This is a genomic window from Streptomyces sp. NPDC055025 (assembly GCF_053608565.1).
Map to the genome: position 1 here is coordinate 88,897 of NZ_JBSGVS010000011.1, position 57,671 is coordinate 146,567.

The window sequence follows — 57,671 nt, forward strand, 5'->3', positions numbered from 1 at the left end:
GGGGGGGTTTGTGTCGCCGTGGGCTATATTAAACCGGGGGGGCCGGGGGGGGGGGGCGGGGGGGGCCCCGGGGGGCGTCCGGGGGGGGGGCCGGCCCCCGCGCCCGGGGCGGGGGGCCCCCCCCCGACGGGGCGGCGGCGGTCAGTCCGCCGCGGGGGCGTACTCCCGCTCGGCGCGCTCCGTGACCGCGGGATCTCGGCGCTTGAGGAACTGCCAGCCGCCCGCCAGGCCCACCGCCCAGACCGCCGCCACATAGAGGCAGATCCGCGCGTCCTTGTCGTAGGCGATCAGACAGGTGACCAGGGCCAGGAAGGCCACCGCGACCCAGCTGAAGAGCGCGCCGCCGGGGGCGGGGAAGGACGAGGCCGGCAGCCGGTCCGCCTCCACCGCGCGGCGGTAGCGGATATGGCTGGCCAGAATCATCATCCAGGTCCAGATGCCGGCCGCGGTGGCCACGGAGGTCACATAGCCGAAGGCCTTCTCCGGGACGACATAGTTGAGGACCACACCGATGCCCATCAGAACGGCGGAGACGGTGATGCCGAGGGCCGGGGTCCTGCGGGAGTTGAGCCTGCCGAAGACCGCGGGCGCCTCGCTGTTGGCGGCGAGGTCGCGCAGCATCCGGCCGGTGGAGTACATCCCGGAGTTGCAGGAGGAGAGCGCGGCGGTCAGTACGACGAAGTTGACGATGCCGGCCGCGAGCGGGATGCCCATCTTCTCGAAGGCGTGCACGAAGGGGCTGTTGCCCGCGGAGAACTCGGTCCACTTGACGACGGCGAGGATGACGGAGAGCGCGCCGACATAGAAGACGATGATGCGCCAGGGCAGTGTGTTGATGGCCTTGGGCAGGGTCTTCTCGGGGTTCTCGGACTCGCCCGCGGTCACCCCGACCAGCTCGACGGCGAGATAGGCGAACATCACGCCCTGAAGGGTCATCAGGCTGGAGCCGATGCCGTTCGGGAAGATCCCGTCGTGTGCCCAGAGGTTGGCGGCCCCGGCGGTCTCACCGGCGTCGGAGAAGCCGAGGGTGAGGACGCCCAGACCGATGACGATCATGCCGATGATCGCGGTGACCTTGATCATCGAGAACCAGAACTCGACCTCGCCGAAGATCTTCACCGAGATCAGATTGACCCCGAAGAGGACCACCAGGAAGACCAGCGCGCTGACCCACTGGGGGATCTGGGGGAACCAGAAGTGGATGTAGATCGCGGCGGCGGTCAGTTCCGCCATCCCGGTGACGACCCACATCAGCCAGTACGTCCAGCCGGTGGCGAAGCCGAAGAACGGGCCGAGGAACTCCCGGGCGTACTCCGCGAAGGAGCCCGAGACCGGCCGGTAGAGGAGCAGCTCGCCGAGGGCCCGCATGATGAAGAAGATCACGACGCCGGCGAGGGCGTACATGAGGATGATGCTGGGTCCGGCCTTGGCGATATTGGCCCCGGCGCCCATGAAGAGTCCGACACCGATCGCGCCGCCGATGGCGATCATCTGGACCTGACGGCTGCCGAGTCCCCGTTCGTAGCCCTCTTCGGCCGGACCGTCTCCGGTGGGGCCGGTCGTGGCGTGGTCACCGCCGTATTCCTTGTCGACCTGGGCAGAGGTCATGTCGTGCGCCCTTTCTCCATACCGACCCGCGCCGGACGTCGGCCGCGGACCGGTTCGTGATCCCCCCGGATACGGATGGAGTGCCGCCGGCGGTCGGCCGACGAAGGCACCCCCGGGGACAGGGGTGGAGTCCCCGGGGGGCCGTGAAGATCTATCACGGCGGCAGGGGTGATCGACGGACGGTTCTGTGGCACAGCCCACAGGAAGAAGCGGAGGAATCGCACCGCGAACCGCAAAGACCGCCGGAGCGGTGATGTGATCGTTATGCCGAATTGAGCCTCAGTTGAGCGTACGGAAGGGGGCCGGGCGGGGGCCGCCGTATGACATCCCGGCGCGGCGAACGCCGGTCCGGAGACCGGGAATCGGACCGTCCGCACACCCGGCCCGCAGGCCGTTCCGCGGGCCGTTCCGTCACCCGTACGGAGGAACGGCCCAACGTCAGGGCATCAGCGTTTCGACGAGCGACTCCTGGAGCGAGCCGAGCCAGAGATACGCCATCACCATCGGCTTGCGCGGATCGGAGTCCGGCAGCCGGTACAGCTCGTTGCCCTCGTCCTCGTCCGTGACCTCCAGACGCGTACCGATCGTCAGCCGCAGATCGTTGAGCGCGCCGAGCCAGTGCAGACAGGCCTCGGGCGTCAGCTTGAGCACGGCGCCGCTCTCGCCCGCCGAGGTCAGCCCGTCCAGCGTGCGGACCAGCGCCATCCCGTCCTCGCGCTTGCGGCCCCGCAGATCGTTCTCCGTGAACCGTCTGAACTCGGCGGAGAACTCCTTCAGTTCGGTGTCGTCGTCGCCGTACGCGTCCGGGAAGAGCCGGGCGAGCGCCGGGTCCTCCGGCGGCTCGCTGGGGCCCTCGGCGAAGAGCGAGGCGAGCGGGTCCTCGCCCTGGGCCGGCTCGTCACCGGGCCCGATCAGCTCCAGGAGCTGTACGGCCAGCGAGCGCAGGATCGAGATCTCGACCTCGTCGAGCGCGACGGCCGCGCCGCCGCCGGGGATCGCCTCGAACTGCCCGGCCATCAGGCGCGGTCCTGGGAGAGCGTGGCCCAGAGCCCGAATCCGTGCATCGCCTGCACATCGCGCTCCATCTCCTCGCGGCTGCCGCTGGAGACGATCGCGCGGCCCTTGTGGTGGACGTCGAGCATCAGTCGGTGCGCCTTGTCCTTGGGGTAGCCGAAATAGGTCTGGAAGACGTAGGCCACATAACTCATGAGGTTGACGGGGTCGTTGTGGACGATCGTCACCCACGGCACGTCGGGTTCCGGGACGGCGAAGGTCTCCTCGGCCGATTCGGGGCGTTCGATCTCAGTGGGAGCAACACTCACGGTTCCGGACGACCTTCTTCTCTGCCGGGCTTCTCTGCCGGGTCACAGCGTCACATGACCCATGCTGCCACCAGGAACGGCCTGTCGCACAAACGGCCACGCAGAAATCGTCACTCTGACGAGAGGGCAGGGTACGATTATTGATATGAACACTGCGGACCTTGGGCTGCCGGTGGACGTGCCGTCGACCGCGCTCTTCACCGACCAGTATGAGCTGACGATGCTCCGAGCGGCTCTCCAGGCCGGTACGGCCGACCGCCGCTCGGTCTTCGAGGTCTTCACCCGGCGGCTGCCCGAGGGGCGCCGCTACGGGGTGGTGGCGGGCACCGGACGGGTCCTCGACGCCGTGGAGAACTTCCGCTTCGACACGGATGTCCTCGGCTTCCTCCGGACGAACCGGATCGTCGACGAGGAGACGCTCGGCTGGCTCGCCTCGTACCGCTTCGGCGGGGACATCTGGGGCTATCCGGAGGGCGAGGTCTATTTCCCGGGCTCGCCGATCCTGCGGGTGGAGGGCTCCTTCGCCGAGTGCGTGCTGCTGGAGACCGTGATCCTGTCGATCCTCAACCACGACTCGGCGATCGCCGCCGCTGCCTCGCGGATGTCGGCGGCGGCGGGCGGGCGCGGGCTGATCGAGATGGGCGCGCGCCGTACGCACGAGCTGTCCGCGGTCGCCGCGGCGCGGGCCGCGTACGTGGGCGGCTTCGACACCACCTCGGACCTGGCGGCCGGGTTCCGGTACGGCATTCCGACGGTGGGCACCAGCGCGCACGCCTTCACCCTGCTGCACGACAGCGAGCGCGACGCCTTCCAGGCACAGGTGAACGCGCTCGGCCGCGGTACGACGCTGCTGATCGACACGTTCGACGTGGCCGAGGCCGTACGGACCGCCGTGGAGATCGCCGGTCCCGAGCTGGGCGCCGTCCGTATCGACTCCGGCGATCTGCTGCTGGTCGCGCACCGGGTACGGCAGCAGCTCGACGAGCTGGGCGCGGTGAACACCAGGATCGTGGTCACCTCCGACCTGGACGAGTACGCGATCGCCTCGCTGGCCGCGGCCCCGGTGGACGCGTACGGCGTCGGCACCCAGCTCGTCACCGGCAGTGGCCGGCCCACCTGCTCCATGGTCTACAAGATCGTCGCCCGTGCGACCTCCGCGGATCCGAAGGCCCCCCTCCAGCCGGTGGCTAAGAAGTCGCTGGGCGGGAAGACCTCGGTGGGCGGCCGTAAGTGGGCCGCGCGGCGGACGGACCGCTGGGGGTACGCCGAGGCCGAGGTGCTCGGCACCGGAGCGGTGCCGGCGGACCTGCTGGACCGGCAGCTCCTGGTGCAGCTCGTCAAGGGCGGCGGGATCGTCGCCCGGGAGCCGCTGGAGACGGCGCGGTCCCGGCACTTCGCGGCGCGGGCCGCGCTGCCGGTGTCGGCGACGCAGCTCTCGCGTGGCGAGCCGGTGATCCCGACCGAGTACATATGACCGGGGTGCCTATGACTGGGTACGTATGACCGGGTACAGACGAACCGAGCAGGTGTGAGGCGGTGGCAGCGGTGCGTGAGGCGGTGACAGGGGTGCGTGAGGCGGTGGTAGGGGTGCGTGAGGCGGTGGCAGCGGTGTCCGGCCCTTCCCGCGACGGGGGCGGAGTCCTTGGGCTCGGGTCACCTTTCGGCCATTCCCCCGGCCGGCGCACACCCGTCCGCCCCCTCCCCCGCTCCGTCGTCCGCCCCGCTCCGCCCGCCGCCCTGTCCGCCGCTCCCGCCCGCTCTCCGCTCTCCCGCTCCTGCGCCGAAGGATGACCGTCATGCACCGCGTGTTGCTCGTCGTGGACGTACAGAACGACTTCTGCGAGGGCGGAAGTCTGGCGGTGACGGGAGGGGCCGAGGTCGCCGCCGCCATCACCGATCTGATCGGCGAGGCCTCCCCCGGATACCGGCATGTGGCCGCCACCCGGGACCACCACATCGACCCGGGTGACCACTTCGCCCACCGCCCGGAGGGCCCCGATTTCGTCACCACCTGGCCGGCGCACTGCGTGGCGGGTACGGAGGGCGCGGGCTTCCACCCCAATTTCGCCCCGGCCGTGGCCTCCGGCGCGGTCGACGCGGTCTTCGACAAGGGTGCGTACGCGGGGGCGTACAGCGGTTTCGAGGGGTTCGACGAGAACGGGACCGGGCTCGCGGAGTGGCTCCGGGCGCGTGGGATCACCCATGTCGACGTGGTCGGGATCGCCACGGACCACTGTGTGCGGGCGACGGCGCTGGACGCGGTCCGCGCGGGCTTCACCACCCATGTGCTGCTCGATCTGACGGCGGGCGTGGCCGTCGAGACCACGGAGCGGGCGCTGGAGGAGATGCGGGCGGCGGGGGTGGAGCTGTCCGGCAAGCCGGTGGTCACGGCACGGCTGACCCCGCCCGGCCCCCGCAGCGCCCCGGAGGCGCCCTCCGGCGGCCCGGCGCGCCCCGGTGGGACCCCGGTGCCCCCGAGGTCCGGGGACGACGCGTAGGCCCCGTCCGGCCGGTCGCCGCGGGGCCCGGACAGGACCTGGTACGTCGTGGGCCCGGACAGGGCCTAGTACCCCGGGTAGCCCGCGCCCGCCGGGCCGGTCGCGGGGCGCAGGAGCGCCCGTATCGGCTGCCAGAGCTGTTCCCGGCACTCCGGTGTGGTGCGCCACAGCAGACCGTCCGGATGGTGCAGCACCGCCGTGATCTCGTCCGGTGTCGGCGGCGCCGCGTTGCCGCGCAGATACACCGCGCGCAGCCCCAGATTCCGCAGTCTGGTCAGGGCGCGGGCCCGGTTCACCGCGTGCACGAGAACGCGTACCGTGTCGCCCTCGGCGGCCGGGCTGGGCAGGGTCAGTGCCACCACCACCATGCCGTTCGGGAGCTTGCTGAAGCCTCCGGCTGCCATGTCCTTCATCTCCCCCGTGGTCCCCAGTGAGACGTCGCGTCAATAAGAGAATGGTAGGACGCACCTAAACACGATCGGCCGCCGCCCGCTAGAGGGCGACGGCCGATCATGCTTTGACCTGGGGTTACTTCAGGTTACTTGTCGGAAGGAGCAACCTTGACCCGGATCGTCTGGCCGCCCTGCGACTCACTGACGACGCTGATCTTGGTGTTGGTGTCGGAAACCTTGACGCTGGAGAGCGGGTTGTCCGCGTACCAGTAGGTGCCCTTGCGGTCGTCGAAGACGGTGGCCGCGGGCAGCGAGGGAACCTGGACCGGCACGTTCGCCTTGTGCAGCGTCAGAGCGGTCGTACGGGCCAGACCGAAGGTCGAGTCGTACGCCTGGATGCGGCTGCGCATCAGCGTGCCGTCCGCCCACCGCAGCGGGGTGGCGTGCGCGTCGATGGGCAGGATCAGACCCTCACCCGGGTGGGCGCTGGTGTTGTTGTCCTTCTGGGAGGTGTCCCACAGCCAGATGAGCACACCGTTCTCGTACGCGTAGTGCTCGACCTGGTTGTCGTACGGCGCGTTGAAGCCGAAGTTGTACGGGCCGACCTCGAGGGTGCGGTCGTACGAGACGTACTGGCGGTTCTCGGCGATGTAGAACTGGTCGTACTCCTGCGTGAAGCCCTCACCGATGCGCGAGAAGCCCTTCGCGGTCCAGCCCGCGTCGTCGCCCTCGGCATTGTCGGTGAAGACCGTCGCGCCGTCCGCGGTCAGGGTGATCGCGTCCGCGGTGAAGCCCTTCGGGGCCACTCCGCCGTCCGTCTGGTAGCGGAAGCGCAGGTCGAACTTCTGGCCCGCGTAGGCGTTCAGCGGGTAGACGAGGTGCTTGTTCGTGCCCGAGACACCGGTCAGCGACGGCTTGTCGGCCGCGTCACGGGGAAGGGGCTGGCCGTCGGCCGTACCGTCGAGCACGGTCCAGTTGGCGCCGCCGTCGGTCGAGACCTCGGTGTAGAGGTAGTCGTACTCGGCCTCGATGTCCCACCAGCCCTGCAGCTCCAGCGAAGCCGAGGACTTGCCGGTCAGGTCGACCGGACGGGTGAGGGTGTTCTTGAGGTCGTCACCCATGTCGCTCCACCACTGCTTGGAGCCCTGGGCGGGCTTCACGACAGTCGTGGTCTTGAGCTTCTTGGGCAGGTCGACGATGAGCGCCTGGGGGTTCTTGGTGTTGTACGCCGAGACGCCCAGCCGGTGGTCGGACTTGGTCGCGGCCGTGGCCTGCTCGTAGTCGAGCCAGCCGAGCTGGAGCTTGTCCCAGGCGGTCATGTCGCCCGGCAGGTCGCCGATCGCGTCCTCGCCCTTGCCGAGCCAGGAGCCCGACGACATGAGCGTCCAGAAGGCGGTGGAGTTGTCACCGCCCGCGGTGTCGTACAGGTCGGGCAGGCCCAGGTCGTGGCCGTACTCGTGGGCGAAGACCCCGAGTCCGCCGTTCTCCGGCTGCATGGTGTAGTCGCCGACCCAGATGCCGGACGTGCCGATCTGGGTGCCGCCCGACTTGTTGTTCGCCGGGCCGGTGGTGCCGGCGCTGGTGCCGTACGCGTACCAGCGGTGCGCCCACAGGGCGTTGGTGCCCTCGGCGCCGCCGCCGGCCGACTCGTCCTCGCCCGCGTGGACGACCTGGAAGTGGTCGATGTACCCGTCGGGCTCGTTGAAGTTGCCGTCACCGTCGAAGTCGTAACGGTCCCACTCGTCGTAGGCGGACAGCTCCGCCTTGATCTGCGCGTCCGTCTTGCCGTTGGCCTTCTGCGCCGCGGTCCAGGCGGTGACGCCGTCACGCACGGCGTCCCACGCGGTGGAGCAGGTGGTGCTGCCGCAGTAGTTCGAGCCGTAACGGGCCTCGTTGTACGGGACCTTGACCCAGTCGGAGACCGTGCCGTCGACCGAGTAGCGCCCGGAGGACGTCTTCTCGTAGTAGGTCTTCAGCGAGTCCTTCGGCTGGCCGTCCGCGTCGGTGCCCGTACCGAAGTACAGGTCCTGGAAGTGGGCCTGGTTGTAGTCGGCCTGCCAGGCGGTGGAGTTGTCCACCGCGCGGTTGGGCTCGGCTATCTCGTTGTGCTGGGGGCCGGGCGTGCCGCCGTACTTCACGACGGGCGGCCGCGGGCCGGCCCCGTCCGGGTCGTACGTCGTGGTGTTGTCGACCGTGTCGCTGAACTCCACGAGGATGGTGAAGATCTTGTCGGTCTTCTCGCGGCCCAGCTCGACGTACTTCTTGCCGCCGAGCTTGACGACGTTGGAGCCGCCGCGCTTCTCGACCTTGGCCTCGCCGGAGATGACCTGTTCGAGCGCCGCCTCACGCTGGGCCGACTGCTGCTTGCTGAACGGGCCTTCCAGGTCGTGTTCGACCTGTCCCTTCTGAGGCGCCGGGTCACGGCGCTCGATCCCCACGGGGCCGGATGCGGGGTTGTCCTCGGCCTGGGCCGTGGTGAAGGCTGATGCCGTCGCGGCGGTCGCGGCCAGAGCCACGATCACCGCGGACATTCTTCTCGCCCGTCGGTTTCTGATCACTTGATGCTTTTCCTCCCCGGCGCACGCGATCCGCGGACCGGGAGTGAGGGATCCGCGCGCGTATGCGTCATAAGTGACGACATTCGACCGGAGTTAAGGAAGAAAAGACAGACCTTGACTTGCACTGGTCAAGTGCACTATGCGATGGGCCGGGTCCCATGTTCCGAGCCGACCAGACATGGAGAAATTCGGACAACAACCGCACAATTCAAGCCCTTTGGCGGGGGGTGTGACTCGATGCGCCCCCTGTGCCACGGCACCGTGCGTTAGGTCACGCTTACTACCCGTTCCTCCCGGGCATGCCCTCGTCGTAGAGTCGAGTCGATGGGCAGTGCGATTCCTTCGCAACTGCCGCCCCCCGCTTGCGACTAGGTCCTGCCGACCGGACAGGGGCTACGCGCGAGATACGCGAGACACCCCCGAACCCGAAGCCCCGAGGACGGATTCCGCCATGCCGCGTCCGACTGCCGCACAGCTCGCTTATGGTTCCGCCACCGTCGTCTGTTCCACGGTCGTCATGCTGCTCGTCTCCGGTGCCACCGCCGGCGCCGGGGTCGTGGTGACAGGAATCGCCGCGCTCGCCCTGGGTCTGCTGGTCGCGCTCACCGTCCCCGCGCGGGGCCGGACCAAGGCGGCGCGTCCGGCCGCCGCCTCGGAATCCGCGCGGGCCGGGGCCCCCGCCGCACGGGTGCGCGGGGGCGGGGAGGCACGGGTCCAGCCCTCAATGCGCCGCTGAGTTCCGGCCCGGCCGGCCGGGCACCCGCTCGGTCGCCGTCACGACGACCGTCCTGGCCGCCTTGTCGTGCAGGCCCTGCCGGTAGGGCCTGCTGACCAGGATGCTCAGGATGATGACGGCCCACCAGACGATCAGACAGCAGAGCAGGGCGGGCAGCCAGAGCACGACCGCGCGCAGCAGCGCGCTTCCGGTGTCCGGCACCGCGCCGTTGTTGAGCATCGCGACACGCAGTTTCAGCCAGCGCTTGCCGAGGGTCTGCCCGGACTTCCGGGTCATCAGGGTGTCGTAGCCGACGTAGGCCACGACGGAGATGACCGACCAGAGCCACTGTGTTCCCGTATTCACCTGGTTGGTGAAGTCGCCCCAATTGCTGCTGTTCGCCTGCGCGTGCCAGTTTCCGAAGAAACTGGACAGAATGGCCAGCGGAATAAAGATGATCAGAGCGTCGATGATCCGTGCCGCGAGCCGTCTGCCGAAGGGCGCGAGCGGTGGCATTCCGGCGAGCGGATCGGTACCGCCGAACGGGCCGCCGCCATAGGCGTTCCGGTCCCGGTCGTCCTGGTCATAAGGGGAGCCCGGAGGCGGACCGCCGTCGCCGCCGTAGGGAGCGCCGTACGGGGAGCCGGGAGGCGGACCGTACGGAGAGCCGGAGGACGAGCCGCCGCCGGGGGGCGGACCGGGCGGGCCTTCCGACGACGGGGGTCCCTGTGGTCTCTTCAGAAACGGGTCGTCGTCGGGTGACTGGCCGGGCGGCGGCTGATCATTGCTCATGGGGGCAGTGCACCGCGCGGGACAGGGGCCCGCAACGGATCACCCGCCGTTCGGAGCAGTCGCGGAGCGGTACGGCAGTGGTCCTGGACCGCTCCCGGGGAAGTACGGGACCGGGACCGGGTGTCAGCTCGCTACGAACGTACGGGCCGCCTTGTCGTGCCAGCACTGCCGCCAGGGCCGGTCGACCAGACACCACAGCACATTGAGGACACCCACCACGAGCACCCCCAGGATCCCGTAGACGAGCCAGCGGCGCAGCGCGGCGCCGAAGCCCGGGGCCTCGTGGGACTCTATGTCCCGCACTTCGAGACCGCAGAGCCTCTTGCCCAGTGTCCGCCCCCACTTGGCGGTCGGCAGCGCCTCGTACAGCACGCCGAGGATCAGCAGCGCGACGAGTACGGCCCCGAGGTAACCGGCCGTCGTGGCGTCGATGAGCCAGACCGTGACGGTCTCACCGGTCCGCTCGGCCGCCTCGATCTTGGCGTCGATATGCGTACGGGCCCTGGAGAAGAGGGGGAAGGCGGCGGCGCCGACGAGCGCGCCCAGCACGAGGGAGTCGATCAGCCGGGCCACCAACCGCTTGGCGAGTCCCGCGGGCCTCGCCGCCGCCTGGGCCCGCGCGGCCTGGAGGAACGGGTCGTCGACCGGGGGCTTCCAGGGCACGACCGGCTGGTCGGTGCCCCCGGGGGTCATGGGCTGGGCGAGCTGGTGGACCTGCTGGGCCCAGGAGGCGGCGCCACCGCCCGCCCCCTGGGAGACAGGAGTGGCGGGAGCGGCGGGAGCCTGGGGCGTGCCGCCCTGACCGGGCGTCGGCTGGGGCTGGGAGGGCGGCTGGGACCGCGGCTCGGGCTGGGGCCGGCGGCGCGCGGGCAGTGCCGTGCCCGTACTGGACGCGCCCTGGTTCAGCGCGCGGATCGCCATCGTGCCCTCGGCCTGGCCCGTCCGGCCCGCCGCGCCGGCCGCGTCATCGTCCTTGGCCCGCCGGGCGGCGCGCAGGGCGCGGAGCGCGACGGTGCTGTCGACACCCTCCGCGGGGGACCGTCCCGCGTCGCGCGGGGCCGGCGGCCGGCCCGTGTCGTCACCGGCCCCGGTCCCGGCGCCGGTGCCCGTCCCCGCGCCGGACCCCTGGCCCGCGTCCGGCCTGACGCCGCGTCGCATCGCGCGGAGCGCGACCGCGCCCTCGGAGGACGGCTCGCCGTCGTCCGTGCCGGGCCCGAGCGCGCGTACGCCGGGCAGCGCGCCGCCCGTCGGATCGCCCGGGGTGGGCGGCGGGATCTCGTGGTGCGGCACCGGGGAACCGCCCCCGGCCGGCAACGCGGGCAGCCGGTCGGGCGCGGGCGGTGAGGCGGGCCCGGGGATACGGGGATCGTGGCCGCCCGCTCCCCAGGAGACACGGTCGTCGCGCTCGCCGCCGAAGCCGCTCTGCCGCGAGGCGTCGGCCTGCCAGACGGACGCCGGTTCCGGCCCCGGCCGGGGCCCGTCGGACGGCTCCTCGTCCAGGAAGACCGGGCCCGTCTCGTCCACGGCGGGCGGGGTCCCCGGCGTCGTCCCGCCGCCAGGGGGCGCGGGCCGGCTCGTACCGGGCACCCAGGCGGCGCCGTTCCAGTACCGGACATATCCGGGGATGGACGGGTCTGGGTAGAACCCTTCCCGGGGTACGTTCCCGCCGTCACCGGGAGGAGTAGCCACTGACCCAACTCCGTTCACTCACGCCGTGTTCAGCCAAGGAAGACATTAACGAAGAACTCAGATGCCTGAAGAAGGAGAACAGCAGAAAGACCGCATTCGAAAGGATGTGGGCCAAGAAGTGTTCGCCACTGTGTACGAACAGCCGGGCGCCAGTGCCAGCGGCAGGGTCCCGGCATGATCGGTCCTGTTCCGACGTGAACGATTCCGTCCTGTCGTGAATGCCTTCCGACCGGGCGCGGACCGGGCGCCGGACGGGGGCGGAGCGGCTGAACGGGGCTGAACAGGGCTGAACGGGTGGCGCCGTCGGACCGGACGCCCGTCGGCCGAGGCGCGGACCGATGGCCGCGGCCAGGGGTGTCCGGCCAGGGGTGTCCGGCCGGAAGCATCCGGCCAGGGGTGTCCGCGCCGGGGTGTCCGGCCGGGGTGTCCGCGCCGTTCCGGAATTCGCTGGAAATCGTCGCCGGAAGTCGCGTCATAGTCGGCCGGCCGGCGCCTCTCTCCTCGTACGGGCCCGTCGCCGGGCCACCCCGTCAGGAGAGGAAGTGCCGCCGATGCACACCGTCGTGGAACGCGATCTGGAGCTGCGCCTGGTCCTGTCGCCCGAGCGCGGCATCCCCGTACCGGCCCGGCTGGCCTACCGCACGGACGATCCGTACGCCGTGCACATCACCTTTCACATCGGCTCCGAGACCCCCGTCAAATGGACCTTCGCCCGTGAGCTGCTGGTGGAGGGGGTGTTCAGGCCGTGCGGACACGGTGACGTACGGATCTGGCCGGCGAAGGTCGCCGGGCACGGTGTCCTCTGCGTCGCCCTCTCCTCGCCCGACGGTGACGCGCTGCTGGAGGCGCCCTCGTCGGCGGTGTCCGCGTGGCTGGAGCGGACGCTCCGGATCGTGCCTCCGGGTACGGAGAGCGGACAGCTCGGCATCGACGACGGTCTCAGCGAACTGCTCGCCGCCACACCGGCGGACGATCTGTGGTTCCGGGACCCCTGGCCGTCCGACGGATCGGCGGACGGTGAGGGCTGACCGATGGCGGACGGCGGACGAGGACGGCGGACGAGGACGGCGGACGAGGATGGCGGACGAGGATGGCGGGCCGGGGCTCAGAAGAGTTTGCCGGGGTTGAGCAGGCCGAGCGGGTCGAATGTCCGCTTGATGCCGCGCTGCAACTCCATGCCCACCGGGCCCAGTTCGCGCGACAGCCACTCCTTCTTCAGGACACCGACGCCGTGTTCACCGGTGATCGTGCCGCCCAGTTCCAGACCGAGCGCCATGATCTCGTCGAAGGACTCCCGGGCGCGCCGGGACTCGTCCGGGTCGGCCTGGTCGAAGCAGACGACGGGATGGGTGTTGCCGTCGCCCGCGTGCGCGCAGACGCCGATGGTCAGGCCGTACTTCTCCGCGATGGCCGCCGTGCCGTCGAGCATCGCGGCAAGCCGGGTGCGCGGTACGCACACGTCGTCGATCATCGTCGCCGACTTGACGGTCTCCAGCGCGGTCAGCGAGAGCCGCCGGGCCTGGAGCAGCATCTCCGACTCGGCCGCGTCCTCGGCGGGGACGACCTCGGTGGCGCCGGCCGCCGTACACAGCTCGCCGACGGCGGCCAGATCCGCCGAGGGGTCGGGGGTGTCGAAGGCCGCCAGCAGCAGCGCCTCGGTGGTCTCGGGGAGGCCCATATGGGTCATCGCGTTGACGGCCTGGACGGTCGTACGGTCCATCAGTTCGAGCAGGGACGGGGTGTGGCCCCGTTCCATGATCCGGCAGACCGCGTCGCACGCGGCGGCGGCCGAGGCGAACTCCGCGGCCAGCACCAGTTGCTGGGGCGGCTTCGGCCTGAGCGCGAGGACCGCCTTGACGACGATACCGAGGCTGCCCTCCGAGCCCACGAAGAGCCGTGTCAGGTCGTACCCGGCCACGCCCTTGGCGGTGCGGCGGCCGGTGGTGAGCAGCCGGCCGTCGGCGAGGACGACATCGAGGCCGAGGACATACTCCGCCGTGACGCCGTACTTGACGCAGCACAGCCCGCCGGAGGCCGTGCCGATGTTCCCGCCGATGGTGCACATCTCCCAGCTCGACGGGTCCGGCGGGTAGTAGAGGCCCTGTTCGCCGACCGCGCGGGAGAGGGTGGCGTTGACGACGCCCGGCTCGACGACGGCGATCCGGTCGACCGGGCTGATCTCCAGGATCCGGTCCATCTTGACCAGGGAGAGGACGATGCACCCGTCCGAGGCGTTGGCGGCGCCCGACAGCCCCGTACGGGCGCCTTGCGGTACGACGGGTACGCGCAGCGCGGTGGCGGTGCGCATGACGTGCTGGACCTGCTCCACCGAGCGCGGCAGCACGACCACCGCGGGCGCTCCCGCCTCGCAGAAGCTCGCCATGTCGTGGGCGTAGGAGGCCATGATGTCCGGGTCGGTGATCAGGGCTTCGGCGGGGAGCCCGGACCGGAGCCGTACGACGAGGTCGTCCTGGGAATCCAGATCATCCATGATCCCAGACTCGCATCCGGGGCCATCGGTGTGAACCCGTCTGCGATCCACAACGGGAAGCACGGGTGTGCTCTTCATATGGACGCACAGTAATCATCATGAACCCCATGAAAACGGAGCAGGTCAGACAGGTCAGAAGGGCGGCGCTGGCCGCAGGGGTGGGCGCGGCGCTGGTCGGGGGCGTGCTGCTGTTCGTACCGGACCATGACCGGCCTGCGGTGCTGAGCCCCGAGGCGCGGGCGATGGCGGCGGCGGGCTCGGGGGCGCCGGCCTCGCTCGCGGACCTGACCGCGCTCATCCATGACCGGGAGGCCTGGCTGCGTACCCATCCCAAGGACGGCGAGGCCTGGGCGGTGCTCGGCTCGGCGTATGTGGAACGCGGGTCACGGCAGGGGAACTCGGCCTACTACCCCAAGGCCGACCAGGCACTTCAGCGTTCGCTCGCGACGGTGGCGGAGGCGGACGACCGGGCCGCCGCGGGGAGGCCCGCGCAGGGGGGCGCGGACGGCGGCGAGGACGGCAAGGCGGGCGAACCCGCCGAGTACGGGAATCCGGCGGCCCTGGTGGGCCTGGCCCGGCTCGCCAACGCGCGGCACGACTTCGCCACCGCCAGGAAGTGGGCCGAGACAGTACGCAAGCAGCGGCCCGACGACTGGACTCCGTATCCGGTGCTGATCGACGCGTACAGCGGCCTGGGTGAGTACAAGGCGGCGGGCGAGGCGCTGGACCGGCTGAAGGAGCTGCACTCCGGGACCCCGGTGCTGGAGCGCGCCGCGGCCGTCTACCGCGAACTCGGCCGGCACGAGGACGCGACGGCGAAGGCGACCGAGGCGGCGGCGAAGGCCGACACACCTGAGGAGAAGGCCGAGGCGCTGCACACGCTGGGCCGGCTCTCGTGGGACCAGGGCCGACCGGCCAAGGCGCTGGACCACTACGACGCGGCGCTCGCGGCGGCGCACGCGCATCCCGCGTCCCTGGCCGGGCGCGCGAAGGCGCTGGCCGCGCTGGGCAGGACGGACGAGGCGTACCAGGTCTACGAGGCGGCGCTCGGCAAGCTGCCGCTGCCCGAATACGCGCTGGAGCTGGGCGAGCTGTACGACTCGGAGGGCCTGACCGGGGACGCGCAGACGCAGTACGCGTGGCTGCGGGAACGGGTCGGGAAGGCGCAGGCCCACGGGGTGAACGAGCAGCTGGTCCTCGCCCGCTTCGAGACCGACCACGGGGATCCGGAGGGGGCCGTGGTACGGCTGACGGCCGAGTGGACCCGGTCGCACCGGAGCATGTACGTCGCGGACGCGCTGGCCTGGGCACTGCACCGGGCGGGCCGGAGCGACGAGGCGCTGGCCTACGCGCGGAAGGCGACACGGCAGGGGCTCAGGAACGCGCTGTTCTCGTACCACCTGGGCGAGATCGAGCGCACGCTGGGGATGCACGGTCCGGCCCGCCGCCATATCGAGGAGGCGCTGCGGATCAATCCGTACTTCTCACCGCTGCTCGCGCCGAAGGCCCGGGAGTCGCTGAACGTGCTGGAGGGCGTGTCCGGCGGCGGGCCGGCGAGCGCGCCGAAGAACACGCGGGGGCAGGACGTACGGGGACAGGACCTGCGGGGGCCGGACGTGTCGGGGCCGGACGTGTCGGGGCCGGACGTGTCGGGGCCGGACACGCGGGGGCAGGACGTACGGGGGCAGGACACACAGCCTTACGTTCCGGAGCCGGACACGCGGGGGCAGGACACGCGGGGGCAGACACCGGACGCGCTGACGCCGGACGCACAGCTGCCGGAGACGCCGGGGCAGCCGGCGTCCTCGCCGCTGCCGTTCCCGGCGCCGGCGCAGCCACCGGCCGTCGCGGGCGCGGTCTGAGCGGCCCGAAAGCGGACGGACCACGGCCCCACGGAGAGCACGGGCTCCCGTGGGGCCGCGGTGCGTCGGCCGCCGGTGACGCGACCCGGCCACGGCGCGGGTCAGAGGTTGCCGCGCTTCTCCTGCTCGCGCTCGATCGCCTCGAAGAGTGCCTTGAAGTTGCCCTTTCCGAAGCCCATCGAGCCGTGCCGCTCGATCATCTCGAAGAAAACGGTCGGCCGGTCCTGGACCGGCTTGGTGAAGATCTGGAGCAGATAGCCGTCCTCGTCCCGGTCGACCAGGATCTTCAGCTCGCGCAGGGTCTCGACCGGCACCCGGGTCTCGCCCGCCCACTCGCCGAGCGTGTCGTAGTACGAGTCGGGGGTGTCCAGGAACCGCACGCCGGCGGCCCGCATGGCCCGTACGGAGGCGACGATGTCGTTCGTGGCGAGCGCGATGTGCTGGACGCCGGCCCCGCCGTAGAACTCCAGATACTCGTCGATCTGCGACTTCTTCTTGGCGATCGCGGGCTCGTTGATCGGGAACTTCACCTTGAGGGTGCCGTCGGCGACGACCTTCGACATGAGAGCGGAGTACTCGGTGGCGATGTCGTCGCCCACGAACTCCTTCATGTTCGTGAAGCCCATGACCTTGTTGTAGAACCCGACCCACTCGTTCATCCGGCCGAGTTCGACATTGCCCACACAGTGGTCGACGGCCTGGAAGGTGCGCTTGGCGGCCGGTTCGACGATGGGGTCCGCGACGCCGAAGCCCGGCAGATAGGGGCCGTCGTAGCCGGAGCGCTCCACGAGGGTGTGCCGGGTCTGGCCGTAGGTGGCGATGGCGGCGAGGACGACCGTGCCGTACTCGTCCTTGATCTCGTACGGCTCCTGGACCCCGCGGGCGCCGTGCTCGGTGGCGTAGGCGTAGGCGGCACGCGCGTCCGGGACCTCGATGGCCAGGTCGACGACACCGTCGCCGTGCTCGGCCACATGCCCGGCGAGGAAGCGGCCCCACTCGGTGGACGGCTTGATGACAGAGGTGAACACAAAACGGGCCGCGCCGTTCGTCAGGACGTAACTCGCGGTCTCCCGGCTGCCGTTCTCCGGTCCGGAGTAGGCGACGAGCTTCATACCGAAGGCCGTGGAGTAGTAGTGCGCGGCCTGCTTGGCGTTGCCGACGGCGAAGACGACGGCGTCCATGCCCTTGACCGGGAAGGGGTCGGCCTCACGCGCGGTGTCGGGGGCGGTGTCGGTGTTCATCGAGGTGTCAGCCATGGGCTCAGCGTCCCGCCGTTCCACAAGGTGCGCAACAGTTCGCGTATTCACTGGGCAATATGCGCAGCGGACCGCGAGAATGAGGGGGCCATCTGCACAGTATGACCACGGGCAGTAGGACCACGGGCACGGCGGACGGCGCACAGGGGCGAGAAGGGGGCGGGCCATGGGCATGGGCGCGGGTACGGGCGGGGGTGCGGGCGCGGGAGCCGGTATCGACGGGCTGGACGGCAGGCTCATCGTGCTGCTGGCGCGGGAGCCGCGGATCGGGGTGCTGGAGGCCTCGCGCCGGCTCGGTGTGGCGCGCGGGACCGTACAGGCACGTCTCGACCGGCTTCAGTCGAACGGCGTCATCAGGGGATTCGGCCCGACCGTCGATCCGGCGGCCCTGGGCTATCCGGTCACGGCGTTCGCCACGCTGGAGATCAAGCAGGGGCAGGGCGCGGACGTACGTGCCCATCTCGCGACCGTCCCCGAGGTGCTGGAACTGCACACCACCACCGGACAGGGCGACATGCTCTGCCGGCTCGTCGCCCGCTCCAACGCCGATCTCCAGCGGGTGATCGACCGGGTGGTCGGTTTCGAGGGCATCGTGCGGGCCGCCACGGCGATCGTGATGGAGAATCCCGTACCGCTGCGGATCATCCCCCTGGTGGAGCAGGCGGCGGCGGATTCCACCGCCCGGTCGCACGGACCCCGGTGACGGAACGGCCCCCAGTAAGGGGAAGGACGTCGCCGGGCGATGTCAGCAGCCCGGTACGTCGCCGCCCTGCTCCAGTGAGCGCAGGGCGGACACCGCGCCCTTGAGCGTGGTGACCGGGATCAGCCGCATCCCGCCGGGCAGCTCGGCGCGGGCGTCGCGGCACTCGGCCTTCGGTACGAGGAAGACGGTCGCGCCGTCGCGGCCGGCCGCCTGGGTCTTGAGGGACACCCCGCCGACCGCGCCGACATCGCCGTTGTCGGTGATGGTGCCCGTACCGGCGATGGTCCGGCCGCCGGTGAGATCGCCGCCGGAGCCGTCGCCGTCCAGCTTGTCGACGATGCCGAGGGCGAAGAGCAGCCCGGCGCTGGGACCGCCCACATCGGCGAGCTGGAGACTGACATCGACCGAGGCCGGGTCCCTGCGCAGATAGCCGAGCGCCGCCGTGGTCGCGGAGTTCTGCGACTCGACCATGTCCTGGACGTTGTGCTTCTCGATCTCCTTGTCGGACTCCCCCGAGGGATAAACCGCCTCGCGCGGCAGTACGGCCCGGTCCGCGCGGAACCAGCCGTCGACCACATCGCCGAGATCGACCTCGGCGGAGGGGCCCGTGGCCTCGATCGTGGTCATCCGGAGCTGGCCCTCGGTCGTCCGGGTGGGCGTTCCGTCGATGGTGATGACCTGCCTGCCCCGGTCGGTGCCGAGGACGTCCACGGTCATCCCGGGCTGCGCCACGGCGTACGGCAGCGGCGCGGCACCGACGACGGCGAAGAGCGCGACGATCGGCAGGGCGCAGAGGGTGAGGGCGCCGGGACGCGAGAGACGAGAGAGCACGGTGCCAATGTATCTGCCGGGAGGCGGGGCCGGTCCGTGCCTCCCGTACGGGACGGCGCCGGGCGGACACCCAGGCGCACCGAGGCCTCAGCGCACAGGCGCCTCAGCGCAGGGCGTCCGCGACTTCCCTGGCCGCGTCGACGACACGCGGGCCCACCCGTTCCGGTACGGAGTCGGCGAGCATCACGACGCCGACGCTGCCCTCTATCCCCGTCACCCCGACCAGCGCGGCGGCGGCTCCGCTGGCGCCCGCCTCCAGTTCCCCGTGGGTGAGGGTGCAGCGCGGCTCGGTGAGCGCGGTCCGGCGGGCGGCGAGGATCGCCTTGCCCGCGGCGCCCCGGTCGAGCGGATGGCGGAATCCCGCCCGGTAGGCGACGTGATAGTCCGTCCAGGTCGGCTCGACGACCGCGACGGCCAGGGCCTCGGCACCGTCGACGAGGGTGAGATGCGCGGTGGCGCCGATGTCCTCGGCGAGCGAGCGCAGCGCGGGCAGGGCGGCTTCCCGTACCAGCGGATGCACCTGCCGGCCCAGCCGCAGCACACCGAGGCCCACCCTGGCCCGGCCGCCCAGGTCACGGCGGACCAGCGCGTGCTGTTCGAGGGTGGCGAGGAGCCGGTAGACGACGGTCCTGTTGACACCGAGCTTGTTGGACAACTCGGTGACGGTCAGGCCGTGGTCGGTGTCGGCGAGCAGCTTGAGGACACGCAGTCCCCGGTCGAGCGTCTGGGAGGTCTCCGCGGTCACGACGCCGTCTCCCTTCGCTGCGCTCCGAGGCCGAGCTGCCACGGGGCGTTCACATTGCGGACAGTAGCGAGAGGCACCGCTGAGCGGAAGACCTCGTCCAGAATCCGGGCAGGGAAGGGGAGTTGATCCACCTTCGGGCCTGAAGTCGGCAGAATGGTGACTTGGAGTGATTACTCCCGCTATGTCAGGTGACCTTCACGGCCGACAACGGTGTCGGCGGGCGCCGCCGGGCGAGCGGCCCGTACCGCCGGGAGTCAGGCGCCCGCCCCGGCGGAAGTGCCAACGGCTCGCCCGGCGCGACCGGTTCGACGCGCCGGGGAAGGCGCACACGCCACCCGCGACGGGCGCGGCCCGGGTACGGCGCACGCGCCACCAGCTCCCCGTACGACCGCCCGACCGGTCCGACTCGTCGGGCCCCGTACAGCTCGCACGGCCCTCGTCCGGGCCCGTACGACTCGTACGGCCACTCGCCCGACCCCCGTCACGGCTTGCCCGGCCCCCGTACGGCTCAACGCATCCGGGTGGCCCACTCCTGTACCTTCGCGATCCGCTCCCGGATCTGTCCCGCCGTCGCCTCGGCGCTCGGCGGTCCGCCGCACACCCGGCGCAGCTCCGTATGGATCACCCCGTGCGGTTTGCCGCTCTGATGGACATAGGCGCCGACCATCGCGTTGAGCTTCTTGCGCAGCTCCAGCAGTTCCTTGTGGGAGACCACCGGCCGTCGCTCGGCGGGCAGTTCCAGCAGATCCGCCTCGGCGTCCGGCTTCTTGCGGCTGTGCGCGATCTGGCGTGCCTGCCGCTTCTGGAGCAGCATCTGCACCTGGTCGGGCTCCAGCAGTCCGGGGATGCCGAGATAGTCCTGCTCCTCCTCGCTGCCCGGGTGCGCCTGCATACCGAACTCGGCGCCGTCGTAGAGCACCCGGTCGAAGACGGCGTCGGACTCCAGCGCCTCGAAGGGCAGCGTGTCCTGCTCGCCCGTGTCCTCGTCCTGGAGTTTCTCGGCCTCCGCCATCTCCTTCTCGGACTCGGCGTAGGGGTCCTCCTCGCCGCCCTTCTTCGGCTTGTCGAGCACATGGTCGCGCTCCACCTCCATCTCGCTCGCGAACCCGAGCAGATTGGGGATGGTGGGCAGAAAGACGGACGCGGTCTCGCCACGGCGTCTGGACCGTACGAAACGGCCGACGGCCTGCGCGAAGAACAGGGGGGTCGAGATGGTCGTCGCGTACACACCCACGGCGAGACGCGGTACGTCGACGCCCTCCGACACCATGCGCACCGCGACCATCCAGCGGTCCTCGCCCGCGCTGAACTCGTCGATCCGGTTCGACGCGCCGGTGTCGTCGGAGAGGACGACCGTGGCCTTCGTACCGGTGATCTCGCGGATCAGCTTCGCGTACGCGCGCGCCGAGTCCTGGTCGCTCGCGATGACCAGTCCGCCCGCGTCCGGGATGCCCTTGCGCACCTCGGTGAGGCGCCGGTCGGCGGCGCGCAGCACATTGGGCATCCAGTCGCCGCGCGGGTCGAGCGCGGTGCGCCAGGCCTGCGAGACCGCGTCCTTGGTCATGGGCTCGCCGAGCTTGGCCGCGATCTCGTCACCGGCCTTGGTGCGCCAGCGCATATTGCCGCTGTAGCTGAGGAAGATCACGGGACGGACGACTCCGTCGCCGAGGGCGCTGCCGTATCCGTAGGTGTAGTCGGCGGACGAGCGGCGGATGCCGTCGTCGCCCTCCTCGTACGCCACGAAGGGGATGGGGTTGGTGTCGGATCTGAACGGCGTACCCGTCAGCGCGAGCCGGCGGGTCGCGGGCTCGAACGCCTCCAGACAGGCCTCGCCCCAGGACTTGGAGTCGCCGGCGTGGTGGATCTCGTCCAGGATGACGAGGGTCTTGCGCTGCTCGCACCGGTTGCGGTGCAGCATGGGCCGTACCCCGACACCCGCGTAGGTGATGGCGACGCCGTCGTACTCCTTGCTCAGCGGTCCCGCGCTGTAGTCCGGGTCGAGTTTGATCCCGATCCGCGCCGCCGCCTCCGCCCACTGCTTCTTGAGGTGTTCGGTCGGCGCGACGACGGTCACCTGCTGGACGACATGGTGGTGCAGCAGCCAGGAGGCGAGCGTCAGCGCGAAGGTCGTCTTGCCGGCGCCGGGGGTCGCGACGGCGAGGAAGTCACGTGGCTGCTCCTGGAGGTATCTGCCGAGGGCACCCTCCTGCCAGGCGCGCAGCTTGTTGGCGGTGCCCCAGGGGGCGCGGCCGGGGAAGGCGGGTGAGAGGTGGTGGGAGGCAGCGGTAGTAGTCACGGTCTCCGGTTCGGGCGCTCGGGGTGACGGGGCGCGTACGCGGTGGCGTACGACGACCGGGCCACCCTACCGGTGGGGCGGAGGGATCCTCGTACGAATGAGGCCGGGTGCGACGGGCGCCACATCCGTACCTCATGGACCGCCAAGGGTGCCATGAGCGAGGGGAGTTGCCCTGGTTCGCCCGCATTCGCCGGTTGTTCGGGCCGAGGATCGAGCGCTCTGTCATGGGGGCTGCGGGGCGGGGCCTGTACGGGCGGGGCCGTGGGGGCGGGGGCCGTGGGGGGGGCAGGTCCCGTACGGGCGGGGCCCGCGCGGGCAGGTCCCGTACGGGCGGGGCCCGCGCGAGCTGGGCCCTATGAGCGGGGCTCCTGCGACCGGGGCCCTGTGACCGGCGCTCCTGCCATCGCGTTCCCCTGGCATCGGGTCCGTACGCGACTGATCATCGCGTCCGTACGCGACTGGTCATCGGCTCCGTACACGAGTGGGCGCGGGTGCCCCGGCGGTCACCCGGGTGGTCACGCGCGTGGCCACCCACACCCCCGCCAGTGCCACCGCCGCCATGGGCAGGAACACCGCGGCGAAGGCCGCCGGGTGCGAGCCCGCCGCGCCGGCGCCGCTGACCGCCGAGGTGGTGTGGCCGCCCACCCCGCCGCCGCCCAGGGCCGCGAAGGCCGCGCCGCCCATCGCCAGCAGCAGGACGTTCGAGAGTCCGTCGGAGATCTGGAGCGCGGCGGAGTTCGCGCCCGCCTCCTCCGGAGCGGAGAGCTTGAGCAGCAGCACGCTCGTCGAGGCGATCACCGCGCCCATGCCGAGACAGCCGACGCCCCAGGCGACCGCGACGATCCAGACCGGGACGGACTCGATCAGCACGCTCGGCACCGTCGCGATGGCCGCGACGACGAGCACCATGCCGCCCGCCATCAGCCGCTCGCGGTGGGGCTCCATGCGCGGCCGGGACTGTATGTACGAACCGAGCGCCCAGGTCGCCCCGCCGAGCGCGAGCGAGAGCCCGGCCATCGTCGGCGACAGCCCGCGCTGGGTGACGAGCATCAGCGGTACGAAGCTCTCGGCGGCGATGAAGGAGCCCGCGGCCACACCGCGCAGCAGCACGACGGACGGCAGTCCGCGGGCCGCCCGCCAGGTGCCGCCGGGCAGCAGCCCGAGGACGGCGGGGACGAGCAGCGCCGCGCCGGCCGCGGCCGGGAGCAGGGAGAGCGGGCGCAGATCCTGCCCCGCGTACTGGAGCAGCCCGGCGCCCGCCGAGATCCCGAACGCCAGCCGGATCCTGCGCCGGTCGAGGGCGACGGGTGGCGCGGAGGGGTCGGCGGGCCCGGAGGCCATCCGCCGTATCGCGGGCAGGGCGAGCGCCAGCGGCAGCACGACCAGGGCGGGTATCGCGATGAAGACCCAGCGCCAGCCGAGATGTTCGGTGACGGTGCCGGAGGCGAGCGGCCCGACGACGGAGGGGATCACCCAGCTCGCGGCGAACGCGGCCATGATCGCGGGCCGCAGCCGCTCCGGATAGGCACGGCTGACGACGACGTACAGCGCGACGATGACCAGGCCGCCGCCGAGCCCCTGGACGGCACGGCCGGCGATGAACAGCCACATCGTGCCCGCCGTGCCCGAGAGCAGCAGCCCGGCACCGAAGGCGCTGATCCCGGTGGCGAGCGGCGCGAGCGGCCCGCTGCGGTCGGCCCACTGCCCGGAGAGCACCATGGCGAAGAGGCTGGTGGTGAAGTACGCGGAGAAGGCGAAGGCGTACAGCGCGACCCCGTTCAGCTCCCGCGCGGCCACCGGCATCGCCGTACCGACGGCGGTCGCCTCGAAGGCGATCAGCAGGACGACGGAGACGATGCCGATACTGAGGGCCCGGTGCGCGGGACCCAGGACACCACCCTGGTCGAGAGCCTCGCCGGAGGTCGGGAGTACGGCTGCCGGGACGGCGGCGAGGCCGGCGGGAGCGACATCGGCGCCGCCTGGTTCCAGGGTGGTCATGGACACAGCGTAAGGGCCGAACCCCTGTTTGATCCCTGTCATGGGGACTGATCCGGGCTGGGCCCTTGGTCGTACGACCATGAACGGAGTGTGGCAGTCGCGTTGCACCACCCCCACCCGCCTTGAGCCCGGCCCACCGCCGCTCTACGGTCGAGTAGAGCTACACAGAGACACGCATCACGCATGACGGACACGGCCGTGTGCCCGAGTGGTTCAGGGACTCGCCTGCAAAGCGAGTTACGCGGGTTCGATTCCCGCCACGGCCTCCAGATGTAACGGCTGCATGGTCGCCCCGGGCTTTCCGGGGCGACCATGCAGCCGTTATGGGGCAGTTCTATTCCGGCTTCGCCGCGGCCTCGGACTCGGACCCCGGCTCGGACCCCGGCTCGGGCTCGGGCTTCGGCTGAAGCACCACCGTCTGCGGCAGTCCCCCGTTGTTCTCGCATTCCAGCTTCTTCGCCAGGGCGAACGACGCCGCGTGCAGAACGGTGAGATTGTCCTCGCGTAGGGCCTGGGTTTCCGCCACCTTCCGTTCGCTGAGGCGTATGCCGCCCGAAATACGCGCGGGGTCCTTGTCCGAGCCGTCCAGTTGAGGGCTCACACACTCGAAGTAGAGCGTCGACCGCTCGGAACCGGCCACGGCCAGTTTCCCGAGCTCGTAGAACCGCTGGCTCGCCGAGTGGCCGCGGTCCACCACGTCATCCGGCTTGTAGAGGGCGAAGCTGACGTTCAGGCGCCCGGAGCCACGCTTTTCGCCCTTGATCCTGCAGAATTCTTCGGCGCCGTATACGTCCTGTCCGTCCGCGTAGAAACTCTTGAGCTTGGCGACAACCCTGTCCAGCGCGCCCTCACCGTTGCGCCAGAAGGATGTGTCGCCGACCGTGGTCTCCAGGGCGGCCACCACCGCGTCGTCGGAGAACACGGAATCACAGAGCTTCCCGGCATCGACGAAGAGAGGCTCCTCCTCGCTCTCACCGCCGCCGCACGCCGATACACCAAGGCAGAATGCCAGCATGACACCCACGGTTCGCGCGGTGTTCCGTGTCCTCACAGATCTCGCTCTTTCTCTTGTCTCGGCTTCTCTTGTCCAGGTCCTGTCTCAGCCGGTCTCGCTCAGCCGGTCTCGGGATCATTGCCCTGCTGGTTCTCCCGGTCATTGCCCTTCGCGTAACCGAGATCGACGGAGTCCTGGAGGTCTCTGCCGAAGTCACTGTTCATATCGATGCCGTACTGGTCACGGAAATGCCTCATGGGCGCCTCCGCACTCTGCTCACCCGCCCGGAACACGGTCGTCTTCTCCGCCCGGGTCAGCTCTTCGACGTCCTCTTTGTGCTTGTCGATGGCATTGTCCGACCAGTCACCGATGACCTGCCCCGCGATCTGCTCCAGTGCTCCACTGCCGGTGTCGACGGCGAGGGGAACCAGAATGGCCGCCGCTCCGGCCGCGGCAGCCGTGGCCGGCAGGAACGCCACACCGGCGGCGATCGCGGAGGTCGCCCCGAACTCGACCCAGGCGGACCGCTGCTGCTGTGCCTTCTCGTAGTCCTCGTGCAGCTTCAGGCCCTCCGCCTCGACCTGGTCGGCACGCGACTGGTCGAGCATCCCCTGAACCTCGGCGCCGACGCCCACCGCCGCCCGGGCCGCGCCCTCGTTGATGCGGCCATCCTGACCCACCTGGGCCTCCAGCATGCTGGTGGTGTAGATCCGCTCGGCGGTGGTGACGGACGCGTACGCGTCCGGGTGCTGCCCCAGAGCGCTGAGGAAAGCCCGGGCGTCGCCCCGGTCGAACCTGGCATGAGCCTCGGCGTTCCTGTCCGGGGCGAAGATACTGCCGTCCACGCCTTCTTCCAACGCCCAGTTGATGTCGTCGATATAGCCGGCTCCCATGTTGCCCATGCTGTCCGCCAGCGCCTCCTGGTGTTTGAGCAGACCCGCGTCCTGTCCGTACTTCTTGACGACGTCCTGCATGATCGCGGCCGATGTCTCGTCCCGGACGGCGTTCGGATCCGGGCTGTCCCAGGGATAGCCGAGTGTGGCGGACTCCAGGGCGTGCCCCAGTGCGTCCGGCATGTAGGACGTGGCCCGAATCGCGGCCTCGGTCTCGAAGCCGTCGATGTCGGGGAACGACTCGTACTCCTCGGTGGCGAAGTAGTCGAGGTAGCTCCCGATGGGGTTGCCGTCCTTGTCCTCACCGAGGTCCGGCGCGGCACTCGTGTTGACGGTGCCGTCCTCGTTGTAGGCCGTCGGCTCAGCGGAGAAGAACTGCCTCGACGCCTCCGGACTGTGCCCGAGCGCCTCCAGCATGCTGACGACCGGGTCGTAGCCGGATCCGTTCACACCCGACGGGTTGAGGGGATTCGCCGGTGTGGTGGTCATCCATTTCGAGTCGGCGAACATGTTGGGGTCCCTCTGGCGCAGCTGGACCACATGCTCGGCTATCGGGTTGAGGAACTTCGGGTCGTAGTTGCCGTATCGCATGATCCCGCCGAGGAGCTGATATCCGTACGGTGGATGCATGTCGTACCTGGTCAGCGGGATGCGCTCGGTACCGAGCCGACGCATGTCCTCGGACCACCGCTCCGTCCACGGGTCGTTGCCACCCGTGGGGTTGGTCGCGGTGGCCAGATTGAGGCCAAGGTTCCGCTGAAGCGCCTGGACGTCCCTGAGACGTTCCTCGTCGAGGTCGGAGTTGTCGTAGGTGTCGGCCGCCAACCGGCCGAAGAACTCCAAGGACCCTTCTGGGCCGAGGCCGTCGTAGAAGGTCCTGGAGAACTCGCGTGACGAGTGATTGTCCCTCAGAAGCTCATTGAGCTGCTGGAGTTCGGCGTGTGTGAGGTCTCGGCCCTTGTTGGCCAGGTCGATGGCGCGCTGTGCCTCCTCGGCGTCCAGGCTGTCGTACCTCGGCGCGCTGAAGTTGTGCTGATCGGAGGTGATGTTCGCCGTGAGCGCGTTGGCCGTGGCCACATCGGCGTCGTCGCACGTCTCCACGACGGCGTCGATACGGCGCTGCATCGCGTCGATCTCGCCGTTCTGGCTGCGGAGCAACTCGCTGAAATCAGGATCGTGGCGGGCCGCTTGGCTCTCCCCCAGCGGATACTGCGCCTCGACCCTGCCATGCGCGGTGACGACCAGGCCCTGAGCCGGGGCGTCCGTGTCCATGATCCTCTTGAGGTCGTCCTTGGCCTTCTTGAACGCCTCGTAGCCGTCGTGGAGAATCAGCTTGATGCCCTTGGCCGCCTTCGCCGCGTCGTCGAACTCCTTGGCGGTCTTGTCGACGAAGGGCTTGGTGACCTCGGCGTTGACGCCCCGCCAGTAGTCGTCCCTCGCCCTGGCCACCATGGTCGTCCGCGCGTCCTCGGCAAGCGTCTCCAGCTTGGTGGTCATCTCCGACCAGTCGTCCGCCGCCGTCTTCAGCTTGTCCAGCGGGGCGTGGTACACATCGTTGAAGGTCAGCATGATTACCCCGCGGCTACTTGAAGTACTCGTTTATCCTGGACGCCGCGAGGGCGGCCGTGATCTCTTGCTCTTCCCTTGCGTGCGACGCCGCGCTGTAGTCCAGATGGTTGGAGATATTCGCGCAGGCGTCGAGCAGGGTGTTGAGCTGCGAGTTCCAGGTGTCATGGACCGTTCGCATGGCGGCACCGGTACGGAAGCCGTTGACGGTCATCATCGTCGCCGCCTCGGAGGTACTGCCGCGGGCGTGACCGCCGTCGGAACGGAGCCTGCCGTGCAGCGCGTATGCCGCGCTCCCGATCTCTCCGAGTTTGTCCTGATTGACGCTCAGATCGGCACTGCTCCCGCCGGCCGATCCTTCGTCGGGAACTCTGTTCAGCCGCATATCGGTATTGGCTGTGGCATCAGTGCGGGCGGATGCCCACTCCTTGTCGAACGACATGGTTCCCCCGTTGTGAACCTATGAACTGATGGCTGGAATGGTCGAGATGACGGCTGGGACGGCGATGCGATTCCGTTACGGCTGAGGTGGGCCGTACGGCGGGTACTGCTGTGGTGACTGGTTCTGATTCGGCTGGTACCGCGGGTACTGCTGCGCCGCCCCGGGCTGCTGGGGCGGCGGTCCGTACTGCTGGGGCTGGTTGTACTGCTGCGGCTGCTGGGGCGGGTACGAGGGCTGCTGGTACGGGGCGAAGCCCTGGGTCGGGGGGTGCTGCGGAGGGGGGGCGGCGCGGCGGCGGGAGCGGATGAGGGGTACGGCGACGGCGGCGCCGATGAGCAGGGCCGCGCCGATGCCCAGACCGATCCAGAGCCCGGTGTCGCCACCGCCGGAGGACGCGGCGGCCGGGGCGGGCGGCTCGGTCCGGTCGCCGTTGCCCGCCTCCTGGGACTCCGGGGCCGAGGCTTCGGGCGAAGGCGCCGTGGAGTCGGCCGCCGCGAGGTCGGGGAGCGGGTACTCGTCGGCCGGGCCGGGGTCGCCGGGGTCGGTGAGGGCGATCCGGGGACGGACCATTCCGTAACCGACGTAGTCGTTCCGCTCGGCGCCGCTGGTCGGGCCGCCGGCGGTGTTGAGCATGACGCGCAGCACCTGGTTGTTCGTCCAGTCCGGGTACTTGGACCAGATGAGGGCGGCGGAGGCGGAGACGAGAGCGGTGGCGTCGCTGGTGCCGCTGCTGTCGCAGAGGCCTGTCTTGCCCGCGCAGGCGGTGATGATTCCCTCGCCCGGTGCGACCAGGTCCACCTCGGGGCCACGTTGGGACTCCGACGTGGCGTTCAGGTCCTTGCCGACCGCTCCGACGCCCACGGCGCCCGGTGTCGCCGCGGGGTACTTCACGCTGCCGTACTCGCCGTCGTTCCCCACACCGGCGAAGATGAGTTTCCCTTTGTCGAGCGCGTACTTCACGGCATCGCGGGTCGCGACGCCGTCGTAAGGACCGGCCCGCGAGATGTTGATGATCTTCGCTTCGGAGTCGGCCGCATAGCGGATCGCTCCGGCTTCCATCTCGTCGCCCGACCTGCCCGCGCCGAGGTCCACCCGGACGGGGAGGATCTTCGCCCCGGGCGCGAGACCGAAGGCTCCGTCTCCGCCATGGCTCTCGCCCGTGGCCGCGATCAGCGCCGCCATGCTCGTGCCGTGGTTACCGAAGTCGTCACGCTCGTTCCCCGGCCGCACGGAGAAGTCCTTGCCGGGCAGTACCTGCCCTTCGAGGTCGGGTGCGGCATCCACACCCGAGTCGATGACCGCGACCGTGACGCCCTCGCCCGTGCTGGTCTCCCACATCTGCTCGGCCTTCATGATGTCGAGGTGCCACTGTCTCGACCGGACCGTGTCGGCGTGGGCGGGAGTCGCCGCCACGCCCGCCAGCAGCAGCCCCAGAGAGCCGGATATGAGCACGTTCCACCGAGTGGTTCGGGTGCTGCTGGCGCGCATGTACGGTCCTTCTCACCGGATTCGGACAGGGGCGGGGCTCAGTCGATGACCGGCGGCACGATACGGCGACCGCCCTGCTGCCAGGTCTCTTCGTCTTCTGTCAGATAGTCGGGGCGCTGTCCGTCCTCGCTCTCGGGGCGGCGACCGCCCCGCTGCGTGGGATGCGGCACCATGCCCCCGCGCCCGGCCTGCGAGGAACGGCCTCCGCCGTCCGCCCCGGCGCCACGGACCAGGCCGGAACCACCGGGGGTGAAGGGGCGGGCGCCGGTCGTCCCGGGCTGCTGCGTGCGCCCGGCCACCGTCCCGCCGGTCTCACTCGCGAACCGCCGGCCGCCGGCCGTACCGCCCTGAGCGCCCATGGGGCCGCCCATCGCACCGCCGCCGGTCCCGCCGGCCATCGGAGGACGTCCGTGCATGGCCTCACCGCCCACGACCGTGCCACGCGGGATCCCGCCGGTGGGGCGGCCCGAGCTCGAAGGAGGCAGGGGCCGACCGCCGACGATGCCGCTGTCACGCGGCACACGCGCGCCCGGGGAACCGCTGGTGAGAGACCCCTGTCCGGGCAGCGGCGACACACGCCCACCGCCGCCCGAGCGCCCTCCCCCGGAAACGGGCGTGGCGGTGCCGCCGCCGAACACGGGCGGGATCACTCCGACCGGAGGCATGACCGTACCGTCGGGACGGCCTGTCGGAGGAACCACACTCGGTGTGCCGGTCGGCGGAAGCTGCGTCGGAGGCAGCGTGGCCACCCCGTCGATCTCCATGGCCACGGGAACGTCCCGCGTCGGCGACGGCTGGTAGGTACGAACCTCCGGGTTCACACCCGGCGTCACCGATCCCCGGGTCTCCGTGGCAGCGTGGCGAGCCGAGGCGACGGAGCCGTCAGACGTACCACTACCACCGCTCGTGTACCCGGTGGACCAGGACGCGTCACTGGAGCTGTCGATCTGTACATCCGGCACGAACGCCCCCGGCGGCGGCGGGAACACCGGTGGCTCCTGTGCCCCTATCACGAACGACGACAGTGAGTACGACTGCGCGAGCTTGTTCATCTGCTGAACGGCTTCCGCGTGGTCCTCGTTGAGCTTGGCCCTCGCCTCCGAGGCGATCGTCCGGGAATCGGGGTCGTTGCGGAACTCCAGTGCCGCTTCGAGGTTGCCCCGCGCCGACGCGTCCACCTGCGGGAGCCCGGCCTTGACCTCCCTGAGGGTCTGGGCCGCGTCGCCCATCCAGGTCGCGCCCACCGCGCTGTAGTCCGCCAGCAGCAGGGTGGCCTTCCAGGTCTGGTCGCCCCACTCCTCGAACGCCTCGCCCGCCCCGCCCCGCCAGTTCACCGAGGTGATGTACGTCTTGAGGTCCTCGCCGATGTCGCTGATGGCCGTCGCCGCTTCGGACAGCAGATCGGCGTGGCTCTTGAGCGTGTCAGGGTTCGCGGCGGCGATCATGTCCCGCAGTTCCTGATGCGTGTGTGCCTCGAAGTTGGTGGTGCTCCCCGCGGGCGATCCCCCGCCCCCGCTGTTCTCCAGCATGACTCCGGTCCTTCTTTCCCCGTGTTCCCCGTTGTCCCCGCGCTTCCGGCGCGTGCCGCGTTCCGTGCGTTCCTGACGTCACGTGGCGTCAGGTGGCGTCATGTGGCGTCATGTGACGTCATGTCACCGCAGCCGACCGCCTCGCGTCAGGCCGTGACGCCCGACGAATCGCCGCCGCCGTCCGCGGGCCGGGCATCCGTGGAGCCCCCGTCCGCGGTCTGCTCCCGCTCCTCGCGCCGTTCCCGCTCGCGCCGCTCCCAGTCCCGCCGCGCGTCCTGGCTGATGCGCTGCATACGCAGCTTGATCTCGTCGTCGATGTTCTCGTATCCCCTGCGGGAGCCGTCGACCGCGATGCCCAGGGCCTCGATCTGGCCGGCCAGGCCCCTGGAGAGATTCTGGAGCTCGCCGTGCACTCTGCGGTAGACCCCGTACAGCTCGTCGGCCTCACCGAAGCCCGTGCCGAGGTCCGCCCTGGCGACTGTGCCGCCCGCCATCTCCGTCGGCGCCGCCGACGAGTTGTCGAGCCTGGTCAGCAGCCCGTCAACCCTGTTCTTGAACGCGACCAGCTCCGCGGCGTCGACATTCAGGTCCGCGGAACCGCCTCCGCCGCCTCCGCCGTTCCCGCTCGTCCCGCCACTCGCCGTGCTCGTCGTGCTCGTCGTGGGCAGCGTCGGATACACCGGCCGCCCCGTCCCGTCGTCCTCCGCCATCGACGCCTCCCCCGTCCAGCACACCTACGGAGATCACTCTAGCGAGCGCCCATGACAGTACGCATCCCGGCCTTGCAGGTGCAACGCGGATTACGCCACTGCGCGTGGGACCGCCAGGACCACCGGGAGCGCTACGAGTTGGGGACCGCGACCGCCGCCTGGGGGCGGATGGGGAGACGGCTGACCGGACGGCCCGTCGCCGCGCGCACCGCCGAGGCCACCGCGGCCGGGGAGGTGACCACCGGGGCGGCGCTGGCCGGTTTGGCGCCGAAGGGGGCCACGACGTCGCGTTCTTCCACGAGTTTCACGATGCGAATGTCCGGCGCGTCCAGGGACGTCGGCAGCGCGTAGCCGGTGAGGTCGGGGCGGCGGACCAGACCTTTGTTCGTGCGGAGGTTCTCCGTCAGGGCCGTACCGATGCCCTGGGTGACACCCGCCTCGATACGGGTCGCCAGCTGCGCCGGGTTGAGGACCCGGCCGACGTCCTGGGCCACGGCCATCTCGACCACCCGGATCGAGCCCAGCTCGATGTCGACGTCCACGACCGCGCGGACCGCGCAGAAAGCCAGCCCCACGAAGGCGTCGCCCTGGCCCGACTCGTCCAGGGGCTCGGTGGGATGGGGACGGCACTGTGCCGTCGCCCAGAGTTCCTTGCCGTCCATCGCCTCGGTGACCGTGGTGGACAGCACCCCGTCGTACGAGGTGATCTTGCCGTCGGTGATCTGGAGCAGTTCGGTGGACATGCCGAACTTGTGGGCCAGCGGCTGGAGGAGCTGCGTCCGGACCATCTTCGCCGCCCGCTCGACCGCGCCGCCCGAGACCCAGGTGTGCCGCCCGTGGGCGGCCGGGCCCGCCGGAGGCTGGTCCGTGTCGACCGAGGCGACATGGACCTCCTCGATCCCCAGCGTCTCCTGGACGATCTGCCGGGCGAGGGTGGAGAAACCCTGCCCCGTCTCGACGGCCGCGCAGATCACCGTGGCCACCCCGTCATGGACCTTGACGGTGGCGGTGGAGACCTCGTCCGCGCCCTCGGCGCCGAGCATATGGACCATGCCCAGGGCGTAGCCCACCCCGCGCCGTACCGCGCCCGGTTCGCCCGCGCCCTCCGGGCCGCCGGGCAGCAGCCAGGCCGCCTCCGGGGTGTCCTTGGGCAGCGCGGGCAGCGGGAAGTCCCGTACGGCGGCGAGCAGTTCGGCCACCGGGGCCGGGCAGGTCACGGTCTGTCCCGTGGGCAGGATGTCGCCGGTCGCGAGGACGTTGCGCATCCGCAGCTCGGCCGGGTCGATGCCCAGCTTGGCGGCCAGTTTGTCCATCTGGCCCTCGTACGCGGCGCAGACCTGCATCGCGCCCTCGCCGCGGACATGGCCCGACGGCGGGTTGTTGGTGCGTACGGCCCAGCCCTCGATGAAGGCGTGCGGTACGACATACGGACCGCAGGCGAAGGCCACCGCCGCCGCGAGCGACTCGGACGAGGAGTCCGCGTACGCGCCCGCGTCCAGCAGGATCTGGGCCTCGACCTTGACCAGCCGGCCCTCGGTGTCCGCGTGGTGGCGGTAGCGCAGCAGCGTGGGGTGGCGGTGGGCGTGGCCGAGGAAGGACTCCTCGCGGGTGGCGGCCAGTTTGACCGGGCAGCCGGTACGCAGCGCCAGCAGGCCGAGCGGGATCTGGAAGCCCGGGTCCTCGCGGTCGCCGGTGGCGCCGGGCACTCCGGTGACGACGACCTTCACCCGTTCCGGGTCGAGACCGAAGCAGGCGGCGGCCAGATCGCGGTCGGTGTGCGGGTCGGTGGACGCAGTGTAGATCTCGACGCCGCCGTCGGGTCTCGGCACGGCGAGGCCCGCCTCGGCGCCGATCGGCGCCGGGTCCTGGCGGCCGATGCGGTACAGCCCCTCGACGACGACCTCGCCGGTGATCTCGGGGTCGCCGTAGCGCAGCGGGATATGGCGGATCAGATTGCCGTCGGGGTGCAGCGGCTCGGCGGCGAAGGCCTTCTCGGGGTCGGTGACCGGGTCGAGCACCTCGTACTCGACGGCGATCGCGGCGGCGGCGAGCCGGGCGGTGTCGGGATGGTCGGCGGCGACCGCGGCGATCGCCTCGCCGTGGTGGCGTACGACGTCCGACGCGAAGACGGGACGGTCGACGACACGGCGGCCGTACGCGGAGTCCCCGAGGACGTCCTCGTGGGTGACGACGGCCCGTACGCCCGGCATCTCGGCCGCGGCCGCGGTGTCGACCGAGACGATACGGGCGTGCGGGTGCGGAGAGCGCAGGATCGCCGCCCACAGCAGGCCCTCGGCCCACAGATCGGCGGCGTACGGGAACGTGCCCTCGGTCTTCGCGCGCGCGTCGGCCGGGGAGAGTGATGCTCCGAGGCCGTGCGCGGGGGGCTCCTGCTGAGGAGCGTCGAGCGCCTGGGCCCCGGTGGCCGCGTCGTTGCTCACGCCATGCCTCCGTCGGGCGAGTGCGGGGGCTGGGCGCTGCCGGCCCCTGGGGGTGCCTGGTGCGGGATGCGGGCTTCCTCGGAGGCCGCGGCGGCGGCCTCCGCGCTCGCGGTCCGCCCGGCGACGACTTCGTTCACCGCGTCGAGCACGCCGCGGTAACCGGAGCAGCGGCAGAGATTGCCGCAGAGCGCCTGACGGGTCTCCAGTTCGCTGGGGGCGTGGTTGCCCTCCAGCAGATCGTGGACGGTCATGGCCATGCCGGGGATACAGAAACCGCACTGCACCGCACCGCACTTCGCGAGCGCCCGCTGGACGTCGGAGGGTTCGCCGTCGACGGCGAGTCCCTCGACCGTACGGACCTCGGCCCCGGCCGCGGTGGCGGCGGGTACGAGACAGGAGGCGACGAGCCTGCCGTCGACCTGGACGTTGCAGGCGCCGCACTCGCCCTGGGAGCAGCCGTCCTTGGCGCCCGCGAGGCCGAGGCGCTCGCGCAGCACGTACAGGAGGGACTCGCCGATCCAGGCGTCGGTGACGGGGCGGTCGGCGCCGTTGACACGCAGGACGTAGGAACCGGCGGGGTGTTCGGCGCTGTCGCTGCTGCTGGTCAGCGGCTCGGGTTCCGGTTCCGGCTCCAGCAGGGCTTCCGGTTCCGGCAGGGCTTCCGGTTCGGGCGTCCCCAGGTGCTCGGACGCGGGCACGGCCGCTGCCTCGGGCCGGTCCTGGGAGGTCCCCGGGTCGTGCGCCGGCATCTCGTGCGTGGACGGCTCGTGCGCCGACGGGTCGTGGACGGCGGGCTGGTGGACGGGCCCGTCCTGCCCCGCCGGGTCGTGTCCCATGCCGTGCGCGGGCGGCTCGTTCAGCGGGGGCGCGCCCAGCGCGCCCTCCTGACCGGTGCCACCGGCGCCGCCGAGGCCGCCGACGACACCGCTGCCGCCCGTGTCCTCCGGGCCCGGCGCTCCGGCCCGCTCGGTCGCCCACGGTGCCGCCGCGCCGCCCGGCAGGGTCGCCGGCGGGCTGCCGCCGCCCCACTGGGAGGCCAGCATCGAGGTACTGAACTCGCCCGATTCATCCGGAAGATCACCGTTCGCGACCGGGATCGTCCACTGGCCGGTCAGCTCGGCGGAACCGGCGGACCCGGCGGGGACCCCGCCGCTCTCCCCGGCGCCCGTGCCGTCCCCGGCGAAGTTCCACTGTCCGGTCGGTCCCGGGTCGTAGCCGCCCTGGGCGTACGACGCCTGGAACCGCTCTCCGCCGTCCTGCCGCGGGTCCGGCCACCGTACGCCGCCCCCCGCGTCCTCCGCGGGCGCCAGAGGCGTGATCTGCGGCGGTACGTACCCGTGCCCCGGCGCGGCCAGCGGCGCGTCCTGGCCGTCCTCCGGGGGGAGCTGTACGAACGCGGTCGACTCGCCGTCGTACTCGCCGCCCTGCGGGACCGGCTGCCAGCCGCCCGGCGCGCGCGGGATCCCGCCGTCGGGACCGGCGTTGCCCGCGTTGCCGGACCGGCCGGAGTTGCCCGTGTTGCCGTAGTTGCCCGAGTTCTCGTCGGTGGTCACGACAGCGCCCTCCCCAGTGCTCGTCGGGCCAGCGTGGCGACCGTACGCCGCAGATGCTGCACGGCGGGCGACACGGGCGGGGCCTCTCCCCCGTCGACCGGCGGCGCGGGATCCGGGATGCACGCGGCGGCGACGTACTCGCCGAAGGCGGCGAGCGCCTCCTGGGTGAGCCCCCGCGCGCCGTCCCAGTCGATCAGCGAACCGATCCAGCGTTCGGCCTCCAGGGGGCGCAGCGGCATCGGCGCGATCGCGCCGACCGCGCAGCGCACCCCGCGCCGCGCCGGGTCGAGCACCACGGTGACCGACGCGGTGGCCCGGCCGGGACCGGTGCGTCCCGTCGCCTTCAGGAAGATCTGGGGGGCGTGCAGCAGGGGCACCCGTACGAAGCCGATCAGCTCGGCGGGCGCCAGCATCTCCCGGCCCGCCAGGAGATGCGAGATGGGGATCTCACGGCGCGCGCCACCGGGACCCGCGACCACGAGGTCCGCCTCCAGGGCGGCCAGTACGGGCAGGGAGTCGCCGGTGGGGGCCGCGGTGGCGATATTGCCGCCGAGCGTGCCCGCGTTGCGGATCTGCGGCGGGCCCGCCGCGCGCGAGGACGCGGCGAGCGCGGGAATGAGGGCCGCGAAGTCGGGCCGGCCCATCCGGGCGTGTGTCAGACCGGCACCGAGCAGGGCATGACCGTCCTGGTAATGCCAGCCGCGCAGCTCGCTGATCCGGCCGAGGCCGACGAGGCCCGCGGGCCGGAGCTGGCCCTTGTTGACGGCCGCCATCAGATCGGTGCCACCCGCGACGGGCACGGCGGCTGGCATCTCCGTGAGCGCCGCCACGGCCTCGTCGAGCGAGGACGGCAGCGTCACGGACTGCGCGGTCTGCGGTGCGTGCGTGGTCAACCCGGCTACCCCTTTCCGGTGTCCCGGTGTCCCGCCTGTGTTGCCGTACCGTACGTGCTCACAGCCCGGACGTGGCAACTCTGGCACATCTTCCGGGCCCGCCGACGCGAGGGTCCGCGAAGGGCGGATCCGTCCCCCACCAGGGGGAAGGTCCGGTTTCACACCTCTTCGCCGTCACATACGGAATGCCACTCTTCGGCGTTCCTTGTACGACTTATCCCGCGCACGGTCACACGCGTGGCCACGCTCCCAGGGGCCGGGGGGTCGGGACGCCCGGCTCCCGCCTGGGCTCACACGTTTGGCGGCGCCCCCTCGATCGGGCGTCCGAGCACACCGGGGCGGCGCTGCCACGGCAACGGGCCGCCGGGCGGCCGGTATTCGACCCCGAGTGCGTCAAGGCGCCGGTAGTGCCCGGCCATACGCCGTTCGAAATCGGCGTAATCCCGCTCCACGGGGGCGGGGAGCGAGGACCACACGACCTCGGCGAAGGCGGCCAGCCGGGGGAAGACCTGGTAGTCGACGCGGGAGCGGTCCTGCATCACCTCGGTCCAGACATTGGCCTGGGCGCCGAGCACATGGGCCGCCTCCGTCGCGGTGAGCTGGGGCGGTACGGGCTCGAACCGGTAGACGTCCTCCAGGGTGCGGACATATCCGATGGGCATCGGCTCGTCCTCGCCCGCCGCCTGACGGTGGTCCAGATAGACCTGCTGCTCGGGGCACATGACCACGTCGTGGCCCGCCCTGGCGGCGGCGATCCCGCCCGCGTAGCCGCGCCAGGACGACACGGCGGCGCCCGGGGACAGTCCCAGGTCCGTCGTCCTGCCCCCGCCCCCGCCGTCCTCGTCCCCGCTCGCGCCGTCCCCGTCCGCGCTCGTCCCGTCCCCGCCCCCGGTGTCAGCGCTCGCGCTGTCCCCGCCGGCCGCGCGCCCGCCCTCCAGGATCTCGTCCCAGCCGATCAGCCGCCGGCCCCGCTCGGCGAGCCAGCGGTCGAAGTGCCGGACGATCCAGGACTGAAGCTGGTCCTCGTCGGCCAGGCCCAGTTCCGCCATCCGGGCCTGGGCGGCCGGGGAGCGCTTCCACTGGTCCTTGAGGCACTCGTCCCCGCCGATGTGGACGAACGGCGAGGAGGACGCGGGGAAGAGTTCGAGGAGTTCCTCGAAGACGCCCTCGTAGAAGCGGAGGGTGTTGTCAGTGGGGGCGAGTACGTTCGCGGTAATGCCCCAGGTGTCCCAGACGGTGAGGGAGGTCGTGTCGATGACATCGGTGTTGCCGAGTTCCGGATACGCGGCGATGGCCGCCTGTGAATGGCCCGGGATATCGATCTCGGGGACGACGGTGATATGCCGCTCGGCGGCGTACGCGACGATCTCGCGGATGTCGTCCTGGGTGTAGTAACCGCCGTGCGGCTTCTCGTCCCACAACTCCGAGGCGCGGTGGCCCCATTTGGTGCGCGAGCGCCAGGCGCCGACCTCCGTCAGCCGTGGATGGCGCTTGATCTCCACGCGCCATCCCTGGTCGTCGGTGAGATGGAAGTGGAAGACATTCAGCTTGTGGGCGGCGAGCAGGTCCAGATAGCGCAGGACGCCGTCCTTGGGCATGAAGTGCCGTGACACATCGAGCATCAGACCCCGCCAGGCGAAGCGGGGCGCGTCCTCGATGACGGTCACCGGTACGGTCCACGCGCGCGGCGGGCCGGCCGGCGCCGCGCGGTAGGCGTCGGGGCCGAGGAGCTGACGGAGTGTCTGCGCCCCCCAGAAGACCCCGGCGGGACCGCCGCCCTCGATACGGACCGCCTCCGCGTCGACGGCGATCCGGTAGCCCTCGGGGCCCGACTCCCGCGCGATACCGGGGCTGATGCCCAGGACGATCCGGCCACCGGAACCACCGGAGCCGTCGGAACTGTCGGAGCCGCCGGAGCCGTCCGGGCCCGGCACACCGTCGGGGAGCGGCAGACCGGTGGCGGCGCCGACGGTCGTACGGAGCCAGCGGGCCACGCCCTCCGTGCCGGGCGCCGCCTCGATCACCGTCCCGCCGTCGAGCGGGAGAGGAGCGGCCTCCCGCGGTGCGGGAGCGGTCCGCCGGGGATTCGGGATCAGATCCATCTCGTGGGCCCTCAATCCTTGACCGCGCCGCCGAGTCCGGAGACCAGACGCCGCTGTACGAGTACGAAGAAAACCAGCACCGGAATGGTCATCACGGTGGACGCGGCCATGATGCCGCCCCAGTCGTTCTCGTCCGGTTTGAAGAAGACCAGCAGTGCCATGGGAAGCGTCGACTGGGAGGTGTCGCTGATGATGAAGGACTTGGCGAAGAGGAAGTCGTTCCAGGTCGAGATGAAGGAGAAGACGCTCGTCGCCACAAGCCCGGGGAAGACCAGCGGAAAAAGGATCTGCCACAGGAACCGGGTGCGGCTCGCCCCGTCGATGTACGCGGCCTCCTCCAGCGCTTCGGGGACCGCCTTGACGAATCCCCGCAGCATCCACACCGCGAACGGCAGCGAGAAGGCGAGATGCGGCAGGACGAGCGAGCCGAGCGTATTGAGCAGCCCGGCGTCCCGCATCAGGAAGAACAGCGGGATGGTCAGCGCCTCGACCGGCACCATCTGCGCGACGAGGAACATGATCAGCAGGGTCGTACGGAATCGGAAGCGGAAGCGGGTCACCGCCGTGGCCGCCAGAAACGCGATCAGCGCGGACCCGATCACGACCGTGCCCGCGACCGCCAGACTGTTGAGGAAGTACCGCCCGAATTCCTGCTGTTCGAAGACCCGGCGGAAGGAGTCCAGCGACGGTGAGAGCGTCCAGGGACGGGCCTCGGTGGACTGGATCTCGCCCGCGGGTTTGACCGCCGAGAGGACCATCCAGTACAGCGGAAAGGCCACGATCACGGCGATGACGAGGGCCGATGCCTCGGCGGCCAGTCGCCAGGGACGGCGAATACGGAGCAGGTTCACAGTTCTTCTCCCCGGCGCCGGATCAGTCGCAGATAGACGAGTGTGACCGCCAGCAGAATCAGCAGCATGACCACACCGATCGCCGAGCCCAGGCTGTACTGCGAGGACGCGAAGGCCTTCTGATAGGCATACACATTGAGCACGAGATTCTGGCCCGCGATTCCGCCTCCGTTGGTCATCACATAGATCTGGGTGAAGACCTTGAAGTCCCAGATGATCGACTGAATGGTGACGACCAGCAGGATCGGCCGGAGCATCGGCGCGGTGACGGACCGCCAGATCCGCCACTGCGACGCGCCGTCCAGGGAGGCCGCCTCCAGCACCTCGCCGGGGATCGCCTTGATGCCCGCGTACACGGTCACCATCACGAACGGGAAGGAGCACCAGACGACTTCGAGCAGCACGAGGGTGAAGGCGCTGTAACGGCCGTACGTCCAGGAGAAGTCACCGAGCCCCAGCAGCCGGTTGACGGGGCCGTAGTCCGGGTCGAAGAGAAAGACCCAGACCGTGGAGCCGGTGATCGCCGGGGTGGCCCAGGCACCGAGGGCGGCGAGCATCAGCGCGAGACGGGGCAGGGCCCGGACCCGGGTCAGCAGGACGGCGAGCGCGCAGCCCACCGCGAGCGTGGTGAGGACGCACGCGGCGGCGAAGACCACGGTCGCCAGCAGCACCTGCCAGAACTGGCTGTCCCCGAAGAGCTCGGCGTAGTTGCCGAAGCCCTTGAACGTGGTGGGTTCACCGCCGCTGACCTGGGCCTGCGTGTACTCCAGAAAGGAGATCAGACCGAGCTGGTAGATCGGGTAGACCAGCAGCCCGCCGAGGACGACGAGGGCGGGCGCGAGATAGAGCCAGGGCGTCCAGCCCCCCTCGCCCGCCCGCCGCGGGCCCTTACGGCCGGCGGCGGCGACCGCCGCCGGGCCGTCGGTGCGGTTCGTCATCGCGGTCATCGCGGTCAGCTCGCGGACGCGAAGGCGGCGTCCATCTTCTTCGCCGCCTCGTCGGACGCCGTGGCGACGTCCTTACGGCCGCTGACGATCTCCTGGAACATGGTCGGCAGGACGAGCGAGGAGTCGATCTGAGCCCAGCCCGGCGACGCGGGTACGAACTTGGCGCCCGCGCCCAGGGTCCGTACGAAGGGCTCGACGAACGGCTCCTTCTCCGCCGAGTCCGCCAGCACATCCGTGTACGTCGGCAGGAAGCCCATCGCGTCGAACAGCTTGGCCTGGGTGTCCTTGCCGGTGAGCGACTTCAGCAGGTCCACCGCGAGCGTACGGTGCGAACTGCTCTTGAGGACGCCGATGTTGTTGCCGCCCGCGAACGCCGGCGCGACCGAACCCGCCGTGACACCGGGCAGCGGCACCACCGCGTACTCGCCCTTCACCGAGCCCGCCTCGACGGCGGAGTGACTGAAGTCACCGCCTATCGCCATCGCGGCCTTGCCCGAGGCGAAGGCAGTCACCGTCGCGTTGCCGCCCATGGAGGCGCACTTGGCGGCCGGACAGTTGTCGTCGCCGAAGAGGGAGGTGTAGGCCTCAATGCCCTTGCGGGCGGCCGGGCTGTTGACCGCGGCCTTGTACGTACCGCCGCTCTCCTCGGCGAGCTCGCCGCCGTTCGCCCAGAGGAACGGCATGGCGCCGTAGGTGTACGCGCCGCCGACCGCGAGCCCGTACAGCTCCGGCTTCGCCTTGTGGATCTTCCTGGCCGTGGAGATCAGCTCGGTCTGCGATGTGGGGACCTCGATCCCCAGTTCCTCGAAGACATCGGTGCGGTAGTAGAGCGCGCGGACGCCGACGAAGAGCGGTGCCCCGTAGATCTTTCCGTCCACGGTGACGGACCGCTTCGCCGTCGGGTCGGCGTCCTTGGCCTCGTCCCAGGCGTTGAACTCCTCCGTCACATCGGCGAGTCCGCCGTCCTTCACATATCCGGCCGTGTCGGTGTTGCCGTACTCGATCAGATCGGGCGCGCTCTTCGGGTCGTTGAACGCGGCCTTGATGCGCTGGGCCCGGGTCTCGACCGGGATGTACTCGATCTCCACCTCCGTGCCCTCGTGCTTCTTGCCGAAGGCGGCGACGGCGGCGTCGACGACCTGCTCCTTCGGCTTGTTGCTGACCTCCTGGAAGAGCCAGACGCGCAGGGTGCCGCTCTTCTCGTCCTTGGTGGCGCCGGTGTCGGATGTCTGCGGGGCGCACGCGGTGGCGGTGAGGCCGACGAGCGCGAGTGCCGCGAGGGGGATCGTCATACGGGCAGAAAGCTTCATCCGGGGTCCCTACGAGTTGGCGTTGCAGCATGCGCAACGCACGTTTCGTGCTGCACAACACGCAGGAGACTAGGCGTGGCCGGATCACGCCGACAAGTGGTCTCAACCATTTCGTTGCAGCGGACACGGCGGCGAAACAGCGGCGGCGACGGCCGGAAACGCGCGACGGCCCCCGGGGTGCGCTCAGGAGCGCGCCCCGGGGGCCGTCGGCGACGGAGGACCAGCCGTTACTTCTTGCTCTTGTCCTTACCGCCCTTGCCCTTGTCCTTGTCCCCGCCGGGACCCATGGACTCGTAGATCTCCTTGCACATCGGACAGACCGGGTACTTCTTGGGGTCGCGCCCCGGTACCCAGACCTTTCCGCACAGTGCGACCACGGGAGTGCCGTCGAGGGCGCTCGCCATGATCTTGTCCTTCTGGACGTAGTGGGCGAAGCGCTCGTGGTCGCCGTCGCCGTGCGACACCTGTGGTGTCGGCTCCACGAGGGTGCCCGTACCTGCCCCGCGCTCGGGCTCAAGAGTGCTCATGGGAGCCAGGGTACTCACGAAGGGCGGGTGTCGGAGGCTCCGGGTCCGTGCACTCCGCATCCGTACGCTCACACATCGCGCCGACACGCCGGTCGTACCGTGGTCCGCGCCCGTACGAAGGGTCAGTTGAGGGAGGGATCGTCCGGGTATGTCGCCACCATGGCCAGCTCACCGCGCTGGCGTCGCAGCACCGCCCGCCAGAGCCGCTCGGGGTGCGGGGACGACACATCGCCGGGCTCCGACTCGACGACGTACCAGGCCCCTTCGCGCAGTTCGGCCTCCAACTGGCCGGGGCCCCAGCCCGCGTAGCCGGCGAAGATCCGCAGCGAACCGAGCGCCCGCGCGAGCAGCTCCGGTGGGGTCTCCAGATCGACCAGGCCGATCGCGCCGTACACCCGGCGCCAGCCCAGGGGTCCGTCCTCCCCCGGTATGACGGCGAGTCCGAGCGCCGAGTCGAGCGATACGGGACCACCCTGGAAGACCACCCCGGGCTCGCCCGCCAACTCCCCCCAGGACTCCAGGATGTCTCCGACATCCACCGGGGTCGGCCTGTTGAGGACCACGCCGAGTGAGCCCTCCTCGTCGTGATCGAGCAGGAGGACCACCGCGCGCTCGAAATTCGGGTCGGTGAGGGCGGGTGTCGCGACAAGCAGCCGCCCTGTGAGCGAGGACACCTCGGTCATGCGAGACATGATCCCGCATCTTCGCCCTCCGCGGGGCGTGCCCGGGACGGTAGGTGTGAACGCAGCTCAGGGCGCACAGCGGCAGCGGGAGCGCACGGCCGGGAAAGGCGGCGCCGGTAACCCTCCGCGAGGGGATGGGAACGGTAGGTGTCGTACCGCGTTCCCTTCCCGCCCGAGGCTGTCCCAGGCCTTACGGCACAGGGGTCCCGGCCCCTTACCCTTTTCCTTGGCCACCTGCCCGCCCACTCCGGAACGCGAGATTCATGACCGGCACAGACGATGTAATGCTTGTCCACGGCGGAACTCCGCTGGAGGGCGAGATCCGGGTCCGAGGCGCGAAGAACCTGGTGCCGAAGGCGATGGTCGCCGCACTGCTCGGCAGTGGCCCGAGCCGGCTGCGCAATGTGCCGGACATTCGCGATGTACGGGTGGTGCGGGGGCTGCTCCAGCTCCACGGGGTGACCGTCCGCCCCGGCGACGAACCGGGCGAGCTGATCCTCGATCCGACGCATGTCGAGAGCGCCAATGTCGCCGACATCGACGCCCACGCGGGTTCGTCGCGTATTCCGATCCTCTTCTGCGGCCCGCTGCTGCACCGGCTCGGTCACGCGTTCATCCCCGGTCTCGGTGGCTGTGACATCGGCGGCCGGCCGATCGACTTCCACTTCGACGTGCTGCGCCGGTTCGGCGCGACGATCGAGAAGCGCGCGGACGGCCAGTATCTGGAGGCCCCGCAGCGACTGCGCGGTACGAAGATCCGGCTGCCCTATCCGTCGGTCGGCTCGACGGAGCAGGTGCTGCTGACGGCCGTGCTGGCCGAGGGAGTCACCGAGCTGTCGAACGCCGCGGTGGAGCCGGAGATCGAGGATCTGATCTGTGTGCTCCAGAAGATGGGCGCGATCATCTCGATGGACACGGACCGGACGATCCGGATCACCGGTGTCGACCGGCTCGACGGCTATACGCACCGCGCCATCCCGGACCGGCTGGAGGCCGCCTCCTGGGCGTCGGCCGCGCTGGCCACCGAGGGCAACATCTATGTACGCGGCGCGCAGCAGCGGTCGATGATGACCTTCCTCAACACCTACCGCAAGGTCGGCGGCGCCTTCGAGATCGACGACGAGGGCATCCGCTTCTGGCATCCCGGCGGCTCGCTCGACGCGATCGCGCTGGAGACGGATGTGCACCCCGGCTTCCAGACCGACTGGCAACAGCCGCTGGTGGTGGCCCTGACCCAGGCCTCGGGTCTCTCCATCGTCCACGAGACGGTGTACGAGTCGAGGCTCGGATTCACCTCCGCGCTCAACCAGATGGGCGCGCACATCCAGCTCTACCGCGAGTGCCTGGGCGGCTCCGACTGCCGCTTCGGCCAGCGCAACTTCCTGCACTCCGCGGTCGTCTCGGGTCCCACCCGGCTCCAGGGCGCGGATCTGGTCATCCCCGACCTGCGCGGCGGCTTCTCGTATCTGATCGCGGCGCTGGCGGCCCAGGGCACGTCCCGGGTGCACGGCATCGATCTGATCAACCGCGGCTACGAGAACTTCATGGAGAAGCTGGTGGAGCTGGGCGCGAAGGTCGAGCTGCCGGGCGGCGCACTCGTCTGACCCCGCCGCCGCGTCCGTTCCCCGCGCCGCCGGTGGCCCCGCTCGCGAGAGCCGGGGCCCTCGCGGGACCATCACCGGCCCCGGCCCCGGCACGGCCCGGAGAGGGCCGCGAGAGGGCCCCGCACGCGCCTGGCCTGCGGCCTTCTGAGGGCCGGGCGGTACGGGAGGGGGTGTCCGGCGGTCACCGGCGGTCTCCGGCACACCGAGGGGCGGCCACCCGGTCCGGGTGGCCGCCCCTGAGCGTTGCCTATGGATGCGTCTCGGTCTTACTTGCCCTTGGCGGCTTCCTTGAGCTTGGAGCCCGCGGAGACCTTCACGCTGTAACCGGCCGGGATCTGGATCGGGTCACCGGTCTGCGGGTTACGAGCGGTGCGAGCGGCACGGTGGGTGCGCTCGAAGGTCAGAAAGCCGGGGATGGTGACCTTCTCGTCGCCCTTGGCGACGACCTCGCCGACCGTCTCGGCGAGAGCGGCCAGCACAGCGTCGGCGTCCTTGCGGGTCACCTCGGCGCGGTCGGCCAGGGCGGCCACCAGCTCACTGCGGTTCATGTTGTTACTCCCGTGTTCTTCTTGCCTGTGAGGCGTGAGATCGAAGCCGATGCTGCCAGGGCCCTCGGACAGTCCCCGGACCCGGGTCTGCTGACAGACCCTCGCGCCCGAATACGCATCCTGCCCCCACCAGCGGCGGGAAAGCCAATCCGGCACCCTCCGGAGTCACACGAAAAGCGCCACTGCCTCGTCGTCGTGACGTTCCGTGGACTCTGTGGAGACTCCTTGGAGCCTTGGAGCCCTGAACCCCCCGAAGGCCCTGAAAACCTCCCTGGAGCGGCGGGGCTCATGGTCCGCCACCCTAGAGGGGCCCGTGGGGCCCGGCGAATCGCGACGCGCCGGGTACGCGCGTACGTGGGGCGCGCCACGGCAGTGCGCCACCTGGGCGTATACCCGGATACGGGGACGGCACCGCGCGCCCGCCCGGGTCCCGGCGCCCGGCCCGCGTGAGCGCGGGCCGTAGTCGTATCCGGGCCCGGGGGCCGGGCTCAGGAGGTCGGGCTCGGAGGTCCGGGGTCGGGATACTACGGGTCAGACCGACGTGGGGGTCGTCACACCGCCCGCGGCCGCCCTGGCCGCGTCGCGCACCGCGCCCGCCACCGCGCCCGCGACCTTGTCGTTGAAGACGGAGGGCACGATGTAGTTCGGGTTCAGCTCGTCCTCGGTGACGACATCCGCCAGCGCGGACGCCGCGGCCAGCATCATCTCCGTGTTGACCGTGCGGGACTGGGCGTCCAGCAGACCGCGGAAGACACCGGGGAAGACCAGCACGTTGTTGATCTGGTTGGGGAAGTCGGAGCGTCCCGTGGCCACGACGGCCGCCGTCTCGCGCGCGATCGCCGGTTCCACCTCGGGGTCCGGGTTGGCGAGCGCGAAGACGATCGCGTCGTCCGCCATGGCCGCGACATCGTCGCCGTCCAGCACGTTCGGGGCCGAGACGCCGATGAAGACGTCCGCGTCGACCACGGCCTGCTTCAGTGTGCCGGTGACACCTTCGGGGTTGGTGTTGTCGGCGATCCAGCGCAGGGGTGAGTCGGGGGTCGCCTCGACCAGGTCCTCGCGGCCCGCGTGCACCACCCCGTGGATGTCGGCGACCACCGCGTGCTTGACGCCCGCCGCGATCAGCAGCTTGAGGATGGCCGTGCCGGCCGCGCCCGCGCCGGACATCACGATCCGTACGTCCTCGATGGCCTTGCCCACCACACGCAGCGCGTTGGTCAGGGCCGCGAGCACCACGATCGCGGTGCCGTGCTGGTCGTCGTGGAAGACCGGGATGTCCAGGGCCTCGCGCAGCCGTGCCTCGATCTCGAAGCAGCGGGGCGCGGAGATGTCCTCCAGATTGATGCCCGCGAAGCCGGGGGCGATCGCCTTGACGATCTCGACGATGGCGTCGGTGTCCTGGGTGTCCAGGCAGATCGGCCAGGCGTCGATACCGGCGAAGCGCTTGAAGAGGGCCGCCTTGCCCTCCATGACCGGCAGCGCGGCCATGGGACCGATGTTGCCGAGGCCGAGCACGGCGGAGCCGTCGGTCACGACCGCGACGGAGTTGCGCTTGATGGTCAGCCGGCGGGCGTCCTCGGGGTTCTCCGCGATGGCCATGCAGACACGGGCCACCCCCGGGGTGTAGATCATGGAGAGGTCGTCACGGTTGCGGATGGGGTGCTTCGACTGCATCTCGATCTTGCCGCCGAGGTGCATCAGGAACGTACGGTCGGAGACCTTGCCGAGGACGACGCCCTCGATCCCGCGGAGCTGCCCGACGATCTGGTCCGCGTGTGCCGTGGAGGTCGCGGCGATCGTCACGTCGATCCGCAGCTTCTCGTGGCCGGAGGCGGTCACGTCAAGGCCGGTCACGGAGCCACCGGAGGACTCCACGGCCGTGGTGAGCTGGGAGACCGCGGTACCGCTCGCGGGCACCTCCAGCCTGACCGTCATCGAGTACGAGACGCTGGGCGCCGTTGCCATGACCGAGTTCCTCTGCTTTCCCTAGCCACTGTGCCGCGCCGCCCGGACCCCAGTCCCGGCGGCGCGTACCGATGGTCGCACCTACTACGGGGTAGCGGGTAAGGACCCCCACCATCGGAAGGCGCCTTCCACGATGCGGGAGACCCTAACAGCGGCACGCCCAACAGAAGCAGGCCCCCACCAATGGCTGGTGAAGGCCCGCTGACAGAAGTGTGGTCCGAACGCGAAGAACCGCGCCCGAGAACTTCTCGGTGTGAAGACCCGGGAACTTCTCCGTGTGAGGAAACGGAAAGAGTTAGGTGGCACCGACCCGCCATGCTCGCCTCGCGGCAAGTGGTCGCTCGAAGCGACGAAGGTTGGGCCCGGGGGCTTGGATCGAGCCGGTGCCGTACCCAGGCTAACAAACCACTCCCGGAAGTGATTCCTCCGGTGCGAGTTGACTTGGAATCAATCCCGGAGCAGGTCCGGTACTCCCTCCGGGTCCGGCTCGTCACGGGCCGTCGAGACGACCGTGAGCTGCTGGGTCGCGCGGGTGAGCGCCACGTACAGCACCCGCAGTCCGGCCGGTGACTCGTCCGCGATCTCCGCGGGCGAGACCACGACCGTCGCGTCGTACTCCAGGCCCTTGGCCTCCAGGCTGCCCAGCGCCACCACCCGTTCGCCGAGCCCGGCCAGCCAGCGCGCCGCCTGCTCGCGCCGGTTCATGGCGACGACGACACCGACCGTGCCGTCGACCCGCTCCAGCAGCCGCCGTGCCTCGGCCCGTACGGCCGCGGCGAGATCCCCGTCCCGTACGACGGAGAAGCGCGGCTCCACGCCGGTGGAGCGCACCGCCCTCGGGGACTCCATCCCGGGCATCGCGAGGGCCAGCACCTTCGCCGCGAGCGCCGCGATCTCCGCCGGGTTGCGGTAGTTGACGGTCAGGGTGAAGCGGCGGCGCGGCCGGGTGCCGAGCGCCTCGTCGCGGGCCTCGCCCGCCTCGTCCGGGTCCGACCAGGACGACTGCGCCGCGTCGCCGACGACGGTCCAGGTGGCGTGCCGGCCGCGGCGGCCGACCATCCGCCACTGCATGGGCGTGAGGTCCTGTGCCTCGTCGACGATGACATGCGCGTACTCCGTACGCTCCGCCGCCAGCCGCTCCGCGCGCTCGCGCTGGGACTCCTCGCGCTGCGGCATCAGCTCCTCCAGACCGGTGAGCTGGTCCAGCGGATCGAGTTCACGGCGCTTCCTGGGGCGCGCGGGCGTGCCGAGCAGGGTCTCCAGCTCGTCCAGCAGTGCCACGTCATGGACCGAGAGCGGGCCCTTGCCGTCGGCGCCCAGCCGTTTGAGCGAGCGCGCCAGCCGCCGGGTCTCGCCCTGGTTGAGGATCCGGCGCGACCAGCGGGCGAGCCGCCGCTCGTCGGCCATCGCGGCAAGCACCCCGCGCGGGGTCAGCTCGGGCCACCACGCGTCGAGGAACCCGATGAAGCTGTCCTCGGAGGTGACGTCCTCGTCGAAGGAGGAGCGCAGTTCGGCGGCCAGCTCGGGGTCGGTGTGGCGCCCGGCCGACCCGGACCTGGCCCACAGCGCATCCAGCAGCAGCCTGCGGGCGCGCGGACGCAGCAGATTGACCGGCGCGGTCCCGCCGAGCACGGACTCGCGGATACGGCGCAGCTCGTCGGCCTCGAGTTCGATCCGGCGGCCGAAGGCGACGACCCGCAGCCGTACCGGCGCCCCGCCCCGGCCGCCGCGCGCCACGCCACCGTCGGCGTACGCGGTGCCCTCGGCGTACGCCGTGCCCTCGGCGTACGGGGCCTCCTCGGCCTGCCGGGACTCCTCGGGCTCCTCACCGAAGGCGAGCTGTCCCGCACCCGCGCTCACCGCGCGGTCCGTTCCCGTACCCGCACCCGCGCCCACCGAGCGGCCCGGCCGGCCGCCACGGCCGCCGGGAGCCGTAGCCGGGGCGCCCTCCAGCGCTCCTCTGGCCGCCTTGCGCAGCACCTTCAGCATCCGCGCCGAGCCCTTGACCCGGGCGACGGCCGGTTCGTCGTACGCCGTGGCCTCCGCGCCGTCCACCAGCGACCCGACCGCGCGGATCGCGACCTGCCCCTCCTCGCCCAGCGAGGGGAGCACCCCCTCCGTGTACGCGACCAGCAGCGGCGTCGGCGAGACGACCAGGATGCCGCCCGCGTACCGCCGCCGGTCCTGGTAGAGCAGATACGCGGCGCGGTGCAGCGCCACCGCCGTCTTGCCGGTGCCCGGACCGCCCGACACCTCGGTGACGGACGCGGCCGGGGCCCGGATCACAAGATCCTGTTCCGCCTGGATCGAGGAGACGATGTCCCGCATCGTGTGGCTGCGCGCCTGTCCGAGCGCGGCCATCAGCGCGCCGTCACCGATGACCGGCAGCGCCCCGCCGTCCAGCGACGCGGTCAGCTCGGGACGCATCAGATCGTCCTCGACCCCGAGGACCCTGCGGCCCTTGGAGCGGATGACCCTGCGCCGCACCACCCGGCCCGGATCGACCGGGGTGGAGCGGTAGAAGGGCGCGGCGGCCGGTGCGCGCCAGTCGATGACCAGCGGCGAGTAGTCGGAGTCCAGGACACCGATCCGGCCGATGTGCAGGGTCTCGGCGATATCGGCCGTACGGTCCGCCCTGATGGCGTCGTCGGCCGGTTCGACCGAGGTGTAGGCGCCGTCCGGGCCCTTCTGCCCGTCCTTGCCGGGCAGCAGATCGATCCGCCCGAAGAGGAAGTCCTCGAATTCGTTGTTGAGCCGGTTGAGATGGATCCCGGCACGGAAGACCTGGGCGTCGCGCTCGGCGAGCGCTCCGGGTGTGCCGACCTGCCCCCGTTTGGCGGCGTCGTGCATCAGGAACTCCGCCTCGTGGATCTTCTCCTCGAGGCGGCGGTACACCTGGTCCAGATGGCGCTGTTCGCCGTCGATCTCACGGTCGCGTACGGAGTCGTGCCCCGTGTCGCGTACCGGATCGACGGCAGGTCCAGCGGATTGAACAGCGGCATCCTGCGCGGCCACCGGGGCCCCCTTCATCACGTGCGTCGGGCAGCCGTCAACCGTACGCGAAGGGGGGCCGGTATGTCAGGCGTCGACCTCCACCAGTCGCTGTCCGTCGAACGTACGGACCTCGAAGTGATCGATGTCGTCGCTGTCCATGGCCGTGCCGCCGTGGACGTACAGCGGGCTCTTGGAGACCTTGTTCGGGCTGTCGGCGATGCCGTATCCCCACTTCGGCACCGACCAGGAGGTGACGACCTCCTCCTCGCCCGTCCTGGAGACGGCGACCAGACTGCACTTGAGCGGACCCTTCACATTCTTCAGCTCCAGGACCGTGTGCGTACCCCAGCCCTTCGGCTCCATCCCGATCGTCGCGCTGACCTTGGTCGTGGCGTCCGTCGCCCAGACCTTGTCCGGCATGTGGTTGAAGAACGCGTCCTCGGCCGGGCTGGTGGGGTGCGGGTCGGCGGCCTCGTTGCTGGTCCCGCCGTCCCCTCCGGCGACGGTGACGGCCACCACGGGACCGCCGATGATCAGCGCCGCGGCGGCCGCGACCAGATACATCCCGCGGCGCCTGCGCCGGGCGCGCCTGACGGCGACCTCGTCGACCAGCCGGCCGAGGAGCTGCGGGCTGGGCTGTACGGAGACGGACGGCGTCGGCAGCTCCGCCAGTGGCACCACGGGGGCCAGCGAGCCGAGCGAACCGGGCCCGCCGAGCGCCCCTGGACCGGCGAACGGGTCCGGGCCGTCCGCCAGCATGGCCAGCATCGGCTCCATCCCGGAGAACTCCTCCAGGTTGACGGCGCAGATGCGGCAGCCGGCCAGATGCGCCTCGAAGGCGGTGGCCTCGGCGTCGTCGAGAATGCCGAGGACATACGCGCCGACGGCTTCGTGCACAGTACTTTCGTCGCCCAGTCCGTACTGCTCATGCGTGGTCATGCCGAGACCCCCCTCTCCTCCAGCGCGAGCTTCATGGAACGCAGCGCGTAGAACACCCGTGACCGCACCGTGCCGCTGGGTATGCCGAGCGTCTCGGCGGCCTCGTTGACCGTGCGTCCCTTGAAATACGTCTCCACCAGGACTTCCCGGTGAGCGGGGGTCAAATCATCGAGCGCATCAGAGAGCGTCATCAGCCACAACGCCTTGTCGATCTCGTCCTCCGCGGGCATGACCTCCAGCGGCGACGGGTCGACCTCCTGCGGCCGGGCCTGCCGGCTGCGGTGACCGTCGATGACGATGCGCCGGGCGACCGTCACCAGCCAGGGTCGGACAGAGCCGGTCGCCCGGTTGAGCTGGCCGGCGTTCTTCCAGGCACGGATGAGTGTCTCCTGCACGACATCCTCGGCCCGCTGACGGTCGCCCGCGACAAGACGCAGTACGTAGGCGAGCAGCGGTCCGGCGTGCTCCCGGTAGAGGGCTCGCATCAACTCCTCGTCGGGGACGGAGACATTGGTGCGCGGTACCTCGCTCCGGTGCCGGGCCCGGTGAGGTCGGTCTTCGGCCACGGCCGCATCCTTGCGCACCTGAACCTCCCGGTCGAGACCTTGATGGCTGCTTCTCCCTCATCACTACGGACGCCCGCGCGCGGTCACTCAACGGAACCGGAAAAACTTTCAAGATCTTTTACGGGAAGGGCGGGCGACCTGGGACGGGTTCGCCCCGGTCCGGACCCATGCGGAATCCATGGAGAAGCCGCGCGGGAAGTGTGTGGACCCTGCATGGAATCTGTGCGCCATTCGTGTTTACGTCGAGCGGACTTGGCTCGAAATCACCTAGCCGGGACCGGAACCGGCTCAGGTGCCCGACGGGAAGCCCGATGCCGGGGCCGGAGGCCGGGGCGCCACCGTGCCGGGCGAGCGTCACCGGAGCGGGGCACGACGGTGCCGGAGAGTCACCGGCCGCCGGGGGCGGCACCGACTGCCGGGCGGCCGGACCCTGTCCGGTTCAGCCCCATCCGGTCGGAACCGTGCGGTCGCGGACCCCGTCCGGACGGACAGGGCCTAGGCGCGGGAGAGGGCCGCCCGGCGGCGGTGCCTGGCGACCCGTTCGCGGTTGCCGCAGACCTCGCTGGAGCACCAGCGGCGCCGTCGCCCCCGTGAGGTGTCCAGATAGACCCGTCGGCAGGTGTCACCCTCGCACTGCCGCAGTCTGGCCCGCGCCGCGGGGTCGGTGAGCAATTCCACCGCGTCCCTGGCCACGGCCGCCAGCAGCGCGTCGCACTCGGGCTCGGTGCTCAGCGCCCGTACGAGCGCGCCGTGCTCGTCCCGTACGGCCCTGATCCCCGGCGGCGCCCCCGCGGCCAGCGCGTTGATCCGCTCCAGGGCACCGGCCGCGTCCCGGCCGTCGATCTGGGCACGTACCAACTGCCCCACACCGTCGCGCAGTTCGGCGAAGGACCGGACCCAGCAGGCGTCCACGGCCCGCAGCGGGGTTCCCTTGGGCACCAGTCCGGCGCCGATCAGCCACCCGCGGAGCGGGACTGCTCCGTCGAGTTGCTCACACCCTCTGGAGGTCGGCTCCGCCGTGGCCACCAGATCCAGGCAGACGCGCCCGGAGTCGAACCGCCACTCGTACGAGCTCATGCCCGCCGCCATGCCCGTCACCGCCTCGGGTTCACCGGTTGGGTGCCTTCCTTCTCAGAGTGCCTGCCCCCGGACACGGCCGGAACCCCTGCTACCGGCCCGGGACGTCGGGGCCGGAACCCGGCAGGAAGCTCAGGAGGCCTGGTTCGGCGGGCCGTTGTGCAGAATGCGCTGGAAGAGATGATGGTCCCGCCACTCTCCGTCGATATGAAGATAGAGCGGCGCGGTGCCGAACAGCTCGAAACCGCATTTGCGCAGCACCCGTTGCGAGGCCGCGTTGGCGAGCAGTGTGCCCGCCTCGACCCGGTGCAGGCCCAACTCGTCGCGGGCCGCGCGGCAGACCTCCCGGACGGCGCGGGTGGCGAGGCCCCGGTTCAGATACGCCGCGTCGATCCAGTAGCCGAGGATCGCGTTGCGGAAGGCGCCGAGGGCGATGCTGGAGAGCGTGGCCTCACCGACGACGCGCGTGCCGTCGGCGAGCAGCCAGCGGCGCGCGGAGGCATCGGCGAGCCGGTCGGCCTGGAACCGCGCCGTGAAGTAGTCCGCGGGGCGGTGGGGCTCCCAGGGACGCAGATGGCCGCGATTGCGGGCCAGTGCCTCGGCGACGGGTCCGGCGTCGTCGGGGCCCGAGGGTCTGAGGCGGACGGAGGAGTGGGGGGCCATTCCCCGTACGGTACCGACGGCGCCGCGAAGTACCAGAGGGCCTCACGGAGGACACCCGTACCCGAGAACCCACCCGCACCGCGCGGACCGTGGCACCCGTACCCCTGGCAGCCATGCCCCGGTCGCTCGCACTCGTGGCACCCGTACCCGCACCCGTACCCGCACCCGTACCGGAGCGCACCGCCGGTGTCCGCCCGCTCACGCGTCCGCGTACTTGGAGTCCGCCGCCGGGTCCAGCGCGAGCCGGTAGCCGCGCTTGACCACGGTGTGGATCAGCTTGGGCTCGCCCAGCGCGGTCCGCAGCCGGGCCATCGCGGTCTCCACGGCGTGCTCGTCACGGCCCGCGCCCGGCAGCGCGCGCAGCAGCTCCGCCCGGGAGACGACCCAGCCGGGCCTGCGGGCCAGGGCGTTCAGCAGCGCCATCCCCGCCGGCGGCACCGGCCGCAGCTCACCGTCGACCAGCACGGCATGGCCCCGGATCTCGACCCGGCGGCCCGCGACCGGCAGTGCTCGGGCACGCGCGGGCAGTTCCGCGCAGAGCACCTGGACGAGCGGTCCGAGCCGGAAGCGCTCCGGCTGGACGGTGTCGATCCTGCGCGCCTGGAGCGGCAGCGCGGTGACGGGCCCCACACAGGCCGCCAGCACATCGTGGTGCAGGGCGTCGAGCAGCGCGGGCAGTCGGCCGCGCTCCCCGGCGCGGGAGAGCAGCGCGGCGGCGGCCGGCGCGCTGGTGAAGGTGACGGCGTCCACGGCGCGGGCGACGGTCGCGTCGATGAGCCGGTCGACCGGGGCGAGATCCTCCGGGGGCATCCAGCGGTAGACGGGTACGACGACGACATCGGCGCCCCCGGCCCGTAGCGACTCCACGAATCCGGGCAGGGGTTCGCCGTGCAGTTGCAGCGCGACCCGCCGGCCCTCGACCCCTTCCCCGAGCAGCCGGTCGAGCACCTCGGCCATCGACTCGGAGCCGGGCGACCAGGCCTCGACCAGACCGGCGGCCCGGATGGCGCCCTTCACCTTGGGCCCCCGGGCGAGCAGTTCGACCCCGCGCAGGCAGGCGAGCAGTTCCTCGCCGTGGCCCCAGCCGTCGGCCGCCTCGATCCAGCCCCGGAAGCCGATCGCCGTCGTCGCCACGACCACATCGGGGACGTTGTCGATCAGTTCCTTGGTGGCGGCGAGGAGTTCGCTGTCATCGGCGAGCCGTACGATCCGCAACGCGGGGGCGTGCACGACGGAGCCGCCGCGCCGCTGGAGCAGCGCGCCCAGTTCATCGGCGCGCCGGGCGGCCGTGACGCCGATCGTGAATCCCGCGAGGGGGCCGTGCTGTCGGCCGTCCATGCCTCCACCTCCCGCTCACCGGAGGGCACCGAGCCTGTCAACGGCGCGTGACAGGCCCGATGCGCCGGCATTTCCCCGTTGTTACGAACAACCGGGCTTCCACGGCTCGCCCCTGTGCGCGGCCGGACCTGGACTCCCGCTCCGCCGGTACGGTTCCGGCCCGCGCCCCGCGAAGGTATACCGCTGTACCGCCCAGGCCGGACCGGAACGGAGCACACGGAAGGCAGGAACGGAAACACGGCGGACGCGTCCTAGGACCGATTGTCCCGTGCCCCGGCGCGGGCGGTCCGGCGCGCGAGGACACCGTCCATGGACCCGGCCATCTCACGCAGGGTCACCTGCCGCTCCCGCCGGCCGAGCCGGTCCACGTACAGCCGCCCATCGAGGTGTTCGGTCTCGTGCTCCAGACACCGGGCGAAATAGCCGGAACCCTCGATCACCAAGGGCTTCCCGTCCTTGTCGTACCCCCGGGCGACCGCGTGGTCGGGACGGGGGACGGTCCGGTAGGGGCCGGGGACGGAGAGACAGCCCTCCCCTTCCTCAAGCAGCCTGCGCCCGGCTGTCGGAGGCTCGTCCAGGACGGGATTGGCGATGTGCCCGACATGGCGGACACCCCACTCGTCCGTGCAGTCCCAGACGAAGAGCCGCAGATCCACGTCGACCTGGTTGGCGGCCAGACCGGCGCCCTCCGCGACATGCAGGGTGGCGAACATGTCGTCGACGAGCCGGGACAGCTCCGGTGTGCCGAACTCCGTGACGTCACGGCACCGGCGGCTCAGGATCTCCTCGCCGATGACGGTGATACGACGTACCGCGCCCCGCTCGGCCTCCGGTGCCGGACGCGGATACGAGTCCACCGGCTCGCCCTGGACCCGCACCCGGCGGTCCGGTGACGCTCCCTCATCGAGCCCATCGAGCCGCACAGCCACGCCGATCAACACCTTCCGTCCGTCACGGTTGCCAAGCGCTTTGCAAAGTAGCATCCTTTGCAAAGTGAGCACCAGCGAGCACCAGAAGAGCCGCCCGGCCGCGTCGCTGCCGGACCATCCGGTCCGTGTCGCGCTGCTGGATCTGCTCGCCGAGGCCGGCACCGTCACCTCCACCGAGGCGGCGAGACGTCTCGGGCACAGTTCGGGACTCTGCTCGTTCCATCTGCGCCAGCTCGCCCGGCACGGACTGATCGAGGAGGTCCCGCACAGCGGCGGGCGCGCGCGACCGTGGCGGCTGCGCTGGGAGGGGGAGGACCAGGAACGGCCGGCCCCGGAACGGCCGGAGTCGGAGCAGCCGGAACCGGGCCGGACGGAACAGGCACGGCGGCGGGAACAGGGACAGGAAGAACCGGCGCGGTTCGACACGCTGGCGCGAGGCCTGGAGGACGAGAGCTACCAGCGCTGGCTCGCCCACCGGGCACAGGCGCCGGGCGAATGGCGGCACGACGAGGCCTTCAGCGCCGTCGTCCACCTCACCCCCGCCGAGATGGCCGGGCTCGCAGGCGCCATCCGCGGGCTCCTGGCGGGGTACCGGGAGCGGGACGAGCATCCCTCGGCCCGCCCCGCCGACGCCGTGCCGGTGGCCGCGGTGGCACGCCTCTTCCCCCTGCTGGCAGCGGACTGACCGGCGCGAGCAGCGGACCACCCGGTCTCGTCGGGCCATGGCGTCGGGCCGTGTTCACCGGGGCATGCCCGTCCGCCGGGCGGCGGATGTACGCGCCCCGCCCGCGTACATCCGCCGCGCCGTCAGGTCCGGCCGTCAGGTCCGTCAGGACCTTCAGAAGTCCCAGGCCCCAGCCCTCAGGCGTACTCGTTCTCCCGCGGCGCGAAGATCAGGTTCCGGCTCTTGCCGGGGCGCCCCTCGGCGATCGGGACGAGACGGCGGTCCGCCTCCGAGATCCAGCGGAACGTGTAGTCGAGATCCGCGAAGGGCCCGGTGAGTTCTTCCATCGGCGTCGACGCGAGGGCTTCGAGAATGATGACGGGCCGGTCGCGCTCGATGATGTGCCGCGCTCCGTCCAGGACGCTGGGCTCGTGCCCCTCGACGTCGATCTTGATCAGGTCGACGGGAGTGACCCCCAGCGTCTCGTCCAGGGTGACGAGCTGAACGCGCGCGGTGAAGGCGCTGGCCGGCCGCTTGGCGAACTCCTCCAGCGAGGAGCCGGTGGAGAGCAGACCCGCCAGCGGAAAGCGGATGTTGATGTCCGCCCTTCCCGCTTCGTCCGAGACGCCTCGCTGGTGCAGCACGAGATTCCCGACACCGTTCGCCCGGTGGTTGACGGCCAGCCTGGCGTGGATGGGAGGCACCGGCTCGAAGGCGTGCACGGTGGCCCTGGGATTGGAGAGGGCCGCGATCATCGCGTAGTACCCGACATGCGCGCCGACGTCGAGCACCGTACGGCTGGCGGCGGCCAGTCGGCTCCAGTGGTGCAGGCTCCCCATCTCATAGGCGAAGCGGCCGTTCCAGACGGTGTCGAGGGCCACGGCCTCGTCGTTCGCGCAGAACATGACGAACGGAGGACAGAGGCCGGACTCGATCTCCACCCACCCCTGGTAGGGAAACGCCTTGCGGTGGTTCTTGAGGATCTCGGAGGTCGTGGTCGGCCGGACTCGGGCGGCCTCCTTCCCCGTCCGCCGGTTCGCCTCGTCGAGATCGCGTATCCGGGTCCCGCGCGGCGCGACGGCCGGTCCGCGGGACCGCGGCTTCCCGGAGGCACTCCTCATACGGGACGAGATCTTGCGGAGGATCTTCACACGGCTCCTCAGGGGTCTTCCGACGGAACTGCCGGTCAAGTAGGCCGATGCTGTCGACGCCGGATGAACCGAGGGCGTGGGGACGGCGAACGCGGGACGAATCATCGCCCCGCGACACCGGTCCGGGCCCCCACACCAGGCATGGACCAATACCGGTCCCCGGCCCCCGACTTCAGCTCCGGGCCGCGCGCTCCCGGGCCGCGCGCTCCCGGGCCTGCTTCGCTCCGTTCGGCCACAGACGCGGCGCGCGTTTCGCCGCCACGTCCTCCACCCAGCCGATCACCATGATCATCAGAGCGATCAGGGGCCAGACCAGCACCAGCATCAGGGCCGTGTACGCGGAGTCCAGTTCGGCGGAGTACGCGTCGATGCCCGGGATGGACCAGAGCTGGTCGATGATCGGAACCGTCGCCAGTATCAACAGGTTGTGCCAGAGATAGATCGTCACGGCACGGTTGTTGGCGAGCGTGATCACGGTGTCGAACTGCCCGAGTCGGCCCGGGAGTTCCCGCCACGACGGTGAGTACTGGAGCAGGATCGCGCAGAAG

The 57,671-nt window shown here is 70.9% G+C and carries 46 protein-coding genes, 1 tRNA gene and 1 pseudogene (1 of these 48 running past the window's edge); 9 read left to right on the forward strand and 39 right to left on the reverse strand.

All coding sequences use genetic code 11. From position 1 onward, the window contains the following. Nucleotides 1-141 precede the first annotated feature (141 nt). The 3 genes from ACWGDX_RS09680 to clpS form a co-directional block, all read right to left on the reverse strand. Nucleotides 142-1,608 carry an amino acid permease gene (locus ACWGDX_RS09680; protein WP_453623886.1) on the reverse strand — a complete coding sequence of 489 codons (1,467 nt, stop codon included), beginning with the start codon at nt 1,606-1,608 and terminating at the stop codon, nt 142-144. A 438-nt stretch (nt 1,609-2,046) separates the two neighbouring features. Further along, nucleotides 2,047-2,625 carry a DUF2017 domain-containing protein gene (locus ACWGDX_RS09685; RefSeq protein ID WP_383036994.1) on the reverse strand — a complete coding sequence of 193 codons (579 nt, stop codon included), beginning with the start codon at nt 2,623-2,625 and terminating at the stop codon, nt 2,047-2,049. Beyond that, nucleotides 2,625-2,930: an ATP-dependent Clp protease adapter ClpS gene (gene clpS, locus ACWGDX_RS09690; RefSeq protein ID WP_046500072.1), complete on the reverse strand. Its 306-nt coding sequence runs from the start codon at nt 2,928-2,930 to the stop codon at nt 2,625-2,627. The genes ACWGDX_RS09685 and clpS overlap by 1 nt, the downstream gene beginning before the upstream one ends. Before the next feature lie 145 nt (nt 2,931-3,075). On the opposite strand from clpS, the gene ACWGDX_RS09695 reads away from it, so the two are divergent. Then, entirely contained in the window at nt 3,076-4,404 is a 1,329-nt protein-coding gene (locus ACWGDX_RS09695; RefSeq protein ID WP_453623889.1) for a nicotinate phosphoribosyltransferase, read from the forward strand. A 322-nt stretch (nt 4,405-4,726) separates the two neighbouring features. Then, a pseudogene (locus tag ACWGDX_RS09700) lies at nt 4,727-5,317 on the forward strand (nicotinamidase); the annotation flags it as partial. 176 nt (nt 5,318-5,493) lie between these two features. Here the strand turns inward: ACWGDX_RS09700 and ACWGDX_RS09705 are convergent. After that, on the reverse strand, nt 5,494-5,832 hold the full coding sequence (locus tag ACWGDX_RS09705; protein ID WP_453623890.1) for a hypothetical protein: 339 nt from the start codon (nt 5,830-5,832) through the stop codon (nt 5,494-5,496). A gap of 134 nt (nt 5,833-5,966) precedes the next feature. Next, on the reverse strand, nt 5,967-8,378 hold the full coding sequence (locus ACWGDX_RS09710; protein ID WP_453623892.1) for an immune inhibitor A domain-containing protein: 2,412 nt from the start codon (nt 8,376-8,378) through the stop codon (nt 5,967-5,969). A 451-nt stretch (nt 8,379-8,829) separates the two neighbouring features. Here ACWGDX_RS09710 and ACWGDX_RS09715 point away from each other — a divergent pair, with 451 nt between their 5' ends. Continuing rightward, a complete protein-coding gene (locus ACWGDX_RS09715; protein ID WP_453623894.1) occupies nt 8,830-9,114 on the forward strand; it encodes a hypothetical protein in 285 nt (94 codons plus the stop codon). Here ACWGDX_RS09715 and ACWGDX_RS09720 read toward each other — a convergent pair. Next, a complete protein-coding gene (locus ACWGDX_RS09720) occupies nt 9,100-9,885 on the reverse strand; it encodes an RDD family protein (RefSeq protein WP_453623896.1) in 786 nt (261 codons plus the stop codon). The genes ACWGDX_RS09715 and ACWGDX_RS09720 overlap by 15 nt on opposite strands. Nucleotides 9,886-10,008: 123 nt before the next feature. Further along, the gene (locus tag ACWGDX_RS09725) at nt 10,009-11,574 is read right to left on the reverse strand and encodes an RDD family protein (RefSeq protein ID WP_453623898.1); all 1,566 of its coding nucleotides are present in this window, start codon (nt 11,572-11,574) and stop codon (nt 10,009-10,011) included. A gap of 551 nt (nt 11,575-12,125) precedes the next feature. Between ACWGDX_RS09725 and ACWGDX_RS09730 the strand changes: the two genes are divergently transcribed. Next, on the forward strand, nt 12,126-12,602 hold the full coding sequence (locus ACWGDX_RS09730; RefSeq protein ID WP_453623900.1) for an SsgA family sporulation/cell division regulator: 477 nt from the start codon (nt 12,126-12,128) through the stop codon (nt 12,600-12,602). Nucleotides 12,603-12,679: 77 nt separating this feature from the next. Here ACWGDX_RS09730 and ACWGDX_RS09735 read toward each other — a convergent pair whose 3' ends face one another. Continuing rightward, nucleotides 12,680-14,065 (reverse strand): FAD-binding oxidoreductase, encoded by a 1,386-nt coding sequence (locus ACWGDX_RS09735; protein ID WP_453623902.1) that lies wholly within the window; start codon nt 14,063-14,065, stop codon nt 12,680-12,682. 98 nt (nt 14,066-14,163) lie between these two features. Here ACWGDX_RS09735 and ACWGDX_RS09740 point away from each other — a divergent pair, with 98 nt between their 5' ends. Then, entirely contained in the window at nt 14,164-15,927 is a 1,764-nt protein-coding gene (locus ACWGDX_RS09740; protein WP_453623903.1) for a tetratricopeptide repeat protein, read from the forward strand. A gap of 101 nt (nt 15,928-16,028) precedes the next feature. Here the strand turns inward: ACWGDX_RS09740 and hppD are convergent, their stop codons facing one another. Continuing rightward, nucleotides 16,029-17,183: a 4-hydroxyphenylpyruvate dioxygenase gene (gene hppD / locus ACWGDX_RS09745; protein ID WP_453623905.1), complete on the reverse strand. Its 1,155-nt coding sequence runs from the start codon at nt 17,181-17,183 to the stop codon at nt 16,029-16,031. Between the two features lie 166 nt (nt 17,184-17,349). On the opposite strand from hppD, the gene ACWGDX_RS09750 reads away from it, so the two are divergent. Further along, entirely contained in the window at nt 17,350-17,886 is a 537-nt protein-coding gene (locus ACWGDX_RS09750) for an Lrp/AsnC family transcriptional regulator (RefSeq protein WP_453623907.1), read from the forward strand. A gap of 42 nt (nt 17,887-17,928) precedes the next feature. Here ACWGDX_RS09750 and ACWGDX_RS09755 read toward each other — a convergent pair whose 3' ends face one another. The 4 genes from ACWGDX_RS09755 to ACWGDX_RS09770 all read right to left on the reverse strand — a co-directional run bounded on the left by ACWGDX_RS09755 (nt 17,929) and on the right by ACWGDX_RS09770 (nt 23,756). Beyond that, on the reverse strand, nt 17,929-18,717 hold the full coding sequence (locus tag ACWGDX_RS09755; protein WP_453623909.1) for a S16 family serine protease: 789 nt from the start codon (nt 18,715-18,717) through the stop codon (nt 17,929-17,931). A gap of 103 nt (nt 18,718-18,820) precedes the next feature. After that, nucleotides 18,821-19,462 carry an IclR family transcriptional regulator gene (locus ACWGDX_RS09760; RefSeq protein ID WP_453623911.1) on the reverse strand — a complete coding sequence of 214 codons (642 nt, stop codon included), beginning with the start codon at nt 19,460-19,462 and terminating at the stop codon, nt 18,821-18,823. 508 nt (nt 19,463-19,970) lie between these two features. Beyond that, complete coding sequence (locus ACWGDX_RS09765; RefSeq protein WP_453623913.1) at nt 19,971-21,758, reverse strand: DEAD/DEAH box helicase; 1,788 nt, start codon at nt 21,756-21,758, stop codon at nt 19,971-19,973. A gap of 462 nt (nt 21,759-22,220) precedes the next feature. Beyond that, nucleotides 22,221-23,756 carry an MFS transporter gene (locus ACWGDX_RS09770; protein ID WP_453623915.1) on the reverse strand — a complete coding sequence of 512 codons (1,536 nt, stop codon included), beginning with the start codon at nt 23,754-23,756 and terminating at the stop codon, nt 22,221-22,223. 194 nt (nt 23,757-23,950) lie between these two features. Here ACWGDX_RS09770 and ACWGDX_RS09775 point away from each other — a divergent pair. Next, nucleotides 23,951-24,025, forward strand: a tRNA-Cys gene (locus ACWGDX_RS09775). A gap of 65 nt (nt 24,026-24,090) precedes the next feature. Here ACWGDX_RS09775 and ACWGDX_RS09780 read toward each other — a convergent pair. From ACWGDX_RS09780 to ACWGDX_RS09850, 15 genes are all read right to left on the reverse strand, one after another. Next, nucleotides 24,091-24,771, reverse strand: a complete 681-nt coding sequence (locus ACWGDX_RS09780; protein WP_453623917.1) for a hypothetical protein — start codon at nt 24,769-24,771, stop codon at nt 24,091-24,093. A 98-nt stretch (nt 24,772-24,869) separates the two neighbouring features. Continuing rightward, entirely contained in the window at nt 24,870-27,212 is a 2,343-nt protein-coding gene (locus ACWGDX_RS09785; protein ID WP_453623918.1) for a hypothetical protein, read from the reverse strand. Between the two features lie 13 nt (nt 27,213-27,225). Next, a complete protein-coding gene (locus tag ACWGDX_RS09790; RefSeq protein ID WP_453623920.1) occupies nt 27,226-27,651 on the reverse strand; it encodes a hypothetical protein in 426 nt (141 codons plus the stop codon). Between the two features lie 75 nt (nt 27,652-27,726). Continuing rightward, nucleotides 27,727-29,139, reverse strand: coding sequence for a type VII secretion-associated serine protease mycosin (gene mycP / locus ACWGDX_RS09795; protein WP_453623922.1), 1,413 nt, complete (start codon nt 29,137-29,139; stop codon nt 27,727-27,729). A 38-nt stretch (nt 29,140-29,177) separates the two neighbouring features. Continuing rightward, nucleotides 29,178-30,668 (reverse strand): WXG100 family type VII secretion target, encoded by a 1,491-nt coding sequence (locus ACWGDX_RS09800; RefSeq protein WP_453623924.1) that lies wholly within the window; start codon nt 30,666-30,668, stop codon nt 29,178-29,180. Between the two features lie 146 nt (nt 30,669-30,814). Beyond that, nucleotides 30,815-31,378, reverse strand: coding sequence for a hypothetical protein (locus tag ACWGDX_RS09805; RefSeq protein ID WP_453623926.1), 564 nt, complete (start codon nt 31,376-31,378; stop codon nt 30,815-30,817). A 131-nt stretch (nt 31,379-31,509) separates the two neighbouring features. Further along, a complete protein-coding gene (locus ACWGDX_RS09810; protein ID WP_453623928.1) occupies nt 31,510-33,819 on the reverse strand; it encodes a xanthine dehydrogenase family protein molybdopterin-binding subunit in 2,310 nt (769 codons plus the stop codon). Continuing rightward, the gene (locus ACWGDX_RS09815; protein ID WP_453623930.1) at nt 33,816-35,372 is read right to left on the reverse strand and encodes a 2Fe-2S iron-sulfur cluster-binding protein; all 1,557 of its coding nucleotides are present in this window, start codon (nt 35,370-35,372) and stop codon (nt 33,816-33,818) included. The genes ACWGDX_RS09810 and ACWGDX_RS09815 overlap by 4 nt, the downstream gene beginning before the upstream one ends. Further along, complete coding sequence (locus tag ACWGDX_RS09820) at nt 35,369-36,265, reverse strand: FAD binding domain-containing protein (RefSeq protein ID WP_453623932.1); 897 nt, start codon at nt 36,263-36,265, stop codon at nt 35,369-35,371. The genes ACWGDX_RS09815 and ACWGDX_RS09820 overlap by 4 nt, the downstream gene beginning before the upstream one ends. 290 nt (nt 36,266-36,555) lie before the next feature. Then, entirely contained in the window at nt 36,556-38,367 is a 1,812-nt protein-coding gene (locus ACWGDX_RS09825) for a beta-N-acetylhexosaminidase (RefSeq protein ID WP_453623934.1), read from the reverse strand. 11 nt (nt 38,368-38,378) lie between these two features. Beyond that, complete coding sequence (locus tag ACWGDX_RS09830; RefSeq protein ID WP_453623936.1) at nt 38,379-39,218, reverse strand: carbohydrate ABC transporter permease; 840 nt, start codon at nt 39,216-39,218, stop codon at nt 38,379-38,381. Next, on the reverse strand, nt 39,215-40,165 hold the full coding sequence (locus ACWGDX_RS09835; RefSeq protein ID WP_453623938.1) for a carbohydrate ABC transporter permease: 951 nt from the start codon (nt 40,163-40,165) through the stop codon (nt 39,215-39,217). The genes ACWGDX_RS09830 and ACWGDX_RS09835 overlap by 4 nt, the downstream gene beginning before the upstream one ends. A 5-nt stretch (nt 40,166-40,170) precedes the next feature. Next, nucleotides 40,171-41,475: an extracellular solute-binding protein gene (locus ACWGDX_RS09840; RefSeq protein ID WP_453623940.1), complete on the reverse strand. Its 1,305-nt coding sequence runs from the start codon at nt 41,473-41,475 to the stop codon at nt 40,171-40,173. 227 nt (nt 41,476-41,702) lie between these two features. After that, nucleotides 41,703-42,002, reverse strand: a complete 300-nt coding sequence (locus tag ACWGDX_RS09845; protein WP_066953876.1) for a DUF3039 domain-containing protein — start codon at nt 42,000-42,002, stop codon at nt 41,703-41,705. 122 nt (nt 42,003-42,124) lie between these two features. Further along, the gene (locus tag ACWGDX_RS09850) at nt 42,125-42,685 is read right to left on the reverse strand and encodes a YqgE/AlgH family protein (protein ID WP_453623942.1); all 561 of its coding nucleotides are present in this window, start codon (nt 42,683-42,685) and stop codon (nt 42,125-42,127) included. Nucleotides 42,686-42,948: 263 nt separating this feature from the next. Between ACWGDX_RS09850 and murA the strand changes: the two genes are divergently transcribed. After that, on the forward strand, nt 42,949-44,289 hold the full coding sequence (gene murA, locus ACWGDX_RS09855; RefSeq protein WP_382852588.1) for a UDP-N-acetylglucosamine 1-carboxyvinyltransferase: 1,341 nt from the start codon (nt 42,949-42,951) through the stop codon (nt 44,287-44,289). A 266-nt stretch (nt 44,290-44,555) separates the two neighbouring features. Here murA and ACWGDX_RS09860 read toward each other — a convergent pair whose 3' ends face one another. The 9 genes from ACWGDX_RS09860 to def all read right to left on the reverse strand — a co-directional run bounded on the left by ACWGDX_RS09860 (nt 44,556) and on the right by def (nt 55,308). Next, nucleotides 44,556-44,837: an HU family DNA-binding protein gene (locus ACWGDX_RS09860; protein ID WP_004571953.1), complete on the reverse strand. Its 282-nt coding sequence runs from the start codon at nt 44,835-44,837 to the stop codon at nt 44,556-44,558. Nucleotides 44,838-45,368: 531 nt separating this feature from the next. Continuing rightward, a complete protein-coding gene (locus ACWGDX_RS09865; protein ID WP_453623946.1) occupies nt 45,369-46,802 on the reverse strand; it encodes a malic enzyme-like NAD(P)-binding protein in 1,434 nt (477 codons plus the stop codon). Nucleotides 46,803-47,249: 447 nt separating this feature from the next. After that, entirely contained in the window at nt 47,250-49,817 is a 2,568-nt protein-coding gene (locus ACWGDX_RS09870; RefSeq protein WP_453623948.1) for a HelD family protein, read from the reverse strand. A gap of 63 nt (nt 49,818-49,880) precedes the next feature. Continuing rightward, nucleotides 49,881-50,735: a zf-HC2 domain-containing protein gene (locus tag ACWGDX_RS09875; RefSeq protein WP_453623950.1), complete on the reverse strand. Its 855-nt coding sequence runs from the start codon at nt 50,733-50,735 to the stop codon at nt 49,881-49,883. Beyond that, nucleotides 50,732-51,319, reverse strand: coding sequence for a sigma-70 family RNA polymerase sigma factor (locus tag ACWGDX_RS09880; protein ID WP_093602753.1), 588 nt, complete (start codon nt 51,317-51,319; stop codon nt 50,732-50,734). Before ACWGDX_RS09880 ends, ACWGDX_RS09875 begins: the two co-directional genes overlap by 4 nt. A gap of 477 nt (nt 51,320-51,796) precedes the next feature. Then, a complete protein-coding gene (locus ACWGDX_RS09885) occupies nt 51,797-52,390 on the reverse strand; it encodes a CGNR zinc finger domain-containing protein (RefSeq protein ID WP_453623952.1) in 594 nt (197 codons plus the stop codon). Between the two features lie 120 nt (nt 52,391-52,510). After that, nucleotides 52,511-53,041 carry a GNAT family N-acetyltransferase gene (locus ACWGDX_RS09890; RefSeq protein WP_453623954.1) on the reverse strand — a complete coding sequence of 177 codons (531 nt, stop codon included), beginning with the start codon at nt 53,039-53,041 and terminating at the stop codon, nt 52,511-52,513. A gap of 198 nt (nt 53,042-53,239) precedes the next feature. After that, on the reverse strand, nt 53,240-54,379 hold the full coding sequence (locus ACWGDX_RS09895) for a uroporphyrinogen-III synthase (protein WP_453623955.1): 1,140 nt from the start codon (nt 54,377-54,379) through the stop codon (nt 53,240-53,242). A gap of 251 nt (nt 54,380-54,630) precedes the next feature. Further along, nucleotides 54,631-55,308 carry a peptide deformylase gene (gene def / locus ACWGDX_RS09900; RefSeq protein ID WP_453623957.1) on the reverse strand — a complete coding sequence of 226 codons (678 nt, stop codon included), beginning with the start codon at nt 55,306-55,308 and terminating at the stop codon, nt 54,631-54,633. 64 nt (nt 55,309-55,372) lie between these two features. Here def and ACWGDX_RS09905 point away from each other — a divergent pair, with 64 nt between their 5' ends. Then, nucleotides 55,373-55,993 carry a winged helix-turn-helix domain-containing protein gene (locus ACWGDX_RS09905; RefSeq protein ID WP_453623959.1) on the forward strand — a complete coding sequence of 207 codons (621 nt, stop codon included), beginning with the start codon at nt 55,373-55,375 and terminating at the stop codon, nt 55,991-55,993. A 176-nt stretch (nt 55,994-56,169) separates the two neighbouring features. Here ACWGDX_RS09905 and ACWGDX_RS09910 read toward each other — a convergent pair whose 3' ends face one another. Both ACWGDX_RS09910 and ACWGDX_RS09915 read right to left on the reverse strand, forming a co-directional pair. Continuing rightward, on the reverse strand, nt 56,170-57,123 hold the full coding sequence (locus ACWGDX_RS09910; RefSeq protein ID WP_453623961.1) for an FkbM family methyltransferase: 954 nt from the start codon (nt 57,121-57,123) through the stop codon (nt 56,170-56,172). A 172-nt stretch (nt 57,124-57,295) separates the two neighbouring features. Continuing rightward, nucleotides 57,296-57,671: the final stretch of an acyltransferase family protein gene (locus tag ACWGDX_RS09915; protein WP_453623963.1), read on the reverse strand. 950 nt of this gene lie beyond the right edge of the window; the window shows 376 of its 1,326 coding nt (coding positions 951-1,326); the start codon falls outside the window, past its right edge; it ends in the stop codon at nt 57,296-57,298.

Coding starts and splice junctions, on each gene's coding strand:
- ACWGDX_RS09730 (WP_453623900.1), top strand. CDS start 12,126: ATGCACACCGTCGTGGAACGCGATCTGGAGCTGCGCCTGGTCCTGTCG.
- ACWGDX_RS09885 (WP_453623952.1), bottom strand. CDS start 52,390: ATGGCGGCGGGCATGAGCTCGTACGAGTGGCGGTTCGACTCCGGGCGC.
- hppD (WP_453623905.1), bottom strand. CDS start 17,183: ATGGCTGACACCTCGATGAACACCGACACCGCCCCCGACACCGCGCGT.
- ACWGDX_RS09860 (WP_004571953.1), bottom strand. CDS start 44,837: ATGAACCGCAGTGAGCTGGTGGCCGCCCTGGCCGACCGCGCCGAGGTG.
- ACWGDX_RS09770 (WP_453623915.1), bottom strand. CDS start 23,756: ATGACCACCCTGGAACCAGGCGGCGCCGATGTCGCTCCCGCCGGCCTC.
- ACWGDX_RS09825 (WP_453623934.1), bottom strand. CDS start 38,367: ATGGATCTGATCCCGAATCCCCGGCGGACCGCTCCCGCACCGCGGGAG.
- ACWGDX_RS09695 (WP_453623889.1), top strand. CDS start 3,076: ATGAACACTGCGGACCTTGGGCTGCCGGTGGACGTGCCGTCGACCGCG.
- ACWGDX_RS09865 (WP_453623946.1), bottom strand. CDS start 46,802: ATGGCAACGGCGCCCAGCGTCTCGTACTCGATGACGGTCAGGCTGGAG.
- ACWGDX_RS09840 (WP_453623940.1), bottom strand. CDS start 41,475: ATGAAGCTTTCTGCCCGTATGACGATCCCCCTCGCGGCACTCGCGCTC.
- mycP (WP_453623922.1), bottom strand. CDS start 29,139: ATGCGCGCCAGCAGCACCCGAACCACTCGGTGGAACGTGCTCATATCC.
- ACWGDX_RS09735 (WP_453623902.1), bottom strand. CDS start 14,065: ATGGATGATCTGGATTCCCAGGACGACCTCGTCGTACGGCTCCGGTCC.
- ACWGDX_RS09705 (WP_453623890.1), bottom strand. CDS start 5,832: ATGGCAGCCGGAGGCTTCAGCAAGCTCCCGAACGGCATGGTGGTGGTG.
- ACWGDX_RS09685 (WP_383036994.1), bottom strand. CDS start 2,625: ATGGCCGGGCAGTTCGAGGCGATCCCCGGCGGCGGCGCGGCCGTCGCG.
- ACWGDX_RS09895 (WP_453623955.1), bottom strand. CDS start 54,379: ATGGACGGCCGACAGCACGGCCCCCTCGCGGGATTCACGATCGGCGTC.
- ACWGDX_RS09740 (WP_453623903.1), top strand. CDS start 14,164: ATGAACCCCATGAAAACGGAGCAGGTCAGACAGGTCAGAAGGGCGGCG.
- ACWGDX_RS09890 (WP_453623954.1), bottom strand. CDS start 53,041: ATGGCCCCCCACTCCTCCGTCCGCCTCAGACCCTCGGGCCCCGACGAC.
- ACWGDX_RS09680 (WP_453623886.1), bottom strand. CDS start 1,608: ATGACCTCTGCCCAGGTCGACAAGGAATACGGCGGTGACCACGCCACG.
- ACWGDX_RS09845 (WP_066953876.1), bottom strand. CDS start 42,002: ATGAGCACTCTTGAGCCCGAGCGCGGGGCAGGTACGGGCACCCTCGTG.
- ACWGDX_RS09785 (WP_453623918.1), bottom strand. CDS start 27,212: ATGCTGACCTTCAACGATGTGTACCACGCCCCGCTGGACAAGCTGAAG.
- murA (WP_382852588.1), top strand. CDS start 42,949: ATGACCGGCACAGACGATGTAATGCTTGTCCACGGCGGAACTCCGCTG.
- ACWGDX_RS09790 (WP_453623920.1), bottom strand. CDS start 27,651: ATGTCGTTCGACAAGGAGTGGGCATCCGCCCGCACTGATGCCACAGCC.
- ACWGDX_RS09780 (WP_453623917.1), bottom strand. CDS start 24,771: ATGCTGGCATTCTGCCTTGGTGTATCGGCGTGCGGCGGCGGTGAGAGC.
- ACWGDX_RS09750 (WP_453623907.1), top strand. CDS start 17,350: ATGGGCATGGGCGCGGGTACGGGCGGGGGTGCGGGCGCGGGAGCCGGT.
- ACWGDX_RS09800 (WP_453623924.1), bottom strand. CDS start 30,668: ATGCTGGAGAACAGCGGGGGCGGGGGATCGCCCGCGGGGAGCACCACC.
- ACWGDX_RS09875 (WP_453623950.1), bottom strand. CDS start 50,735: ATGACCACGCATGAGCAGTACGGACTGGGCGACGAAAGTACTGTGCAC.
- ACWGDX_RS09835 (WP_453623938.1), bottom strand. CDS start 40,165: ATGACCGCGATGACGAACCGCACCGACGGCCCGGCGGCGGTCGCCGCC.
- ACWGDX_RS09850 (WP_453623942.1), bottom strand. CDS start 42,685: ATGACCGAGGTGTCCTCGCTCACAGGGCGGCTGCTTGTCGCGACACCC.
- ACWGDX_RS09715 (WP_453623894.1), top strand. CDS start 8,830: ATGCCGCGTCCGACTGCCGCACAGCTCGCTTATGGTTCCGCCACCGTC.
- ACWGDX_RS09720 (WP_453623896.1), bottom strand. CDS start 9,885: ATGAGCAATGATCAGCCGCCGCCCGGCCAGTCACCCGACGACGACCCG.
- ACWGDX_RS09805 (WP_453623926.1), bottom strand. CDS start 31,378: ATGGCGGAGGACGACGGGACGGGGCGGCCGGTGTATCCGACGCTGCCC.